The 57671-nt window shown below is 34.5% G+C and carries 57 protein-coding genes, 3 pseudogenes and 1 riboswitch (1 of these 61 running past the window's edge); of the genes and pseudogenes, 41 read left to right on the forward strand and 19 right to left on the reverse strand.

Annotation, left to right across the window (positions count from 1 at the left end):
* Positions 1–62: 62 nt before the first annotated feature.
* Complete coding sequence (locus tag KTQ83_RS12445) at positions 63–1748, forward strand: ammonium transporter (RefSeq protein WP_217255849.1); 1686 nt, start codon at positions 63–65, stop codon at positions 1746–1748.
* Between the two features lie 77 nt (positions 1749–1825).
* Here the strand turns inward: KTQ83_RS12445 and KTQ83_RS01430 are convergent, their stop codons facing one another.
* The 5 genes from KTQ83_RS01430 to KTQ83_RS01450 form a co-directional block, all read right to left on the reverse strand.
* A complete protein-coding gene (locus KTQ83_RS01430) occupies positions 1826–2647 on the reverse strand; it encodes a hypothetical protein (RefSeq protein ID WP_217255850.1) in 822 nt (273 codons plus the stop codon).
* A gap of 4 nt (positions 2648–2651) precedes the next feature.
* The gene (locus tag KTQ83_RS01435) at positions 2652–3656 is read right to left on the reverse strand and encodes a DUF7309 domain-containing protein (protein WP_217255851.1); all 1005 of its coding nucleotides are present in this window, start codon (positions 3654–3656) and stop codon (positions 2652–2654) included.
* Between the two features lie 212 nt (positions 3657–3868).
* The gene (locus KTQ83_RS01440) at positions 3869–4060 is read right to left on the reverse strand and encodes a hypothetical protein (protein ID WP_217255852.1); all 192 of its coding nucleotides are present in this window, start codon (positions 4058–4060) and stop codon (positions 3869–3871) included.
* Between the two features lie 159 nt (positions 4061–4219).
* On the reverse strand, positions 4220–5143 hold the full coding sequence (locus tag KTQ83_RS01445) for an alpha/beta fold hydrolase (RefSeq protein ID WP_217255853.1): 924 nt from the start codon (positions 5141–5143) through the stop codon (positions 4220–4222).
* A 77-nt stretch (positions 5144–5220) separates the two neighbouring features.
* The gene (locus KTQ83_RS01450; RefSeq protein ID WP_158567592.1) at positions 5221–5727 is read right to left on the reverse strand and encodes a phosphatase PAP2 family protein; all 507 of its coding nucleotides are present in this window, start codon (positions 5725–5727) and stop codon (positions 5221–5223) included.
* 56 nt (positions 5728–5783) lie between these two features.
* Between KTQ83_RS01450 and KTQ83_RS01455 the strand changes: the two genes are divergently transcribed.
* The 5 genes from KTQ83_RS01455 to KTQ83_RS12450 all read left to right on the forward strand — a co-directional run bounded on the left by KTQ83_RS01455 (position 5784) and on the right by KTQ83_RS12450 (position 8739).
* Entirely contained in the window at positions 5784–6533 is a 750-nt protein-coding gene (locus KTQ83_RS01455) for a creatininase family protein (protein WP_117924576.1), read from the forward strand.
* An 84-nt stretch (positions 6534–6617) separates the two neighbouring features.
* The gene (rmuC, locus tag KTQ83_RS01460; RefSeq protein ID WP_199593130.1) at positions 6618–7499 is read left to right on the forward strand and encodes a DNA recombination protein RmuC; all 882 of its coding nucleotides are present in this window, start codon (positions 6618–6620) and stop codon (positions 7497–7499) included.
* Positions 7496–8023 (forward strand): macro domain-containing protein, encoded by a 528-nt coding sequence (locus KTQ83_RS01465; RefSeq protein ID WP_117924574.1) that lies wholly within the window; start codon positions 7496–7498, stop codon positions 8021–8023. The genes rmuC and KTQ83_RS01465 overlap by 4 nt, the downstream gene beginning before the upstream one ends.
* Positions 8020–8547: a tRNA 5-(aminomethyl)-2-thiouridylate-methyltransferase MnmM gene (gene mnmM, locus KTQ83_RS01470; protein ID WP_217255854.1), complete on the forward strand. Its 528-nt coding sequence runs from the start codon at positions 8020–8022 to the stop codon at positions 8545–8547. Before KTQ83_RS01465 ends, mnmM begins: the two co-directional genes overlap by 4 nt.
* Before the next feature lie 69 nt (positions 8548–8616).
* Positions 8617–8739, forward strand: a complete 123-nt coding sequence (locus KTQ83_RS12450) for a hypothetical protein (protein WP_255466296.1) — start codon at positions 8617–8619, stop codon at positions 8737–8739.
* Between the two features lie 21 nt (positions 8740–8760).
* On the opposite strand, the gene KTQ83_RS01475 is transcribed toward KTQ83_RS12450, so the two are convergent.
* From KTQ83_RS01475 to def, 3 genes are all read right to left on the reverse strand, one after another.
* Positions 8761–9600, reverse strand: a complete 840-nt coding sequence (locus KTQ83_RS01475) for a metallophosphoesterase (RefSeq protein WP_117924569.1) — start codon at positions 9598–9600, stop codon at positions 8761–8763.
* A gap of 34 nt (positions 9601–9634) precedes the next feature.
* A complete protein-coding gene (locus tag KTQ83_RS01480) occupies positions 9635–11446 on the reverse strand; it encodes a ribonuclease J (protein ID WP_117924568.1) in 1812 nt (603 codons plus the stop codon).
* 74 nt (positions 11447–11520) lie between these two features.
* The gene (gene def / locus KTQ83_RS01485; protein WP_217255855.1) at positions 11521–12072 is read right to left on the reverse strand and encodes a peptide deformylase; all 552 of its coding nucleotides are present in this window, start codon (positions 12070–12072) and stop codon (positions 11521–11523) included.
* 97 nt (positions 12073–12169) lie between these two features.
* Here def and KTQ83_RS01490 point away from each other — a divergent pair, with 97 nt between their 5' ends.
* The 7 genes and pseudogenes from KTQ83_RS01490 (at position 12170) to KTQ83_RS12455 (ending at position 20869) form a co-directional block, all read left to right on the forward strand.
* Positions 12170–13378, forward strand: a complete 1209-nt coding sequence (locus tag KTQ83_RS01490; protein ID WP_117924566.1) for an FtsW/RodA/SpoVE family cell cycle protein — start codon at positions 12170–12172, stop codon at positions 13376–13378.
* A complete protein-coding gene (gene rsmD, locus KTQ83_RS01495; protein WP_217255856.1) occupies positions 13375–13923 on the forward strand; it encodes a 16S rRNA (guanine(966)-N(2))-methyltransferase RsmD in 549 nt (182 codons plus the stop codon). Before KTQ83_RS01490 ends, rsmD begins: the two co-directional genes overlap by 4 nt.
* A 2-nt stretch (positions 13924–13925) precedes the next feature.
* A complete protein-coding gene (gene coaD / locus KTQ83_RS01500; protein ID WP_118114671.1) occupies positions 13926–14402 on the forward strand; it encodes a pantetheine-phosphate adenylyltransferase in 477 nt (158 codons plus the stop codon).
* 1 nt (position 14403) lies between these two features.
* Entirely contained in the window at positions 14404–15087 is a 684-nt protein-coding gene (gene rnc / locus KTQ83_RS01505; RefSeq protein WP_117924560.1) for a ribonuclease III, read from the forward strand.
* 1 nt (position 15088) lies between these two features.
* On the forward strand, positions 15089–19402 hold the full coding sequence (locus KTQ83_RS01510) for a PolC-type DNA polymerase III (protein ID WP_244975719.1): 4314 nt from the start codon (positions 15089–15091) through the stop codon (positions 19400–19402).
* A gap of 224 nt (positions 19403–19626) precedes the next feature.
* Positions 19627–20513: pseudogene (locus KTQ83_RS12175) on the forward strand (dicarboxylate/amino acid:cation symporter).
* Positions 20514–20734: 221 nt separating this feature from the next.
* On the forward strand, positions 20735–20869 hold the full coding sequence (locus KTQ83_RS12455) for a hypothetical protein (RefSeq protein ID WP_255466298.1): 135 nt from the start codon (positions 20735–20737) through the stop codon (positions 20867–20869).
* Here KTQ83_RS12455 and KTQ83_RS01530 read toward each other — a convergent pair.
* Positions 20850–21749 (reverse strand): calcium/sodium antiporter, encoded by a 900-nt coding sequence (locus KTQ83_RS01530; RefSeq protein ID WP_186998925.1) that lies wholly within the window; start codon positions 21747–21749, stop codon positions 20850–20852. The two genes, KTQ83_RS12455 and KTQ83_RS01530, sit on opposite strands and share 20 nt — an antisense overlap.
* Before the next feature lie 524 nt (positions 21750–22273).
* Here KTQ83_RS01530 and KTQ83_RS01535 point away from each other — a divergent pair.
* The gene (locus KTQ83_RS01535; RefSeq protein ID WP_217255861.1) at positions 22274–23191 is read left to right on the forward strand and encodes a calcium/sodium antiporter; all 918 of its coding nucleotides are present in this window, start codon (positions 22274–22276) and stop codon (positions 23189–23191) included.
* A 7-nt stretch (positions 23192–23198) separates the two neighbouring features.
* On the opposite strand, the gene KTQ83_RS01540 is transcribed toward KTQ83_RS01535, so the two are convergent.
* Entirely contained in the window at positions 23199–23807 is a 609-nt protein-coding gene (locus tag KTQ83_RS01540; protein WP_199593122.1) for a TetR/AcrR family transcriptional regulator, read from the reverse strand.
* Between the two features lie 186 nt (positions 23808–23993).
* Here KTQ83_RS01540 and KTQ83_RS01545 point away from each other — a divergent pair, with 186 nt between their 5' ends.
* The 7 genes from KTQ83_RS01545 to KTQ83_RS01575 all read left to right on the forward strand — a co-directional run bounded on the left by KTQ83_RS01545 (position 23994) and on the right by KTQ83_RS01575 (position 35400).
* Positions 23994–26075 (forward strand): efflux RND transporter permease subunit, encoded by a 2082-nt coding sequence (locus KTQ83_RS01545; protein ID WP_217255862.1) that lies wholly within the window; start codon positions 23994–23996, stop codon positions 26073–26075.
* A 2-nt stretch (positions 26076–26077) separates the two neighbouring features.
* Complete coding sequence (locus KTQ83_RS01550; protein ID WP_217255863.1) at positions 26078–28441, forward strand: hypothetical protein; 2364 nt, start codon at positions 26078–26080, stop codon at positions 28439–28441.
* A 93-nt stretch (positions 28442–28534) separates the two neighbouring features.
* Positions 28535–28687 carry a six-cysteine ranthipeptide SCIFF gene (gene scfA, locus KTQ83_RS01555; RefSeq protein WP_003865538.1) on the forward strand — a complete coding sequence of 51 codons (153 nt, stop codon included), beginning with the start codon at positions 28535–28537 and terminating at the stop codon, positions 28685–28687.
* A gap of 80 nt (positions 28688–28767) precedes the next feature.
* Positions 28768–30162 (forward strand): thioether cross-link-forming SCIFF peptide maturase, encoded by a 1395-nt coding sequence (scfB, locus tag KTQ83_RS01560; RefSeq protein ID WP_217255864.1) that lies wholly within the window; start codon positions 28768–28770, stop codon positions 30160–30162.
* Positions 30143–31471 carry an aminotransferase class V-fold PLP-dependent enzyme gene (locus KTQ83_RS01565; protein ID WP_217255865.1) on the forward strand — a complete coding sequence of 443 codons (1329 nt, stop codon included), beginning with the start codon at positions 30143–30145 and terminating at the stop codon, positions 31469–31471. The genes scfB and KTQ83_RS01565 overlap by 20 nt, the downstream gene beginning before the upstream one ends.
* An 87-nt stretch (positions 31472–31558) precedes the next feature.
* On the forward strand, positions 31559–33490 hold the full coding sequence (gene baiCD, locus KTQ83_RS01570) for a bile acid Fe-S flavoenzyme BaiCD (protein ID WP_217255866.1): 1932 nt from the start codon (positions 31559–31561) through the stop codon (positions 33488–33490).
* Positions 33491–33498: 8 nt separating this feature from the next.
* Entirely contained in the window at positions 33499–35400 is a 1902-nt protein-coding gene (locus KTQ83_RS01575; protein WP_117924539.1) for an NADH:flavin oxidoreductase, read from the forward strand.
* A 16-nt stretch (positions 35401–35416) separates the two neighbouring features.
* Here the strand turns inward: KTQ83_RS01575 and KTQ83_RS01580 are convergent, their stop codons facing one another.
* Entirely contained in the window at positions 35417–36154 is a 738-nt protein-coding gene (locus tag KTQ83_RS01580; protein ID WP_244975720.1) for a nitroreductase family protein, read from the reverse strand.
* A 56-nt stretch (positions 36155–36210) separates the two neighbouring features.
* Here KTQ83_RS01580 and KTQ83_RS01585 point away from each other — a divergent pair, with 56 nt between their 5' ends.
* From KTQ83_RS01585 to KTQ83_RS01620, 8 genes are all read left to right on the forward strand, one after another.
* Complete coding sequence (locus KTQ83_RS01585; protein WP_217255868.1) at positions 36211–37881, forward strand: DUF975 family protein; 1671 nt, start codon at positions 36211–36213, stop codon at positions 37879–37881.
* Between the two features lie 29 nt (positions 37882–37910).
* On the forward strand, positions 37911–38033 hold the full coding sequence (locus KTQ83_RS01590) for a hypothetical protein (RefSeq protein ID WP_217255869.1): 123 nt from the start codon (positions 37911–37913) through the stop codon (positions 38031–38033).
* A gap of 11 nt (positions 38034–38044) precedes the next feature.
* Positions 38045–38188, forward strand: a complete 144-nt coding sequence (locus KTQ83_RS01595; protein WP_217285011.1) for a hypothetical protein — start codon at positions 38045–38047, stop codon at positions 38186–38188.
* 8 nt (positions 38189–38196) lie between these two features.
* Positions 38197–38733 carry a shikimate kinase gene (locus tag KTQ83_RS01600; protein ID WP_217255871.1) on the forward strand — a complete coding sequence of 179 codons (537 nt, stop codon included), beginning with the start codon at positions 38197–38199 and terminating at the stop codon, positions 38731–38733.
* A 31-nt stretch (positions 38734–38764) separates the two neighbouring features.
* A riboswitch (TPP riboswitch) is annotated at positions 38765–38851 on the forward strand.
* A 43-nt stretch (positions 38852–38894) separates the two neighbouring features.
* Positions 38895–39656: an ABC transporter permease gene (locus KTQ83_RS01605; protein WP_117926792.1), complete on the forward strand. Its 762-nt coding sequence runs from the start codon at positions 38895–38897 to the stop codon at positions 39654–39656.
* Positions 39653–40651, forward strand: coding sequence for an ABC transporter substrate-binding protein (locus tag KTQ83_RS01610; protein WP_117926793.1), 999 nt, complete (start codon positions 39653–39655; stop codon positions 40649–40651). Before KTQ83_RS01605 ends, KTQ83_RS01610 begins: the two co-directional genes overlap by 4 nt.
* Positions 40651–41385, forward strand: coding sequence for an ABC transporter ATP-binding protein (locus KTQ83_RS01615; protein ID WP_117926794.1), 735 nt, complete (start codon positions 40651–40653; stop codon positions 41383–41385). The genes KTQ83_RS01610 and KTQ83_RS01615 overlap by 1 nt, the downstream gene beginning before the upstream one ends.
* Positions 41378–42094 (forward strand): TatD family hydrolase, encoded by a 717-nt coding sequence (locus KTQ83_RS01620; protein ID WP_217255872.1) that lies wholly within the window; start codon positions 41378–41380, stop codon positions 42092–42094. The genes KTQ83_RS01615 and KTQ83_RS01620 overlap by 8 nt, the downstream gene beginning before the upstream one ends.
* Here the strand turns inward: KTQ83_RS01620 and KTQ83_RS01625 are convergent.
* A complete protein-coding gene (locus KTQ83_RS01625; protein ID WP_217255873.1) occupies positions 42075–43202 on the reverse strand; it encodes a CobW family GTP-binding protein in 1128 nt (375 codons plus the stop codon). The genes KTQ83_RS01620 and KTQ83_RS01625 overlap by 20 nt on opposite strands.
* A gap of 59 nt (positions 43203–43261) precedes the next feature.
* On the opposite strand from KTQ83_RS01625, the gene KTQ83_RS01630 reads away from it, so the two are divergent.
* The 3 genes from KTQ83_RS01630 (at position 43262) to KTQ83_RS12685 (ending at position 44961) form a co-directional block, all read left to right on the forward strand.
* The gene (locus tag KTQ83_RS01630) at positions 43262–44278 is read left to right on the forward strand and encodes a nucleoid-associated protein (protein ID WP_117926667.1); all 1017 of its coding nucleotides are present in this window, start codon (positions 43262–43264) and stop codon (positions 44276–44278) included.
* A gap of 79 nt (positions 44279–44357) precedes the next feature.
* Complete coding sequence (locus tag KTQ83_RS01635) at positions 44358–44603, forward strand: hypothetical protein (RefSeq protein ID WP_117926668.1); 246 nt, start codon at positions 44358–44360, stop codon at positions 44601–44603.
* Between the two features lie 115 nt (positions 44604–44718).
* On the forward strand, positions 44719–44961 hold the full coding sequence (locus tag KTQ83_RS12685; RefSeq protein WP_217255874.1) for an AzlC family ABC transporter permease: 243 nt from the start codon (positions 44719–44721) through the stop codon (positions 44959–44961).
* 70 nt (positions 44962–45031) lie between these two features.
* Here the strand turns inward: KTQ83_RS12685 and KTQ83_RS01645 are convergent.
* Positions 45032–45301: pseudogene (locus tag KTQ83_RS01645) on the reverse strand (tyrosine-type recombinase/integrase); the annotation flags it as partial.
* Positions 45302–45906: 605 nt separating this feature from the next.
* On the opposite strand from KTQ83_RS01645, the pseudogene KTQ83_RS01650 reads away from it, so the two are divergent.
* Positions 45907–46543: pseudogene (locus KTQ83_RS01650) on the forward strand (helix-turn-helix domain-containing protein).
* Positions 46544–46682: 139 nt separating this feature from the next.
* On the opposite strand, the gene KTQ83_RS01655 reads toward KTQ83_RS01650, so the two are convergent.
* Positions 46683–47303: a GNAT family N-acetyltransferase gene (locus KTQ83_RS01655; RefSeq protein WP_217255875.1), complete on the reverse strand. Its 621-nt coding sequence runs from the start codon at positions 47301–47303 to the stop codon at positions 46683–46685.
* An 83-nt stretch (positions 47304–47386) separates the two neighbouring features.
* Between KTQ83_RS01655 and KTQ83_RS01660 the strand changes: the two genes are divergently transcribed.
* From KTQ83_RS01660 to KTQ83_RS01670, 3 genes are read left to right on the forward strand one after another with little or no spacing between them, the layout of a single operon-like run.
* A complete protein-coding gene (locus KTQ83_RS01660) occupies positions 47387–48199 on the forward strand; it encodes a MerR family transcriptional regulator (protein ID WP_217255876.1) in 813 nt (270 codons plus the stop codon).
* A gap of 60 nt (positions 48200–48259) precedes the next feature.
* Complete coding sequence (locus tag KTQ83_RS01665) at positions 48260–48706, forward strand: hypothetical protein (protein ID WP_217255877.1); 447 nt, start codon at positions 48260–48262, stop codon at positions 48704–48706.
* Positions 48706–48867: a hypothetical protein gene (locus tag KTQ83_RS01670; protein WP_217255878.1), complete on the forward strand. Its 162-nt coding sequence runs from the start codon at positions 48706–48708 to the stop codon at positions 48865–48867. The genes KTQ83_RS01665 and KTQ83_RS01670 overlap by 1 nt, the downstream gene beginning before the upstream one ends.
* A gap of 45 nt (positions 48868–48912) precedes the next feature.
* Here KTQ83_RS01670 and KTQ83_RS01675 read toward each other — a convergent pair whose 3' ends face one another.
* A complete protein-coding gene (locus tag KTQ83_RS01675) occupies positions 48913–49500 on the reverse strand; it encodes an IS1595 family transposase (RefSeq protein ID WP_217255879.1) in 588 nt (195 codons plus the stop codon).
* Positions 49481–49930, reverse strand: coding sequence for a hypothetical protein (locus KTQ83_RS01680; protein WP_217255880.1), 450 nt, complete (start codon positions 49928–49930; stop codon positions 49481–49483). The genes KTQ83_RS01675 and KTQ83_RS01680 overlap by 20 nt, the downstream gene beginning before the upstream one ends.
* A gap of 373 nt (positions 49931–50303) precedes the next feature.
* Between KTQ83_RS01680 and KTQ83_RS01685 the strand changes: the two genes are divergently transcribed.
* A complete protein-coding gene (locus tag KTQ83_RS01685) occupies positions 50304–50891 on the forward strand; it encodes an HD domain-containing protein (RefSeq protein ID WP_117926674.1) in 588 nt (195 codons plus the stop codon).
* 74 nt (positions 50892–50965) lie between these two features.
* Entirely contained in the window at positions 50966–51712 is a 747-nt protein-coding gene (locus KTQ83_RS01690) for a DUF4097 family beta strand repeat-containing protein (protein WP_217255881.1), read from the forward strand.
* A gap of 18 nt (positions 51713–51730) precedes the next feature.
* Here KTQ83_RS01690 and KTQ83_RS01695 read toward each other — a convergent pair whose 3' ends face one another.
* From KTQ83_RS01695 to KTQ83_RS01705, 3 genes are read right to left on the reverse strand one after another with little or no spacing between them, the layout of a single operon-like run.
* The gene (locus KTQ83_RS01695; RefSeq protein ID WP_217255882.1) at positions 51731–52714 is read right to left on the reverse strand and encodes an aspartate-semialdehyde dehydrogenase; all 984 of its coding nucleotides are present in this window, start codon (positions 52712–52714) and stop codon (positions 51731–51733) included.
* Positions 52711–54030: an aspartate kinase gene (locus tag KTQ83_RS01700; protein ID WP_117925949.1), complete on the reverse strand. Its 1320-nt coding sequence runs from the start codon at positions 54028–54030 to the stop codon at positions 52711–52713. The genes KTQ83_RS01695 and KTQ83_RS01700 overlap by 4 nt, the downstream gene beginning before the upstream one ends.
* A 4-nt stretch (positions 54031–54034) precedes the next feature.
* Positions 54035–55147 carry a homoserine dehydrogenase gene (locus KTQ83_RS01705; RefSeq protein ID WP_158567622.1) on the reverse strand — a complete coding sequence of 371 codons (1113 nt, stop codon included), beginning with the start codon at positions 55145–55147 and terminating at the stop codon, positions 54035–54037.
* A 90-nt stretch (positions 55148–55237) separates the two neighbouring features.
* Here KTQ83_RS01705 and thrC point away from each other — a divergent pair, with 90 nt between their 5' ends.
* The 3 genes in view from thrC to KTQ83_RS01720 are tightly spaced (each overlapping or abutting the next) and all read left to right on the forward strand, a layout consistent with a single transcriptional unit that may run on beyond the window.
* Entirely contained in the window at positions 55238–56710 is a 1473-nt protein-coding gene (gene thrC / locus KTQ83_RS01710) for a threonine synthase (protein WP_186998643.1), read from the forward strand.
* Positions 56703–57575 (forward strand): homoserine kinase, encoded by an 873-nt coding sequence (thrB, locus tag KTQ83_RS01715; RefSeq protein ID WP_186998642.1) that lies wholly within the window; start codon positions 56703–56705, stop codon positions 57573–57575. Before thrC ends, thrB begins: the two co-directional genes overlap by 8 nt.
* A protein-coding gene (locus KTQ83_RS01720; protein ID WP_117925958.1) for an ACT domain-containing protein crosses the window boundary here: on the forward strand, positions 57568–57671 show its start. The gene runs 331 nt beyond the window's last position; the window shows 104 of its 435 coding nt (coding positions 1–104); the start codon lies at positions 57568–57570; its stop codon lies off the right edge, out of view. The genes thrB and KTQ83_RS01720 overlap by 8 nt, the downstream gene beginning before the upstream one ends.

Genomic DNA, 57671 nt, shown 5'->3' on the forward strand with positions numbered 1-57671 from the left:
AAGGAGATGTATGTTGTAAATGACCAGCTAGATGGGTCAATTACAATATACCAGGGAATATTATGGAGAAGATTTTAACAGAGGTATTTGGAATATGGTACCTAATCGGAGCTGCATTTGTATTCTTTATGCAGGCCGGATTTGCGATGGTTGAAGCCGGATTTACAAGAGCCAAGAATGCTGGTAATTTCATTATGAAAAACTTAATGGATTTCTGTTTAGGAACTGTCGCATTCTTGATTATTGGTTATAGCCTATTGATGGGACAAGATTTTGCGGGACTTGTTGGATGGGGAGAAAGTCCATTGACAGATTTTGCCGGAACAAACTGGTCAAGTTTTACATTCAACTTAGTGTTCTGTGCTACAGCTGCAACCATTGTTTCTGGGGCCATGGCAGAAAGAACAAAATTTATCTCTTATTGTATCTATAGTTTTGTGATTAGTTTAATTGTATATCCAATTGAGGCACACTGGGTATGGGGTGGCGGTTGGCTAAGTAGCCTAGGCTTCCATGATTTTGCCGGAAGTGCTGCCATTCACTATGTTGGTGGTTTAACCGCTTTAATTGGTGCATGGATGTTAGGCCCAAGAATTGGTAAGTTTGATAAAGATGGAACTCCACGAGGAATTCCAGGTCACAGCTTAACAATTGGTGCACTTGGATGTTTCATCTTATGGTTTGGCTGGTATGGATTCAATGGTGCAGCTGCTACAAATGGTATTCAGTTAGCTACAATCTTTGCGACAACTACAGTAGCACCTGCCGTTGCGACGTGTACAGTTATGTTGATTACTTGGATTAAATATGGAAAACCAGATGTTGCGATGTGTTTAAATGGTTCGTTGGCAGGTTTAGTAGCGATTACTGCAGGATGTGATGCCGTAAACGTATTTGGATCATTTGTGATTGGTATCTTATCTGGATGTATGGTTTGTTTCATTGTATGGTTGTTGGATTATAAATTAAAAGTAGATGATCCAGTAGGAGCTGTTGCCGTACACTTTGGAAATGGTTTATTAGGAACAATCTGTGTTGGATTATTTGCGTGTGGTACAGATACAATGCCTGAAGCACAAGGATTATTCTATGGCGGTGGATTCCATTTATTAGGCGTTCAATTATTAGGTTTATTGGCAATTGGTGCATGGACTGTTGTAACTATGTTTATTACTTTCTACATTATTAAAAAGACTGTTGGATTACGTGTTAGTGCACATGAAGAAATTGTGGGTCTTGATAAAATGGAACATGGATTGGAAAGTGCATATGCAGGTTTTGCCTTAGAAGCCGATGTTCCTGGTGATTATTTAGAAACAATTCAAGATTCTAGCTACACTCCAAGTGTAGAATTGGATGATGCCGTACCTACAAAAGTTATTCATAGTGATGGTTCTATTTCAAAGGTTGTTATTATTACTAAGGTTGAGAAATTTGATAAGATTAAGACTGCATTGAATGAAATTGGTATTGGTGGTATGACGGTCACAAAAGTATCTGGTTGTGGTGTGCAAAAGGGCCAAACAAGCTACTATCGTGGTGCTAAAGTAAATATGGAATTGCTTCCTAAATTAAAGGTTGAAGTTGTTGTAAGTGAAGTTCCTGTAGCAGATGTTGTTAAGGCAGCTAAAAAGGCATTGTATACTGGAAATATTGGGGATGGAAAAATCTTTGTCTACGATGTTGCGGATGTTGTTCGTATCTCAACAGGAGCTCGTGGCAAAGATGCATTAAAATATGAAGAATAATATATCATGGCTTGTAAAATTGCTCTTTTCTCTTATTCGTTACAAGCCAAAGGAAAAGGATCGAAAATCGATCCTTTTTAGTTTAATAAGTCTGTATCAAATACATCATCATTTAATTCTTCATCAATCATTTGGAAAAGTAATTCCTCGATGTCTTTACCATTTTCTAATTCTTCAAATAGATCGGGTCTTTCATAGAACATCTTATTAAAGAAGAATCCAGAAACCAATTGATCATTTTGTTCTTCTAAAGTACGGCGTTCGTTTTCTTCTACCCAAGGTCCTTCATTTTGAGTTTCAATAACTTGAATGCGTTCCAATTCAATTTCTTTATTATTCAGCTCTTCATTGATGAGCTTTCCAGTTACAGGATAAAATTCGTCTGTTCCAGAATCGAAGAAGGATAGTAAGAACATATCACTCTTTTCTAAACATAAATCGGCAATGGAACAAATCTGCATTTCTTCAGTAGAATAATCAATGCCTTCACAATTGATCATGAAATCATAGCTGCATACTATGTCTAAACTAGACATCACAAAATATGTCATATCCGCTAATGGAAGTCTTTTAGGGAATGTGATGGTTCTTGTGATGTCGTCCAATTGAAACTGAATGGTACAAATTTGAAATCTTTCCTTTAAATAGTCCGTTTTTTCTTCTATACAAATCTTTATACCTTCTTCAAAAGAATAATCGTGGAATTCAGAATCAATATCTAATAATTCATGTAGATATTGATTGGCGATTTCATGAAGTAAGATGAATTGATATTTTTCATCTTGTGGTGCATATTTGAATAATTCATTTAATGCAGGTTCTAATTTCTTGTTGTTTGTGATGGCTTCCATTGTCATATTCATCATGGAATCCATTTGTTTTTGTAGTTCCTTTTTCATTTCATTACTCCATATCCATATGTTTTAACATATTAAAAATATCATCGATTTCTTCCAAATTATCTTTAACTAGAGGAATATCTAATTTCTCACAAATAAAATCAAGCCAATTTAGAATATATGGATTTCTGGCATATACATGTTTAGGCTTACCAAAATGTTCGATGGCACCCAAAAAATTATTCATAATGACTTCATAATCTTCTTGATCTGGGTGAATTAAATCAAAGTGTAAAATTTGGTTATTTCTTAAATCAAATACTATATAGGCTAATGGATTGATGGGCCTTTCAAAACCTTCATCATTTGTGGGAACCATCATATAATCCATATCAATCGCAAGTTCTAAATCTCCATCCTTTATATTTTTAAAATAATCAATTAGATTTGAATCATTGACAAGAATCGTATTATAACGTTCTGGTTCCATAGGCCTAGGTACAGTATAAGAGAACCAATTTCCATCTTTATATTTTTGTGTGTAAAGAATATCTCCTCCTTCAAAGATGGACTCTTGATAATCTTCATGTTTTAATGTTTCAATCAATCCTTTATAGGTTTCAATCAACATTTTGATTTCACCATAGTTTGGAAGGCTTGGAAAACTTTTCTTTTCAAAAGTTTTAAAATAAATCCAGTTCCCATTGCCACGAAAACGAAGACCTAATTGTTTGATAATTGAATACATTTCATCATCGATTTCATCACGATTTCCCCAATAACAAGTAATGCAGTTTTGATCGGACATCACAAACGTTGCAGGTACATTATAGTCGTCATTGCAGATTTGGCAAAAATCACTATAACCTTCCATGCCTCGATAAACACTGATACCTGTGCATGTTCCACTTTTACCCATAATGGATACGAAGTTTGGCTCTTCATTTTTCTTTGTTTCTACTGCAATTAAATCCATGTTCCAATATGAGTTCCAAGGCCTTAATTTTGTGATTTCAATAGCCAAATCATAGAGTTCTTTCCATTGTTCTAATGTTGCTGGTGTTGCCATAATACTTCCTCAACTTTATCGTATTAATAGTAACATTACTGCATGCTAAACTCAATTAAGATTCCTTAATGATTTTTCCAGATATATAATCAGGGATGAGTTCAAAACATTGTACACTAGGTCCGGAATATTTTAATTCATGATCAATATAATTTTGATCATCGGTAAATTTTAGGCAGAGTTGCGTGCATATTTCTTTGACTTTATCTGGATCATTTACCATCATTATTAATACCAGCTGGATCACTTACGATTTCACCATCTTTTTTAAAGCCTTTATCCATGACACAAAAACTAGCCTTATCACGTTGTTTTAAACAATCCATTTTATGTCCTTCTTTTGCTCCATGAAAATAGATATGTCCGTTTTTTTTCATCGTACCAATGTGTAATAGAAAAAACATAGGGGTATCCCGTATCACTGATTAAAGATAATACGCCATGAGGTTCATTGGTAAGTATCTCTATAAATTTTTTCTTCAGATAATTTTTGTTTGAATCTTCGCATTGTCTTAAACATAGTTAGCTCCTTTAATGAAAAAGGTGTAAATTGAATTACACCCTTATAAATTTGAATTCATAAATTCAATAATTCCGGCTTCAACTTCATTTTTGATTTCTGCATAATTATGAATTTCATGACGATAGCCAGAATATAATTTAGTTGTGACATGATGTCCAGTTTCTACAAGCCAGTTACTGACTTGACATACTCCTAGACCATATTCGCCAACTGGATCTTGATCACCAGCAATATTGTAAATAGGTAATTTTTTAGGTACTTTTTTGGCCCATTGAGTTCCTTCAATTGTAAGCATCATTTGGATAAAATCATAAATAGAACGATTGCTAGTAGGTCTTGTGAAGGCATCAAATGGATCTTGCGCATGGTCCTTTTGTACGTATGGATCATGGCAAATCCATTCATTTCCAATTTGAACTTCACCACAACGTTCGCACATCCAGTCCATAAGTGAGCCTACAACATTTGGATCAGACTCTTCACCGTGGCCTGCATCAATGATTTCTTTCAATTTTTCTTTAACTTCTTTAGCACCACGGAAAATGCCTGTTGTACCACAAATTGTTGCACCATTTAATTCATTTCCGTATTTTGCGATAAAATCTCTTGTGATAAATGAACCCATACTGTGACCAAATAAGAAGTAAGGTAAATTTGGATACTTCTCACATACAATTTTCTTTAATGTGTGTTCATCTTCCATCATGGTGTGACATCCTTTATCTCCCCAGTCACCCCAGACATTATTCACCATTGCGGTTTTTCCATGACCTACATGATCATCAGCGGCTACAATATAACCAGCATCTAGAAAAGCCGAAATCATATGGATATAGCGTCTTGAGTGTTCGCCAAATCCATGAATTAATTGAACGATTCCATTTGGCTTACATGCAGGAACATAAATCCAAGCTTGCACTTGATCGCGTTCATTATAAGATGTAAAAGATACTTCGTGTAACATACAATAATCCTCCTTTTTTTGTGTAATGTTAACTCGTTTTATATCTGTGTTTATTATACGCCCACAAAAAAACTATGTCATTTAGTTGACATAGTCTTTTTCATGAATTTATAAACAATGTACGCAAGCACAATGCCTGCAAGAATATCCGTTGGATAATGAACGCCCACATAGAGTCTAGAAAACGCAACAAGGATTGCGAGTATGAAAATTAGAATACTATACTTCTTAGGAAGACCATCATATACCATAAAGGCACAAATAAAGGCAGATGCGGTGTGTCCAGATGGAAATGAATAATCACTAGGTTTATCCACTAATGGAATAAGTTCATTAAACGCATCAAAGGGTCTAGGTCTTTGAAATATGAGTTTTAATACGACGAATAATACGGTACAAATCAAAAAGGCAATAATTGTTTCTTTTGCGAGTCTTCTAGTATCTTCATTTTTCTTGAACATATAAATCAATACGATTCCTAGAAGAATATATAAAAAGTATTCGTTTGTGATCAAGGTGAAGAAGGGTGTGAGTATGTAGTGACGAATGTTTTCTTGTATAAACAATAAAATTTTAATATCCATAGAAATTTTCCTTTCGATAGGAGTATTATACATATATAAAGATAGGAAGTGAAGTTATGCGACTTGAAAGAATGAGTTGGAAAGATTGCGAAGAATATTTTAAGGATCATGATATGGTGATACTTACAACGGGGAGTACTGAAAATCATGGAATCCACAATCCATTAGGAACAGATACTATGATTCCTAATAAGATTTTAGAACTAATTGAAAAACAAAGTGATGTATTGATTTGCCCAACCTTACCTTATGGGGATGCCGATTTTCATACAGAATACACGGGTACAATTTCAATTGGTAGTGATTTATTAGAAATGGTTATGAAAAGAATCAGTGATCGACTATATGATTGTGGTGCTCGACATTTTGTGTTCTTAAATGGACATGGAGGAAACACACATGCATTAAGTAAAGTATGTCGTCATTTATATAAGAAGGGAGCTGTGGGTACAATTTTTGACTGGTGGACTATTGCTGGAAAAATCAATCCAGAATGGGCCGGAGGCCATGGTGCAGGTCAGGAAACGGCAGCTATGTTGTATGTGGATGAAAGTTTAGTTCAAAAGGATAAGATTGAAGATTCAAATTTAAATCAGTTTACACCTCAATTAACAGCTTCCAATGCACAAACCGTAAACTTTAAAGGCGTGGATATTCCAGTTCCTAGAAGCAATCGTTTAAGTAGTGATAATGGCTGGTTTGGCAAGGATCATCCTAAATATGCAACGTATGAATGGGGTAAAGAAATGGTGGAAGCTACGGCTGATTTTCTTGTGGAATATATGAAAGAATTTCAAAAGATGTAGTAATTCATTTCGAGTTGAACTATAATAAACGTACAAATAGGGGACAAATATTTTTGTCTCTTTTCTTTTCGTATGGAGGTTTTAATGGAAATCATTATCTTAATATTATTATGCGTTGTGATTGTATGCTTGATTGTTTTGTTGATGCAAAATAAGTCGAAGGAAGTAGAAACTTCAAGTGCAGATTCTTTGATTCTACAAAAGAATTTTGAATATCTTTTAAAACAAGTACAGGATGTTCAAAAGAATCAGGCTACTTCAAAAGTGAGCTTGAATCAAATGGAAGAGTATTTATATCGTATGAATATGGTCATGACAAATACAAAACTTAGAGGAAACTGGGGAGAATATCAATTGGATATGCTTCTAAGTGTATATTGTGGTCAAAATCCATCTATCTATTCGATGCAGTATACTTTGCCAAATGGAAAGATTGCGGATTGTGCTTTTCATTTACCAGACACGAATAAAGTGTTGTGTATTGATTCAAAGTTTCCTATGGAAAATTATATGAATCTTCAGGAAGATATGGATACATATCTAAGACCTTTTAAGATGAATATGAAAAAACATATTGATGATGTAGCAAATAAATATATTAATATGGATACGATGCCTTATGCTTTATTGTTTGTGCCTAGTGAAGCGATTTATCAATTTGTATGTGCTAAATGTGATGATTTATTTACATATGCCCTTCAAAAACATGTTATGTTGGTATCTCCAACTACACTTGTAGCGGAAGTGATGACTTTACTATCAAGTACAAAGGATTTTTATCGCACAAGCCATATGGAAGAAATCGAACGAAATATTTTGTTGCTGCAGGAGGATGCGAATCGTCTTGTAGAAAGAAGTGTAAGGGCAGAAAAAACGTTGGAAACTTTGGCAACACAATTCCATGCGGTTTCTATTTCTGCACAAAAATTATCAAGTCGAATGACTAAGATGGGAGAAGACGAATGATTAGTACATTAAAAGGAAATATATCATTATTGGATTTTGATTTGATTGTGGATCCAACCAATCAACAAGTTTTACCAATGCAAGGAGTGAGCGCACAGATATTTCATCAGGCTGGAAATGAAATGATGAAGGCTTGTCAGGCTTTAAATGGTTTAGAAGTAGGAAAAGCTAAGATGACAGAATCTTTTAATTTGCCATGTAAAGCAGTTATTCATACGTGTGGACCTCGTTATATAGATGGCGCTCATAATGAAGATGAATACTTGGCTGCATGTTATTGGAATAGTATGGCATTGGCGTATGATTATATGCGAAAAAATGATATGGAATCGATCAATATTGCCTTTCCATGTATTTCTACAGGTATCAATGCATATCCAAATCATGAGGCTTGTGCAATTGCGATTCAAACCGTAAAACGATTAATGAATAAGTTTCCTGAGACAAGGGCTATTCATGTATGTTTTGTGTGTGATAAAACCGAAGATTATATGTTATATAAAGAGGCATTAAGACTACGATGAAATCCATGGTTGATTTATCCCATGAATTTTTAAAGCCAGTTCTTCATAAACAAGCAATATGTGTGGATGCGACATTAGGACAGGGAAAAGATACAGATTTCTTTTTGTCGCAGAATGTGCATAAAGTATATGGCTTTGAAATTCAAAGGGATGTTTTTGAAAGTACAAAAGAACGATTGGATGATCAAAGAACTTGTTTCTATAATGTTGGACATGAACATATGGAAGAATATATTTATGAAGAAGTGGATGCAATCATATTTAATTTTGGGTATTTTCCTCAAGGTGATCGTGACATCACAACCCAATCTTCTTCAAGTGTAAGTGCAGTTAGACAAGCTCTAAAACTTTTAAAAGTAAAAGGAAGAATGGCACTTGTGATGTATCCACATGAATCGGGACAGGAAGAAGCTAAATGTATGGAAGAGTTTTTAAAAACACAAACATCGATTCAGGTACAGAAAGTACAAAACTTGTTGTTGGATCATTGTCCATACTTATTATTAATAGAAAAAAGAAGATAAAAATCCGTAGTAGTATTATTATGATAAAATTTAAGTAGAGATATTCGAATAGAAAAGAGGGTGACATGCATGTTTCTAACTATCTTTATCATAATAATCTTAGTATTCATCTTGTTAGAACTAGCTTCTATTAAAGATGAAATCAAAAAGAACAATGAACTTCTAATTCAATGTCTAAAGAAAAAAGAATAAGAGGCTGATTTAAAAAGCCTCTTATTTACTTTGTAGCATGAAATAATAGATTTCTGGTTTTGCCATAAAACGAAGATTTACGTGTGTGCATCCTACACCGGATGAAATGATGTATGGAAAGGCAAGACGTTTTGCGTGGGAACGATTCAATGATTTTGCCCCATCTATCGATTTATATCCACCAAAAATAGGGAATGTGATTTGATTGCCATGAGAGTGTCCACATAATGCAAGGGATATTGATTTTGTGGATAATTCTTCATTAGTCAGTGTATCTGGCATGTGAGTAATGAGCAGATTGTATTGTTTGTCTGACGTTGAAATTTTACTTGGATCTGGAATATTTGATAATGCACTTAATGTAATGCCTTCCTCTTTTTTGTTTGTAAGAAGAATTGTTTCATTTTCTAATATTTCAAATTGTGCCTGATTTAAAATGGAACGAACTACGTCGTTGTTTGCATCATCCTTTTCGCCTAAGACACAAAACTTACCTAGTGGAGCATGCATCTTAGATAATTTATTGGTGATATAATCCATGTCTTCTTGATTCATTTGACAGGTTTCATCAAATAGATCGCCACCAAAAATCAGAATGTCTGGATCTAAATGTTCAATTTTATTAAAGAGTTTGTCGGCTCTTTTTTTATTTTCAAATTTACCATATTGCACATCCGTAAAATAAACAATGGATACATCATTCATTGAGGATGGAATCTTTTCATCTTTCAATGTTTTATATTGTACACTCAATTGTTCGGGCTCAACATTTTTTGCGATTTTCAAAGATCCTAGCATACTTAATACGATCGCAAATAATATGGCAATGATGATAAACATTTGTTTCTGTAACTTTGTCATGAAACTATTTTATCATAAAATAGAAAAGACATCACTAGGATGCCTTTGTTGCTCTTGGTTTTCTTGCATGGAAATTGTTCTTACGATTCTTTTGAAGTTCTTCCATTGTTTGTTTTGAATTCAAGATAACTGGAATTACAATTGGGTTCCGATGTGTCTTCTTGTATAAGAATGGTTCTAATGTAGAGCGTACACAGTTTTTGATTTCAGAGAAAGTGGTTTTCTCTTTCATCTTTTCTTGAAGAGAATTATTCACAATATATTCAGCTTCTTTGATCAATCCCTGTGAATCTTTTATGAAGACAAATCCACGTGATACGATGACTGGTCGCATTAAGATTTTGTTTTCTTTTGAATCGATAGCTAAGATAACAGCAACTAATCCATTATCGGCTAAGATTCGACGATCTTTTAAAACAGCAGTGGATAATCCGGAAATATCATTTCCATCGACATAAATATCGTCACCTTGGTATCGCCAGTCACTTTGTAGTACTTTGTGATCTCTTAAAATTAAAATATCTCCATTTGCGCATACAAAGATATTCTCTTTAGGAATACCTGTTTCCATTGCGGTTTGACGGTGTTGCATCAACATCTTATATTCACCATGAATTGGCATAAAATAGGTTGGACGAACTAACTGTAACATTAGTTTTTGTTCTTCTTTAGAAGCATGTCCCGTTGTATGCAAGTTATTTAAGATGGATTTTGTCAATACTGTAGCACCCGATCTAAATAAATTATCAATAACACGATTGACACTGGATTGGTTTCCTGGAATTGGATTACTTGAGAATACGATTGTATCTCCAGGTTTTAAGTGAATAAAGCGGTGTGTACCATTCGCAATCCTTGATAGGGCAGCCAAAGGTTCACCCTGACTTCCTGTACAAATAATACAAACTTTATCATCTGGTGTATAAGCTAATTCTTCAGGACTTAAGAAGTCTGAATTTTTAACTTTGATTGTTCCCATCTTTCGTCCAATATCGACAACATTTTCCATACTACGACCAAATACGATTACTTTTCTACCAAATTTAGTAGCAGCTTCAATGATTTGAGCAACACGATGTACGTTGGATGCGAATGTCGCAACAATTAAACGCTGTTTTGTCTTACGCATAATGTCCTGGATTTCATTGGCAACTTTTCTTTCTGAAATAGAGAAGTCTTCAACTCCAGAGTTTGTAGAATCTGACATCAATAAGTCTGGTTTTGTGACACCGATAAATGCCATTTTCTGATAGTCTGCATTTGTTCCAACAGGAGTTAAGTCAAATTTGAAGTCACCTGTGTGGACAATAGATCCATTAGGACATGTGATATGTACACCTAAAGAATCGGGGATAGAGTGGATGGTATTGAAGAAACCAACTTTAAAGTATTTTGTTGAGATACTTGAGTTTTCATCAATTTCTATAATTTTTGTTTTTTCTAGTCCTTTATGTTCACTTAACTTTTTAAGAATCAAAGCCTTCGCAAAACGAGGTGCATAGATAGCATCAATTTGGACTTGTTTTAGTAAGAATGGAATTCCTCCAATATGATCCTCGTGACCATGGGTAATTACTAAAAACTTTCTTTTTTTGTTCATGCGAATCAAATGATGATAATCAGGAATTACATAGTCAACTCCTAATAGTTCATCACCTGGAAACAAAACGCCACAATCTACGATACAGATTTCATTTTCGTGTTCGTAGCAATACATATTTTTACCGACTTCGCCTAATCCCCCTAAGGCGTAAATCAAAGTATCACCTTTTTCAACGTGATTTTTTGCATGATATGGTTTTTTGTTCGATGCATGCCCAAACGCTTGTTGTTGTGTTTTTGGCATATTCGACCTCTTTCTATAATTTAATGACTCTATTGTTATTATAGCAAAGCTACGCGATTTAAAAAAGCAGAAGCTTAAATGACTTCTGCCTCATCATCACTTTTCCATGGATTATTGGCATCAATATGATCGTAGAAAAGAGTACCTGATAAGTGATCGATTTCGTGTTGAAGGCAAATTGCGAAATATCCTTCCGCTGAAATTGTTACATCTTTATCTTGAATCAAATCATAACCACGAACTTTAATTCTTGCATGACGGAAAACATGTCCTGGATGTTCGCCTTTTACGGATAAACAACCTTCTCCATTATCTAAATATGCGTTTTGTACGGATTCGGAAATGATTTTAGGATTGACTAGTGCAACTTCATCTACACCATCTTCATAAGGAATCACAACAGCAATCATTTGTTTTAAAACACCAACTTGTACAGCTGCAATACCAACGGCCGGCTGTAAACCTTCGGCTTCGGCAATTTCATCATCTTGTGAATTACGCACATAATCTAACATGGCCTGTAAAAGTTCTCTGTCCTCATTTGATAAAGGCAATTGAACAGGTTCACTTTGCATACGAATTCTTTCGTCTGTATCCAATATAATATCTTTGCTTGTTATTTTCATAGTAATCATCCTCGCAAACATTCTATAGCATTTTCGAATTATTGACAAATGATTTTTGAAAATATGCTAAAATAGAATTTATGATGGGGGGATTTACATGTCCGAACAAAAAAAGAAGGGAAAATTATCATTTTTCGCATTGGATCCAAAGTGTGATAAGTATATTAATTGGGCGGTGTCGCTTCTTTTGTTGATTGGAACATTTACGATTGTATCAACCAATGTAGGAAAAACGACATATGCTCCTAACATTGTCCCAAAAGTAATTGTTAAACAAAGTGTATTTTGCGTATGTGGATATATTGCCATGTGGTTTATGAATCGTTTGTTTCGCTTTCGATGGTATTCAAAAGCAGAATGGTTTATTGTTCCACTTTGTTTGTTCATAATGGTACTTCCATTTGCGTTTCCAGAAATTGGAGGAAGCCATGCCTGGATTCAGGTTGCCGGTATATCTTTGCAGCCAAGTGAATTTGCAAAACCATTATTGCTGATTATTTGTGCGACATGCTTGTATCGCGCAAAAAAGAAATCAATTATGTTAAAGGAAAAGGGTAGACTCTTTAAAAGGGCGTGGGCCGCATTTATTTGTATATGTATCATTGTGCTTTTTCAAAAAGATACAGGAACCGCTGTTATCATTGGATTTATCTTTATATCTTGTATCATGATTCCAAAATATCCTGTTTTACAACATACACAACGCGTATTAAAAGTACTTATTTATGGAGGAATTATTTCTGGCGTTGTTTTGTTTGGATTTACAAATATAGGAAATGAAATCTTAAAACATACGCCCTTTGCACATATTGCGGTGCGTGTTGAAAACTTCAAAAATCCATATAACGATGTTTATGGGGATGGATATCAACCAGCCAATTCTTTGTATGGAATCGCAAGCTCGAATATTGTTGGAAAAGGCATTGGAAACTCGGCACGTAAATATGGTTATTTAACACAGGCTGACAATGACTATATTTTAGCTGTATTGATTGAAGAAACAGGTATCTTTGGTTTGTTTGGATTGGTTATTCTGTATGGAATTATTGAATTTCGCTTATTTTATTATGCCTTTAAAACAAGTGAGGATATGTACAAAATAATATTGGGTGGCGCAGGCGTTTATCTATTTATGCACTTCTTTTTGAATGCTGGTGGTGTGGCTAGCCTGATTCCTTTTACCGGAGTACCCCTACTATTTATAAGTAGTGGAGGTACAAGCTTGATTTCAATTATGTTGACAATGGGATTGGCACAAAACTGCATTTGTGCAATCCGAAGAAGGGAGATGGATCGATTATCATGAGAATTGTAGCGGGAAAATATGGGTCTAGATCATTAAAAAGTCCTAAAAATGATACGACTAGACCAACACAAGATAAAATTAAAGGGGCCATCTTCTCAAGTTTGGGGAACATGTTTGATGGTGGTAACTTTTTAGATTGTTACAGTGGAACTGGAAATATGGGCTTAGAAGCTGTGAGTCGCGGAATGGATCATGCGACTTTGGTGGACAATAATAAAGGGGCCATTTCTGTCATTAAGGAGAATGTAAAGAGTTTAAAGGCAGAAAAAGAGACCAAAATTATTTGTGGAAATATTTTTAGTGTATTGGAGCGTTTGACTTTAAAGTATGATGTAGTTTATATTGATCCTCCGTATGCGAAACAGGAAAATGAAAAGTTGATTCAAAAATTAGAGGATTTGGATATTGTAAAATCAGATGGAGTTATTGTAGTGGAAAGCCTGCAAGAAGAGGTGTGGCCAGAAAAAATAGCTTCATTCATAAAATATAAAGAGAAGACATATGGTATTACGCGTATTTCTTATTATCAAAAAGAGGAGAATTAAGAATGAAAATAGCAGCATTTTGCGGAACATTTGACCCAGTTACTTATGGTCATTTAGATATTATTGAAAGAGCTAGTAAGTTGTTTGATCAGTTAGTGGTCTTTATTTCGCCAAACTCAGATAAAAATAATGAGTTTACAGAGGAAAAAAGATTAAAATGGTTGAATGAATCAACGAAGCACTTGTCAAACGTAACATGCAAGATTCAGTCGGGATTAGTTGTCGAGGCATGCAAAAGTGTGAATGCGACTGTGCTGGTACGTGGAATTCGTAATGGTGTGGATTGTACATACGAGCAAAACATGGCGTTTATGAACGCAAGATTGAATGAGGACATTGAGACAGTATGTTTATTTACTCGTCCTGAATATAGTTTGTACTCAAGTTCAAACGTAAGAGAACTATTTAAATATGGTCAGGACATTTCGGGATTTGTTCCTGCTTGTGTATTAGAAGATCTTAAAAAAGGAGAAGAATAAAATGGAAAAGTTTATTGATTGGTTAAAGGCAAATGGATATCAATATAAAGATGAAGATATTTATCTAGAAGCTTGTACACACTCTTCGTATGCCAATGAACATCATCGTGAAATGGGAGACAATGAGCGCTTAGAATTTATGGGAGATTCTGTTTTACAAATTTGGAGTGCTACACAATTATTTTTGATGGAACCCAAAATGCGTGAAGGACAAATGACAACACTTCGTGCACAGACAGTGTGTGAATCTACATTAGCCGTATTGAATAGACAATTAGGATGGTATGAATTCTTGCGTCTAGGTGTTGGTGAAGAAAAAACGGGTGGACGCCATAGAGAAAGTATTTTGGCCGATCAATTTGAAGCTTGCATCGGAGCTATTTATATTGATCAGGGATATGCCGTTTGTGACGAGATTTTGACAAAATATATGAAGCCAGTATTTAAACAAGAAAAGAGTGAGGCTGTTACAGACTATAAAACACATTTACAAGAGGTGATTCAGGCAGATTCTAGAAAGACAATTCAATATAAATTGTTAGAAGAAAAAGGTCCAAGTAATGCACCAACCTTCACAATGGGTGTGTATTTAGATGATATTTTATTAGGTCAGGGAACGAGCAGCACAAAGAAAAAGGCGGAACAAAAAGCAGCTAAGGATGCTTTTGAAAAGATGGCAAAATAAAATGGAAGTATTTGAGAAATTACTAGATCCGGAATTATATGCGTATTTTAAAAATGCGACTTTTTATGAGAATCCTGTATTTCATACAGCGCATAAAATGGTTGATTTTTACATTGAATTTGAGAATGTAATTCCTTTGGAAATTTATGAACAGATCATTACTAAGCTTCAGCTTTCTTTGCATACTCATGTAAAGTTGCATATGCACACAAAGAATAGCGTTATTGAAATGGATGAACTGGATCGTTATGTAAATTATTTTGTGGAAAAATATAGTGATGTGAAGGATTTTCGCTTTCTACATCCTTATTTGGAAAATGATACAATCTGTTTTTCTACACGCGATGAGTCTCGTCTTGCTGCTTTAAATTTGGCTTTACCTTCATTAATGGAAAAGTTAGAGGATGTAGGGATTACGCAGGAAATTGTGTGTAAAAAAGTTGAAGATGATATAGAGATTGAAACGGCAAAGGTTCAAGTGAGTGCACCAGTTGTTAAACAAGAGCCAGTTAAGAAGCAGTATCCTTCTTCAAACAGCTATAAGAAGGAATCAGCTACAACATATAAGATTGCAGATTTACGAGTGGGCTATTCAAATGTTCAAATTGAAGGACATATTTTCGATATTGATAATCGTGTTATGAAGAGTGGTAAAACTTTGCAGATGTTGTATATCAGTGATTATGATGATGCGATTGTTGCCAAACGTTTTGAAGGGGCAAGATGTCCTATTGAAGAGATTCAAGCGGTAAAAAAAGGCATGCATGTTGTGTTAACGGGTGAAGTTGTTTATGATTCATTCTCAAAGTGCGACTCTTTTATGGTTCGTAAATTAGAAATCTCAAATGAAAAGAAAAGAGAAGATCATGCGAAAGTAAAAAGAACGGAATGGCATGTTCACTCTAATTTTTCAGAAATGGATGGTGTTTGTGCAATCGAAGAATTTATTCAGACTGCCTATGACTGGGGTATGGATTCTATCGGTGTGTGTGATCACCAGGTCGTACAGGCTTTTCCAATGGCACAACATAAGATTGAGGCTTTGGTCAAACAAGATCCGAATCGTGAATTTAAAATGTTGTATGGTTGTGAAATGCTTGTGGCAGATTCTAAATATCATATTGTATATAATAATGATCATCGCAAACTTGAAGATGCAACATTTGTCGTGTTTGACTTAGAAACAACGGGTCTTTCAAATACGCGTGATGAAATTATTGAATTTGGTGGGGTTAAAATCAAAAATCGTGAAGAGGTTGGACGTTTACAGAGGTTCATTAATCCAAAGCGTACAATTCCTGCCCACATTTCAAATTTAACGCATATTACACAAAATGATGTAGATCGTGCAAAACCTATTGAAGATGCTTTAGATGAGTTGTTAGAATTTATTGGAGATTCTATTTTAGTTGCACATAATGCGACATTTGACGTTGGCTTTATGAATGCAGCCTGCAGAAAAACAGGTCGTGATGAACTGACAAATCCTGTGATTGATACATTGCCACTATCGTATGCGATGCTTCCGGATGATCAAAAGCGATTTAATCTAGGAAGTGTATGTCGTCATTATCGTGTGAGTTATGATGGTGAAGGTGCGCACCGTGCCGACTATGATGCGGATGTACTTTCACAAGTCATGTATAATATGATGAATCAATTAGGACATGAAGCTACTTTAGATACATTAGTTGATATGGAAAGTGGATGTGAGAAATACGCTTCGAAAAAACCATATGAGAGAAATCGTCCATATCATATGACGGTATTTGCAAAGAATAAGGATGGTTTAAAAGAATTGTTTGAATTGATTACTTTATCACATACACAATATTTGGTGAGTATGGGTAAAGAAAATGGTCAGCCTCGTATTATTAAGGAGGAAATCTCAAAGAAGTGGGATAACGGCAACTTATTAATTGGTTCTTCTTGTCAGAATGGTGAAATTTTTGAATTGGCGCATACGCGAAGTAAAAAAGAATTATTGGAAGCTATGGGCTATTATGACTACATTGAGTTACAGCCATTAGAGTGTTATAAGAATTTATTGGATCGTGGAAGCATTACAGATGTGGATGATTTGAAGTGGTATTTGCAGTTTATCTATGATACCGCAAAAGAAGCGGGTAAGATGGTGATTGCTTCAAGTGATGCACACTATGTGAATCCTAATGAGAAACGTCTTCGTGATGTATATATTAATGCCAAGGCAATTGGTAATGCTAGACATCCTCTATATATTTATAATAAACAAGCGCGTAAAGCTACGAGCAATCCAAATCAGCATTTGTTGACGACGGATGAGATGTTGAAGGCATTTGAATGGATGGGTGAAGATGTAGCTTATGAGGTTGTTGTGGAAAACACAAATAAATTGAAGTTATTAACAGAGCCTATCTTTCCAATCAAAGATAAGTTGTATCCACCTGACATTGAGGGATCTGACCAAAAGTTGCGTGATATTTGTTTTGAAACAGCTCACCAATGGTATGGAAATGATTTGCCAGACATTGTAGAGAAACGTTTAACTCGTGAGTTAGATAGTATTATTGGTCATGGTTACTATGTAGTATATTATATTTCACACTTACTAGTTAAGAAGAGTAATGATGATGGATATCTTGTAGGTTCGCGTGGATCTGTAGGATCTAGTTTTGTTGCGACAATGTCCAATATTACTGAGGTAAACCCATTAACACCTCACTATGTATGTAAAAATTGTCAGCACTATGAGTTTTTAGATGGGGATGAAGCTAAGTCTGGTTTTGATTTGCCGGATAAGCTGTGTCCGGTTTGTGGTGAAATCATGCGTGGAGATGGTCAGGATATTCCGTTTGAAACATTCTTAGGTTTTGAGGGGGATAAAGTTCCCGATATCGATTTGAACTTTTCCGGTGAATATCAACCGAATGCCCATGCCTATACAAAAGAAGTATTTGGAGATGATCACGTCTTTAGAGCAGGTACTGTAGGTACGGTTCAGGAGAAGACGGCGTATGGTTATGTTAAAGGATATGAAGAAGAGATGGAGTGTGAGCCTTTTAATGAGGCAAAGCGTGTAGATTTGGCTAAGGGTTGTGAAGGTGTAAAAAGAACAACGGGTCAGCATCCGGGTGGTATTGTCGTTGTGCCATTGGATATGGATGTGCATGATTTTACGCCTGTTCAATATCCTGCAAACAATCCAAATGCGACTTGGAAAACAACGCACTTCGATTTCCATCAGATTCATGATAATATCTTAAAATTTGATATTTTAGGTCATGTCGATCCTACAGCTATGAAAATGTTGGAGAGAATAACAGGGGTGAATGTTCGTCAGATTCCTATGAATGATCAGGAAACTATGGCTATATTCTCGACAACTGAATCACTAAAAATCGATACGACAAAATATAATGAAGTTACAGGAGCCGCGGGTATTCCTGAGTTTGGTACACCATTTGTTCGTGGTATTCTTGAACTTACAAAGCCGACAACGTTTGCGGAATTAGTCACAATTTCTGGTTTGTCTCATGGTACCGATGTTTGGTTGGGAAACGCCAAAGATCTAATTGATAATGGTACTTGTAAGTTGAATGAAGTTATTGGTTGTCGTGACGATATCATGGTTGATTTGATGGGGTATGGTGTTAAACCAAAATTATCATTTACGATCATGGAAAGTGTTCGTAAGGGTAAAGGTTTAAAAGATGAGTGGGTTACCGAAATGAAGGCGAACAATGTACCAGAATGGTTTATTGATTCTTGTACAAAAATTAAGTACATGTTCCCTAAAGCCCATGCGGTTGCCTATGTTATGATGGCTGTGCGTATTGCGTGGTTTAAGGTACATATGCCAGTACATTATTATTGTATGTATTTTAGTATACGTTGTGATGCTTATGATGTGCAGACCATGATTCAGGGTGAGGCTGCAATTCGCCAAAGAATGGCGGATATCAAACATATGAAAGAGGATAAAACACAAAAGCCAAGTGATAAAGAGTTAGCTATTTATGATACGTTAGAACTTGCTTTAGAGATGGTTTTGCGTGGATTTAGATTCTCAAACATTAGCATTAATCGTAGTGCGGCTACTGAATTTATTGTGGATCCAGACGATCCAAAAGCGATTATTCCGCCTTTCACAAGTATTGATGGTTTGGGTTCAAACGTAGGTTTGTCTGTTGTAAAGGCAAGAGAAGAAAAACCATTCCTATCTAAGGAAGATGTACTGAAGCGTACACAGCTTTCAAAAACATTAGTTGAAAAGTTAGCGGATATGAATGCTTTAGAGGGATTGGATGAAGAAAATCAAATGACACTGTTTTAGGCAGTGTCTTTTTTAGAGCGTATGTAAATTTTTATAATTATGTAATGATATGGTAAAATATTTACATTATTGTAGAATGAGTATAAAAAAGAAAGGATATAATATAACGCTTGGTATTTTTATTGGGTTGATTGCCGGTGTTATTATTGGAATTATTATGCCGGAATGGGCAAATATGGGCATTGAGTGTGGTTTCCACTATTTATATATCGGCATTAAAAATGATGATTTCCCCACTTGTATTCACAAGTTTAGTTATGGGGATCATTGGAATTGGGGATATTGCCAAAACAGGTAAGGTAGGTTTATATACCTTATTATGGTATACGGGTACAACGGCTTTAGTTTCAGGTTTAGGATTGGTTTTGCCTCGTATGTTGCATTTGGGTAAGAATGTGCATATTGTTACGACAAAAACACAAGTGGAGGCTGCGACATTTAATGGATTGTTGGATACTTTACAGAATATTATTCCGCCAAATCCAGTGGAAGCTTTCGAATCAGGAAATATACATTAAGTATTAGCTTTTGCGGTAATTATTGGACTTGCATGTTTGGCTGTTCAGGAAAAGGCGGATCCATTTATTAATTTGCGTGATTCCATTTATCAAATTTCTACTTTTATTATTAGTAAGATCATGTATGTGACTCCATTTGGAGTATTCGCATGTATCGCTACAGTTATGTATTCAAATGGTGTGGATACAATGCTTCAATTAGGACAAGTATTATTGGCATTGTATATTACGTTCTATTTATGTGCGTTTATTATTTATGGTGGTATGGTCAAATTTTTAAGGATATCGCACCTGCAGGATTGAATGCGTTTGGTACTTGTTCAAGTAGTGCTACGATTCCCATTTCATTAAAGTGTGCAACTGAAAAAATTGGCATTCCAGAAGAAATTACTTCGTTGACTCTTCCTTTAGGGATAACTATCGATATGGATGCAGTTTCGATTTTGATGTCATTGATGATCACATTCTTTGCGACTGCACTTGATTTTAAAGCCTGTCATCTTGATTTTTCACACTTTGTCGCAATGCAGGACACATTGATTCTAGATATGAAAAAATGTGGACACACAATGAAATCATGCTTTGGATTCTAGTATAAAGAATCTCTCATCCAGTTAGGTCTAAGGCGTAAGCCCTGCTGGATGCAGTATGAGTTTACAGAGTACGGTCCACATGGATTGGAAATGCTCAAAAAACAAGAGCTATGCAAAGACTATATGCAAGGCCTAGAACCATGCTGAAAGCTTTGCGATGCTCCATTTCTCGCAATGAGAGAAAGAGAATCTCGTCATTTTAATGATGAGAGTACGTCAAAATGTTGAAGTTTTTGGCTCATTTTAAAAAGACAACAAATGATCAACTTGATCAGGAAGAACCTAAAAAAGAAGATACTGTTGTCTTATTAGAAGAGATTTGTGATTTGTTGAAGACTAGTAAAGAAGATAAATAAAGTAAATCAAATATGTAACTAACAAGAGTATGCCGGCTTTTTTGTCGAGTACTCTTGTTTTTTTAGTGCAAATATAAAGGACAAGACCAATCAATATTGCGACAAAGGAATCGATGATAAAGTTAGGTTCAAAAGGTACGGGAGTAATAAGTGCACTAGCCCCTACGACAAATAGGATATTAAAGATATTAGATCCGATGATGTTTCCAATCGCGATGTCGGCATTGCCTTTTTTTGCAGCAGTTACAGAAGTGACAAGTTCTGGTAAGGATGTTCCTAAGGCAACAATGGTTAGTCCGATAAATCTTTGGCTGACACCTAATGAGATGGCAATGTTTGTGGCTGCATCTACCGCAAAGTTACTTCCAATCATTAAACATACAAGTCCGAGTGGAATAAATAATGGGTTTGTTTTTTTGATTTCAGTTTCTTCCATTTGATTCTTAGACATTCTAAAGATGTAGTATAAGTAACCAAGAAAGAATACCCACATAATAATTCCATCTAAACGAGAAATTGTTGTGTTGATGCCTAATAATATCAATACAAGTGTTACAAGCATCATAAATGGCATTTCATATTTGATTGTACTATTTTGAATATGTAATGGACGAATGAGTGCTGTAATGCCAAGAATGATTCCTACATTTAAAATATTACTTCCAACAACATTTCCAATTGTGATGGCTGCATTGGATTTTAATGCAGCTGTAATGGAAACAAAGGCTTCTGGAAGACTGGTTCCCATCGCAACGATAGTAAGTCCAATGACAAGTTGGGGTATGCCAAAGCGTGATGCGATACTGCTTGATCCATCAACGAACCAATCGGCTCCTTTTAGTAGTAGAATAAATCCTAATACTAATAAAATTATATTCATATGTTTTCCTCCTGGACCAGATAAAAATAAAAAGACTCTGGTCTTATATACCAAAGTCTTGCCATTTCATCACAGTCCGGATTTAACATCGTATTGACGAAGCTGTAAACACATATATGTGCAGGCTACTCCCTTTATGGGTTTATTATACATATTTTGGTCAATAAATTCTATATTTAATTGTAAAAATATCTTAACAAATGCCAGTTTTCTAGAAAAGCCACTATTGATTGCGTATTAGATGAATAAATCAAAAGATAAAACGATGCCTATTTTGTCGACTTCTTTATTGGGGAATGGAAAAAGGATTTAATGTTTCAAGTATCACATCGATCTTCTCAGTAAGTGAAGAGTCGATTAAAAAGCTATTGATGAAAGCTTAGGCCAAGCTGCAAAGAGATGGTCGCAAAGATGGATTAATTCTTTTGTTCAATGTTTGTGACGATTGATAGGACAAGATGAAAAATTTCTTCTTTTCTTTTCAGTCTGTGATATAATAAGGTGACTTTGAAAGGATTGAGAAAATGGTATTTCTTTTATTAGTTTTAGGTATGGTCCTTTTAATGAAGGGTGCAGACTTGTTTGTGGATGGCAGTGCAAGTGTGGCTCGTAAGTTAAAAGTACCTTCAGTTATTATTGGTTTGACAATTGTTGCGCTCGGAACAAGCTTACCAGAAGCGAGTGTGAGTATTACGGCTGGCTTAATGGGCAGTAATGAAATTGCGATTTCAAATATTGTGGGTTCTAATATTTTCAATACTTTGGTTGTGGTTGGAACAAGTGCAGTCATTGCTCCATTTTTAATGGACAGGGATATTTTGAATCGTGATTTAAAAATCAATATTTTAGTTAGTATTTTACTTTCGATTTTTGTGTTAAATGGAATGTTGAATCGCTTTGAAGGCATGATCTTCTTGGTTGGTTTGGTATTGTTTATTTTAAATTTGATTCGTAGTGCTAAAAAGAATCGCGTTGAGGATGAGGAAGTTGAAACTTTATCGGGAATCAAATGCTTGATTTATATCGTGATCGGTGTTGCGTGTATTATTTGGGGTGGAGACATCACTGTAGATAGTGCAAAACAGATTGCAGCTATGCTTGGTATGAGTGATACGTTGATTGGTTTAACTGTCGTATCTATTGGAACTTCATTGCCTGAGTTAGTAACAAGTGTTGTTGCGGCAAGAAAAGGTGAGAGTGGTTTATCTTTGGGAAATGCGATTGGAAGTAACATTATGAATATTTTGTTTATTTTGGGTACTTCAAGTACAATTCATCCAATTGCAGCTACTTCACAGAATATTATTGATACTTTTGTCTTGATTGGTGTATCTCTTTTGATTTATGGCATTGCCAAAAAAGGAGATACAATGACAAGAAAAAAGGGGATCTTTATGATCCTCGTATATGTCATTTATATGATTTATATTATTGTACGCTAGGCTTTTCCTAGCTTTTTTTCTTTCCTTGGGAAAGGATAGCACGAATGGAATCGAAAAGAATGGGTTTATATTCTTCGATAGGAAGTGGTTGACTATGAAGAATACTGTTGTAGCAAGTACTTCCTGTAAGTTCAACTATAAGATAGAGTATGACTTCTGAATTTTCGAATTCGTATCCATTTACGGTTGCGATTTCATTAAACTCTTTTATAAGGCTGAAACTATCATTATCGATAGCCGTATTTAATTGGGCATGGAACACGCCCCAAGATAGGTTTCTTTCAACAAATTTTAAAATCAATGGATTGTTTTCTAGTCGAATCAATACTTGATTAATCAAGAAGATAACAGAGTCTTCAAAATTACGAATATCATTTTTCTCTAATTGTTTGTGGGCCTCTTCAAATAGGCGATGTGCTTCTTTTTGAATTAGAATATCGCGTATTTGATATTTATCTTTGAAATAAAGATAGAAAGTCCCTTTTGCGACTCCCGCGTTTTTTACAATATCATTAACAGAGACATTTGTGATGTCTTCTTTTGTGAATAGATTAAAGGCAGCCTGTAAGAGGTTGTTTTCTTTTATTTTCTTGTTTTCGATTATCTTACTTTTCATGCGTATCACCATCCTTATTATAAACAATAATTTAGAAAACACAAATAAAAATGACCTATTGAACATATTAAAACAATTGTATATTTGGAATTTGAAAAAAATAAAATAAAAATATTGACTACCGGTCAGTTTGGTACTATACTCTTCACGTAGTACAGGAAAGGATAGAAAAAAAGGTGATTCGATATGGATAAGATGTCAAAATGGATAGTTAAATATCGTAATATGATTTTGGCTGTGGCCATTGTTCTTTTGATTCCAAGTGCAATTGGTTATTTCAATACAAATATTAATTACGATTTATTATCTTATTTACCTTCGACTTCAGAATCTATGAAAACACAAAAGATTCTTGGAGATGATTTTAACTTATCGAGTGTAGACTTCTTGGTTGTCAACAACAAGACGGATCAAGAGGCCGCAAAAATTAAGGAAGAGATCAATAAAATAGATGGAGTTGAAAAATGTATTTGGAGAGATGATGTATTGGATATCTCTGTTCCAAAACAGGCAATTCCAGAAAGCATTCAGAATATGTTATATTCTGGTGACAGCACAATGATGATTGTTACATTTAAAGAGCCAACATCGTCAATGCGTACAATGAATGCGATTAGTAAAATAAAAAAATATACAAAAGATGATTGTTATTTAGGTGGTATGTCAGCCATCAGTGAAGATACTAAAGATCAAACAGAACATGATACGCCAATCTATGCAGGTATTGCGGTTGTATTATGTATGATCGTATTGTTCTTAGGATTAGAGAGTACGATTGCTCCAGTTGTATTTATGCTAGGAATGATTTTCCCAATTGTTTATAACTTTGGTACAAACGTATTCTTAGGTGAAATTAGTTATATCACAAAGGCTTTGGCCGTTGTATTACAGTTAGCTGTAACATTGGATTATTCCATCTTCTTATTACATAGATATCAAGAAGAAAAACAAAAACTTCCAAATGAAGAGGCTATGGCTAAGGCCATCAAAGCTACGTTTACTTCAATTACTTCAAGTTCAATCACAACAATTGCTGGTTTCGTTGCCTTGTGTGTAATGCAGTTAACACTAGGTAGAGATATTGGTATCGTTATGGCCAAAGGTGTTGTTCTTGGTGTATTATCAACTATCTTCATTTTGCCAAGTTTGTTGATGTTCTTTGATAAGACGATTGAAAAGTACAAACATAAAACAATTTTGAATGAGTTACATAGAGTTCCTCGTTTTGTGATTCATCACTATAAAAAGATTCTTGTTGCCTTTGTGTTGATCTTCATTCCGTTTGGATATGGTCAGGCACATACAAATATCTATTATGATTTGATTTCTGGTATGCCAGGCGATTTTGCGAGTATCATTGGTACAAATCAGTTAAAAGATAAATTTGATATGACAACGACACATTTCGTTTTAGTGGATGATAAATTAACAACGAATGAAATTCAGAATATGTGTTCTGAAATCAAAGATTTAAAAGGAATTCATAATGTATTAGCGTATGAAGAATTTGTGGGTCCAGGACTTGCATCCAACTTTACTCCAAGTGTAGTAAAGGATATTTTCCAAAATGGCGGAAAGAAATTAATTGTTGTGAACAGTGATTATAAAGCTGCAACCGATAAATTAAATAAACAGTTAGATAAAATGGATACCATCATTCATAAATATGATAAGAAGGGTATGATTGGTGGAGAAGGAAGTATGACACGTGATTTGATCACAACAACAAATACAGACTTTGCGATGGTTAACGTATTATCTGTAATCATGATCTTTATCATTGTTGCCTTAACATTTAAATCATTTGCACTTCCAGTCATTTTAGTACTAACAATTGAATTTGCGATCACAATCAATATGGGTATTCCATTCTTTACAGGAACTACACTTCCATTTATCGCAAGTATGGTTATTGGAACTATTCAATTGGGTGCCACAGTAGACTATGCCATCTTAATGACAACGCGTTTTAAAGAAGAATTATCGCATGGTAAGAAGGTTAAGGAAGCGGCTTTGATTGCGATGGAAAAATCGAGTGTTTCCATTATGACAAGTGGATTCTCATTCTTTGCCGCATGTATCGGTGTAAGCTTTGTAGCTAAGATGGATTTAATTAAATCATTAGTCATTTTATTAGCACGTGGTGCATTAATTTCAGTCGTAAGTATTTTATTAGTATTACCTTCATTGTTGATTTTCTGCCACAAGTTCATTGAAAAGACGACAAAGAATTGGCTAGAATCAAACATGGAAGCGAAAGGAGAATAAATATGAATTTAAGTCATACAGTAAAAGTAGTTGGTAGTGTAGTGTTGAGTGCAGTTATGGCAGGAAGTATGATGCCTGTGACTGTATTTGCGCAAAGTAATGATGAAAATCCTACAGAAAAAACAGAAACTGTTTATTCTGTATTAAACTCTGATGGTTCCATCAGCGATACAATCGTATCTAGCTGGTTACATGATGAGGATGGAATTAATAATATTAAAGAAACTTTAAACTTAACAGATGTTAAGAACATTAAATCAAATGAAAAACCTTCAAAAGATGGAAATACATATACATGGAATGCGAAAGGAAATGATGTGTATTATGAAGGAACAGCCACAAAACAACTTCCAGTGTCTGTTAAGATTCGTTATGAATTAGATGGTCAAGAGATGTCTGCAAAAGATATGGAAGGTAAGTCTGGTCATTTGAAATTAACTATTTCTTTCACAAATAATTATTCAGAAGTTAAAAATATCAATGGCAAATCTATCGTAATTCACCCTAGTTATTTAGCTGGTGGTATGTTGAATATGAGTACTGGCAAGTTCTCAAATGTAAAATGTGAATCTGGTAAGATTGTTAATGATGGAACAAATGAAATGTTGGCATTTGCGAATATTCCAGGCTTGAATGAAACATTAAAATCTGCAGGTTTAGACAAAGTAAATAATCAATTAGGAATCAGTGATGATGTAACAGTAGAAGCGGATGTCAATGATTTTGATTTAGGATCTATAATGGTTGGCATGACAAATGAAATTGATTTGGCAAGTGAATTAGGTGAAATTGGTTCTGTATCTGAATTAACAGATGGCGTTAACCAATTAATTGAAGCCGACAATCAATTGATCGATGGATCAAAACAATTGTATGATGGAACAACTCAATTAAAAGAACAAGCCGCTCCGTTAACAGGTTCATCTGATCAGGTAAGACAATTATCTGCAGGTGCTATCCAATTAAATGATGGTGTTAAAGCCTTACAAACAGGTATTAGCCAATATACGGCTGGTGCTAGTGCAATCAATGAGGGTGTTGACCAGTTGTATGGTATTCCTCAAAATGTGGGTTTAATTCAATCTGCCGTTACAACTTCAACGGAGGAACAAGCAAGTTTAGTGGATGGTTCGCAAGCTGTTGCAGATGGGTTAGGACAATTATTAGATCAATTAAATGGATCTAATGTAACAGCATCAGTTAAAGAAATGAATACACTTTTAGATGGTTCTAAAACAAAACTACAAGGAATGGCTGATACTTTAGCTACAGATAAAAAAACTCTTGAAGATATGCAAACAGATTTAACCAATGCATCTACTAAATTATCTGGTTTGTCTAATTTAAAAAATGAATTGGATAATTTGGGTAATGAAATTGTAACTAAAGAAACACAGAATAATACTGCGATTGCAGACTATAATTCGAAGAAAAAAACAGTTAATGATGAAATCACTGCTATTAAAAATAGTATGAAGACTGAGATTGAAACATCTATTGGTACACTAAGTACAGCTAAAAAGGCATTAAATGATGCTGGCAAGACTGATGAAGCATATAGTATTCAAACTCAAATCGATGCATTGGAAGCAGAAAAAGCTAATGTAGATGCAATTAGTACAATTGAAGAATTATCTGAATTGCAGACTTTAACAGAGGAATTCAAAACATTAAATGATACTCTAGTAACTGTTCAATCTACTGTTTCAGAAATGAGTACATTAGTAAGTAAATCAATTAGCAATTTAGAAGGTTTAGCAACAGATGTTAATACAGCATTGACTACAATTGATACATTAAGTCAAACTTTATCTGGATCAACTAAAAAAGTTGAAGGTATGCAAACTATGCTTAACAGTTTAAAACCTGGAGTTACAGAACTATACAATGGAGCGTTAAAAATTAATGCTGGAGCAATTAACTTAGGAAATAAGTTGGGTGAACTACAAACTGCTTCAAAATCTGGTGTAGATAAAATCAAAGCTGGTACTACTCAATTAACATCAAACAATGCTACATTAAATGGTGGTGCTAGTGCATTATCACAGGCAACAGGAACACTTGCTGGACAGAGTGGAACATTCAATGAAATGGCTGATGGATTAGATACATTGGGTAAGGCATTTGAAACATTGAATGATGGTGCTAAACAATTGTATGAGGGTAACGAACAATTCAAATCTGAAGGATTGGATCAATTAAAAGAAAAGGTAGATTTAGGTGTTGGAGAACTTGAAACATTACAAAGTGTAATGGATGAAATCAAAGCTATGAACAAAGAATATGCTTCTTACTCTGGTGCTCCAGAAGGTGCTACAGTAACTAGTCGCTACGTATTCCGTACTAAGGAAGAAAGTTCTAAATAGTTTATAAAGGTATTCTTCGGAATGCCTTTTTAATTTGATATTCTTTTGTTGGCGTGTTAAAATAAAGAGGAATTTATATGGGGGTATATAATCATGAAACATATTAATACAGTAGATACTCGTAACTTGTGTGAAAGCGCAAAAAATGGTGGATGTGGAGAATGCCAAACTTCTTGCCAATCAGCTTGTAAAACCAGCTGCGGAATCGCTAACCAAGCTTGCGAAAATAATAAAGAAAGTAAGTAATTAAGAAATGCCGAAGTGATTCGGCATTTTTAATGCCGCCTTTAAGGCAGCATTTTTTAAATTTGAGGGAGGAAAAATACATGATTCATCAATATAAAATGTTTGATCAGAATATTGTATTGGATATTTGTTCAGGAAGCATTCATGTGGTAGATGAAATTGCTTATGATATGATTGCTGAATTTTTAGATAAAGATAAAAATACCTTGGTTTTAGAAATGAAGGAGAAATATCCTAGTGTTGAAACATCTGAATTAGAAGAATGTTACGACCAGATTTTAGAATTAAAAGAACAAGGTCGTTTATTTAGTGAAGATACATATGAACCTATGGCAGGACAGTTAAAGGCTAAGACAAGTGGTGTTATTAAAGCTTTATGTCTTCATATTGCCCATACTTGTAACTTGAATTGCTCGTATTGTTTTGCCAGCCAAGGAAAATACCATGGGGACCGTGCATTAATGAGTTTTGAAACGGGAAAACGAGCTCTTGATTTCTTGGTGGAAAATTCAGGAACACGCAGAAACTTAGAAGTGGATTTCTTTGGTGGAGAGCCACTAATGAACTTTGATGTGGTTAAACAATTAGTTGAGTATGCTCGTAGTATTGAAAAAGATGCTGGAAAGAATTTCCGTTTTACACTAACGACAAATGGTATGTTGATTGATGATGACGTAATTGAATTTGCGAACAAAGAAATGAGCAATGTTGTATTAAGCTTAGATGGACGTAAAGAAGTTCATGACCGTTATCGTGTGGATTATTCTGGTAAGGGAAGTTTTGATACAATCGTTCCTAAATTCCAAAAGTTAGTAAAGGCTCGTGAAGGTAAAAATTACTATATGCGTGGTACTTTTACTCATGCCAATCCAGACTTCTTAAAAGATGTGCAACAAATGTTAGACTTAGGTTTTAGAGAATTAAGTATGGAACCTGTTGTTGCCAAGTCAGATGATCCTTCTGCACTAACTGAAGCGGATCGTGAATTTGTTATGAAACAATATGAAGATTTAGCGAAGTTGATGTTGGAATATGATGAGAAGAAAGATCCATTTACTTTCTATCACTATATGATTGATTTAAAAGGTGGACCATGTATTTATAAACGTATTTCAGGATGTGGTTCAGGAACTGAATATATGGCCGTAACACCATGGGGAGATTTATATCCTTGTCACCAATTTGTAGGAGAAGAAGCCTTTAAATTAGGAGACATTTATACGGGTGTCACAAACAAAAAGATTCAGGATGAATTTGCATCATGTAACGTATATGCACGTAAAGAATGTGCAGATTGCTGGGCAAGACTTTATTGTTCTGGAGGATGTGCAGCCAATGCATACCATGCGACAGGATCTGTCAAAGGTGTATATAAAGAGGGTTGTGAACTATTCTGTAAACGACTAGAGTGTGCCCTTGCCGTAGCTATTATTCGTGATATGAAAGAAAATAATCATGAAGACGCCGATTGTTAGTTTTCTAAAATCATATCAAGAAAAATCACCTGTAAGAATGCATATGCCAGGCCATAAAGGCGCTGGCATTCTTGGTTTTGAAGGAATGGATCTTACAGAAATTTATGGAGCTGATGAATTGTTTGCAGCAGAGGGAATCATTAAGGAAAGTGAACAAAATGCTTCAAACTTATTTGGCTGTCCAACCTATTATTCAACGCAAGGCTCTACTTTATGCATTCAAACGATGTGCACGATATTATGCCAAGATGCCAAAAGTAAAGGCAAGAAGCCTAAAATTCTTGCAGGAAGAAATGCGCATCGAAGTTTTATTCATGCGGCTGCACTATTAGATTTTGAGATTGAATGGTTATATGGAAATAGTGATTATTTATCTTGTAAGATACATGCAGAGGATTTAGAAAAGGCGATTATTGAAAGTCTTCCAACGGCTGTATATCTGACCAATCCAGACTATTTAGGAAATCTTTTGGATATTAAGTCTTTAGCTAGTGTATGTAAAAAACATAATGTACTACTCGCCATCGATAATGCGCATGGTGCATATCTTCGTTTTCTAAAAGATTCTTTATACCCTATTGATTTGGGTGCTGATCTATGTTGTGATTCGGCCCATAAAACACTGCCTGTACTTACAGGGGGAGCTTATCTTCATTTAAGTGATTCTTTGAATCAAGTATGGAAAAATGACGTTAAACATTTTATGGAATACTTTTCTTCTACAAGTCCATCCTATTTGATTATGGCATCTTTAGATGCGGCAAATGAGGTGTTGGATACTACGTTTAAAAACTCTTTGTTTGAATGTATTCAAAGAGTTGATGGATTAAAGAATACGTTGGTTCAACATGGATACACGATTTTATCTGGTGAACCCATGAAGATTACGATTTCAACAAAAGAGTTTGGCTATACTGGAAATGAAATCGCAAATCTTTTAATGGAATGTGATATCTATCCTGAATTCTATGATTCAGACTATATTGTATTAATGCCATCTCCATATAATACGAAGGATGATTTAAAACGATTAGAGACATGTTTATGTGGAATTGAAGGAAAGCCCATTTTAGTAAATAAACTACCAAAATTAGAACAATCTAAAAAAGCCATGAATGTGCGTCAAGCTTTATTTTCGTCAAGCATAACATTGGATGTATCTAAATCATTAGGACAAGTATGCTCCAGTGTGACTGTATCTTGTCCTCCTGCGATTCTTCCAGTGATTCCAGGAGAAGTGATTAGTGAGTCTTCTATTGAAGTCATGAAATATTATGGTATTGAAACCGTACGAGTTGTCAAAGAATGACAACTCTTTTCTTTTGTGTATGTGAAACCGCTAACAATTGAAGTATAATAAAATAAGAAATAAACATACGAAAAGGAGGAGAATCATATGTTTGACAAATTGTTTGAACCCATACAGATTCGTGGTATGGAATTAAGAAATCGTGTTGTCATGTCTGCGATGGGAACACATGAAAGTGCGGAAAGTGAAGATGGAAAGAGTGTTACAGATAAGTTGATTGCGTATCATGTGGCTCGTGCAAAAGGTGGAAATGGATTAAATACAATTGAAGTTACAAGTGTTGATGCGGCCAGTGCACCTTTTGGATTCTTGTCGATTGCCGAAGACAAATACATTCCAGAATTTAAAAAATTAAATGATGCCGTGCATGAAGCTGGAGGAAAAACTTGCATTCAATTATGGCAAGGTGGATTAGCCGTAGCTTCAGATCAAACGGCTCAAATTTTAGTGCCCGATGACTTACCATTAAGTCCACAATATACAGTGCCAGCTATCACAAATGAAAGATTACTCGATATAATAGATAAGTTTGGCCAAGCTGCAAAACGTGCAGTAGAAGCTGGATTTGATTGTTTAGAATTCCATTGTGCACATAACTATTTACCACACTCTATGCTTTCAGGTGGAATTAACCATCGAAGTGATGAGTGGGGTGGCTCTTTTGAAAACCGTAAGAAATTCCCATTGGAATGTATTAAATCGATTCGTGCCAATATGCCAGAAGATATGCCACTATTCATGCGTGTAGATTGTCATGATGACATGTTAGATGGTGGATTAACGGTTGAAGAAGTGATTGAATTCTGTAAAGATGCTAAAGAATTAGGTGTTGATGTATTAAATATTAGTCGTGGAAATATATTAACGGCAGCTACATTATATGAAGTGGCACCAGTTGATATTGAAAATGGATTTAACGTAGAAGATGCTGCACGCATTCGAAAAGAAACGGGTATGTTGACAATGCCTTGTGGACGTATCAATACGCCTGAATTTGCCGAAAAAATCTTAGAAGATGACAAGGCCGATTTAGTTGTCATGGCACGTGCTCAACTTGCCGACGCTAATTTCTGTAACAAGGCTAGAGCTGGTAAAGTCAATCAAATTCGCTATTGTATTGGATGTAACCAAGGCTGCTATGACTCATTCTGTGCATCCTTATATAATCCAGCGATTAAACACATTACTTGTATGCGAAATCCTGGCTTATTAGAAGAGGAAACATTAGGCTTAAAACCAGGATCTGCTTCTAAAAAAGTTGTCATCTTAGGTGGTGGAATTGCAGGTATGGAAGCAGCTCTAGATTTAAAAGAAACAGGTAATACACCAATTTTATTTGAAAAGAGTGAAAGTCTTGGTGGACAATTCTTATTGGCCGGGGCTATTTCAGCTAAAAAAGACTTTAAGAATGCGGTAGATAAAATGATTTTGGATGTTCAAAAATCTGGAATTGAGGTGCACTTAAATACTGTTGTTACTAAGGAAATGCTAGAAGAAATTAAGCCGGATGCACTCATTGTTGCGATTGGGTCAAGTCCGTTTGTACTTTCAATTGAAGGTAGTGAAAGAGCTATTGTTGCACATGATGTATTGAGTGAAAAAGTAGAAGTGCCAGGTGAAAACGTCGTCATTATTGGTGGTGGTCTTGTTGGTTTTGAAACCGCTGAATTCTTGGCTGCCAGACAAAAGAAAGTTACTGTTTTAGAAATGAAAGAAAAAGCTTTACAGGATCTAGGTCCATTACGTCAAATTACAGCGCAGTTTGTGATGGCACAAATGCCAATCACAATTGAGACAAGTGCCACTGTAGAACGAATTGATGATCATGCAGTTGTTGCCAGTGGCAAAGAATATCCATATGATAGTGTCATTATGGCTGTTGGTTCAAAGGCAAATGATACAAGTATGTATGCCAATCTAGGTATTCCTACATACATCGTTGGTGACTGCAAGAAAGCAGGTGTTGCTTTAGATGCATTTAAAGATGCTTATCATGCAGTATTAGAAATTAATAAGTAGGTAGCGATATGACAACTTTATTTGATGAACTTAAAATTGGTTCAATGATATTGAAAAACCGTACCTTTATGGCTCCTATGTCTTTAGGGTATGGAGATCAAACGGGAATCCCAACACTACAAGAACAGGCATATTGGCTTGAAAGAGCTAAAGGAGAAGTAGGATGTATTATTACGGATGCGACTAGTGTTGACCCTAATACACCTTATTTAGGAAATACGCTATGTTTTAGAAGTGAAGAAAGCATTTTGGAATATAAGAAGTTTACGGATAAGATCCATGCATATGGAACAAAAATTATTCCTCAAATTACACATCCAGGGCCAGAAAGTATCTCTTCATTCTTTGGGGTTACACCAATTTCTAGTAGTGGCTATTTAAATTCGATGTACCAACAAACTCGTGAATTAAAAATAGAAGAAATTCCAAACATTATTTCCATGTATGCAAATACTTCTTATCAGGCAAAACAGGCTGGTTTTGATGGAATTGAACTGCATTGTGCTCACGGCTATATGCTTCTAGGCTCTTTCTTGAGTCCTTTAAAAAATAAGCGAACAGATGAATATGGTGGCAATCTAATGCATCGTGCACGCTTATTATTTGAAGTGGTAGAAGCGATTAAATCAAAATGTGGAGATGATTTTCCAATTATTTTAAGAATGTCTGGATCTGAGAAGATTCCAGGTGGAAATACAATTGAAGATACACTTCAATTGATACCTGAATTAGAAAAAAGAGGTGTTGATGCCTTTGAAATTTCGGGTGGATCTCAATATGAATTGCCAAACAAAATTATGCCAAGTCATGGAGAAGAGTGTGCAACCAATTTGAAAGAAGCTTTAAGAATCAAAGAAATCAGTCACGTACCCGTATTGTTGGTGGGAAAGATTAATGAAGCGAAATTGGCTCGTTCTTTAGTGGAGGAAGAGAAAGTCGATGGTATTGTACTAGGTCGTGCTTTACTTGCAGATCCAGATTTTGTCAAGAAGGCAAAAGAACATAAAGATGCACAAATTGCACCTTGTACAGGATGTCTTGCAGGATGTGTTGGACAACAAACAAAGCGGTTATATGGAACTTGCGTGATTAATCCATTCTGTGGTCATGAAATGGAAATAAAGATAGAACCAACTGTTTCGAATAAAAAAATTATGATTGTAGGTGGCGGAATCGGTGGATTAAGCACTGCAAGAATGTGTTCTTTAAGAGGACTTGATGTAGAAGTTTTTGAAAAAAGTGATGTGTTAGGTGGACAGATCAATCTTGCTAGCAAGATTACACCGAAAAAAGAAATGCATAAATGGATTGATTATTTAGAAAATGAATGTCAAAGATTGCATATTCCAGTTCATTTAAATCATGAAGTGAAAGTGAATGATGTACATAATTTTGATGTGATTCTAGTATGTAATGGTTCTATTCCAAATAAACCAAATGGAGATGCCTATACAGCACATGATATTTTAGGTGATAAAGTCGATGTGCATGGAAATATCCTTGTCGTAGGTGGAGGCATGGTTGGCGTTGAGGCAAGTGAATATATTTGTGAAAAGCACCCGGATGCACATGTTACAATTTTGGAAATGAAAAAGAATATAGGTGATGGAGAATCTCCGGCAAACTTAGTTTCTACAATGACTCGTATTCAAAGTCTACCAATCAAGGCACTAACAGAAACAAAACTTGTATCAGTAGAAGATGGTGTTAAGGTTGAAAAAGGTGGAGAAACACAAAATTTAGGAAAATTTGACTTTATCGTATATGCGACAGGCTCAAAACCAGACCCAAGTCTATATGAAGCTATTAGAGAAACGGGAAAAGAAACATACTTATTTGGTGATGCATCATGTGTAGCACAAGCTTTGGAAGCAGTTCGTGATGGCGTAAATATTGCATTAAAACTATAAGAAAAGAAGTGAAGTCTTAATCGGCTTCACTTTTAAATTGATCAATATATTTTTGTACAGAATTTGTCATTTCTTTTGAAAAATCCGAATTGTATTTTCGTTTACAGAAAGCTATTGCCCATTCGTTTAATGTTTTATTTCCAGCTTTATATTCATACATATTTTTTAATTCCTGTTGGTCTTTTCTATGATATTGATCAACACAAACAATATCTTCTAATTGACAACGTTTTGGTTTTTGTCTTTTAAAATGATCCTCTGCAGGATATCCAAGTACTAACATGCATACAGGGACTACATACTCACTTAGATTTAATGATTCTCTATGTAAATCATGCTGCTCTAAAATATCACCTATGTAACAAGATCCGATTCCTAAACTTTCGGCAGCTACAACCGCATTTTGTGCGGCAATGGTCGCATCTGTTGTGGCTAGTAATAAATCGCCTACGCCTGGTTTTCTAGGACTGCAATTTTCATAATTAAATAAATCATACCATTTCTGAAAATCAACACAGAAAATTAAAACCATTTTAGCCTGATTAATAAAAGATTGATTATCACACGTTTTAGATAGCGTTTCTTGTAGTTTCTTATCTTGTACATCAATGATTGTATACATTTGTTGGTTTCCTGCACTCGGTGCCTGCATGCAAGCTTCTAATATCAATTTTCTTTTTTCTTGGGATATTTCTTTATCTTTAAAAATGCGACAAGATTTGCGGTCAAATAAACTTTGAATAATTGGATTCATCATAAATCCCCTTTCTTTTTGAAAATATTTTACTACAGATATGCTATTATTTAAGTATGAAACTCAAAGAAATTAAGAAAAATGCACATAAAAATGTAAAAACTCACTATGCGACCTATTTAGTGTTATGTCTTGCAGCAGTACTTATGGGAAGTGAATTTAGTTCGACTTTATCCCTTTTAAAACAAGATAATGCCAAGAGAGTTTCAGGCCTATTAATGCACTCTTCTTTTGTGAAGTCGATGACATTTTTACTTCCTGAAGACGTCTTTGGTACGACCAACGGTGTATTTGCACATGTGGTAAATGGAATTACTTCAGGATCCTTTGTGAAGACACTATTTTTAGGTTTATCTACCATTGTTCATTCAAAAGATATTGCGGGTATTTGTTTTGTCGTGATGGGTTTATGCATATCTGTGTTTTATAGAGTGTATATTGTGAATGTATTGCCAGTCATCAATCGCAGACTATTTTTGGAAGGAAGAGTTTATGCAAAACTTCCACTTGATCGATTGGTTTATTTAATGCGAATTCGTAAACAGATGAATGTTGCGTTTGTGAGGTTAGTGAAATCTATGATTTTAATAATTATGAACTTTACTGCGATAGGAGGCGTCTACTTTTACTATGTGTATTTCTTAGTGGATTATATCTTAGCTGAAAATCCGACGATATCTTTAAAAGATGCACTTTCTTTATCTCGAAATATGATGAAGGGACATAAGTTGGAATGTTTTAAATGGCAATTTTCAATGGCTGGATGGTACATTCTGGATGTTTGTACATTTGGGATTAGTGCTATATTTTATTCGAATATGTATCGTATGGCTGTGATGAGTGAATTTTATACACTAAGAAGAAAAGAATTTCAAAGTGCTATCTTAAATGATACGTATTTATTTGAAAAACCAAGCAGTGCTTTGATGCGTAATACGTATTCGGATGTAATTGCGGCATTGAATGCGAAAAATCCAATAGAAAATGCGTATACGGGCGTAAAAAAATTCTTGTGTGATAATTTTGGGATCATCTTTCATTTGAGTTCAAAAGAAAAACAATATGAAAGATATACCTATAATAAAATGGAAGCTGAAACTATGATTACCGAAGTGTATTTATTATGTTATCCAGTAAGGCTATCTCCAATTGAAGAGGAGTATAAGAAGTCAAATCTTCGTGTTTTACATCCAAATCGAAATTATACAGTAACATCTATTTTAGTCTGTTTCTTCTTTATGTGTTTTGTCGGATGGATCTGGGAAGTGAGTCTATCTATGATTAGCTATGGATGTTTTGTGAATCGCGGAGTTTTACATGGTCCGTGGATTCCTATTTATGGTTTTGGCTGTGTTTTAATTTTACTTTTATTAAAACGATTTAGAATGCGCCCCAAAGTTGAATTTAGTATGGCCGTACTTCTTTGTGGATGTATTGAATACTTTACTGGTTTCTTTTTAGAGCTTACGCATAATGGTCAAAAATGGTGGGATTATACAGGCTACTTCTTAAATCTTCATGGAAGAATTTGTGCGGAAGGCTTATTGGTGTTTGGCATTGGTGGTATGGCTTTTGTCTATGTGATTGCGCCATTAATTGATAACTGGGTTAAAGAACACTTAAATAAAAAATTATCTGCGGCATGTTTGGTTTTACTTCTTTTATTTGGTGCAGATGTTGTTTATTCGCACTTTGAACCTAATGTAGGAGAAGGTGTGACTCAATGATAAAAAAGTAAAATGGAAATCAAATCAAGATGATTGCGATCATTGCGATGTTTATGGATCATTTCGCAACTACATTTTATCCGAATTATGAAAAGTATTGGTGGCTTTTATTGATTCATTTAATTGGACGAGTGGCAGCACCTATCATGTAGTTTATGGTTTGTTGCAGTTCGGAATTGTTTTAGTATATCCGATTATGTCTTTATATGATGGAACAAGAGGAAAGAGTACATTTATGAAATGGTTTTTTTATTGGTTCTATGTGGGACATTTAGTTTTATGTGGATTGATTCGTGTAATGATGTAGAGGGAAAAATGAAAATATTAATTTTTGGGATGTGTAACATTGGAAAGAGCACTGTTGGTGAGTTCTTGGCAAGGAAATTAGGTTACGACTTTATCGATATGGATGCGAAAATCAAAGAAAAGTATGGAACAATGCTTGGTTTTCAAGATGAATATAGTGATCAATATGAACGTGATGAATTGCGTGCAGAAATGATTTCATCTTGGATCAAAGAAAATGAAAATGTAGTCATTGCCCTAAGTCCTATTGCGTATTTAGATGCATATGAAGATTTCTTTGAAGATTCAGATATTATTTGTTTCGACTTAACAGATCGAACTGAAAATGTTTTTAAACGCTTGGAATTTACGGATGATAATGACAATCTTTTGCACATCCCTCAATCGTATCTAAATAAGCATAAGGCATATTATATGAGAGAAATACAGGCGGATTTTGATTATTTCCATACTTTATATGCATCCAAAATGGATTCGATTTCAATGGATGGTAAAAGCTTAGATGGAATTGTTGAGGATATATGCAAGAAATATAAATTAGTCTAAGATTGTGATATAATCAATGGGCAAGTAAAAACATACATGACAGGGGTGCAAATGCTGAGAAAAACCCTTATTACCTGATCTGGTTAATTCTAGCGTAGGGAGTCATATCGATTGATGGTGGCACTCTAGGGTGCCTTTTTTATTTGGAAAGGAGCTAGTGAATGAAGAAAAATCGTAGAATTGTCATGCCGTTGCTTGTGTTTATTCTAGTGATTGGTGGCTGGGAATTATATGTGCGTGTATTTGATATTTCACTTTATATTTTGCCAAGTCCATCAAAAATTATCAGTGCACTTATTGAGAATTTTGATATTCTAATGCAACATTCGCTTGTTACGTTGCAAGAATCAATCTTAGGATTGTTGATTAGTACTTTCTTTGCGATACTTATTTCAATTTGTATGGATCTATCCAAAACATTTAAGACAAGTGTTTATCCATATTTGATTGTGACACAAACCGTTCCTATTATGGTTTTAGGGCCTTTGTTTTCAATTTGGTTTGGATTTGATTTGTTGCCCAAAGTGTTAATTGTCATATTTATGTGTTTTTTTCCGATTGCGATATCCTTTACGGATGCCTTGTCACAAGTGAATGAAAAAGAAATCAATTTATTAAAAAGTTTTGGTGCCAATCTATTTCAAATCTATAAAATTGTTAAGATTCCATCGGGTGCCATTGGCTTATTTTCAGGATTAAAGGTAGCGGCTACCTATTGTGTGGGCGGAGCTATTGTAGGTGAATGGCTTTCAAGTAGAGCAGGACTTGGTTATTACATGCTTCGTGTAAAAAACGGATATATGTTAGATAAAGTCTTTGCGTGTGTATTGATGATTATATTTTGGAGCATTCTATTGAATTTAGGAGTGACTCTATTGGAAAAAATATTATTTCCACATTTACGAAAAGGAGAAAGAAAATGAAAATTTTAAAGGCAATGTGTGCAGCTGCTGTTGCGTTAAGTTTAGTTGGCTGTGCTCAAACATCGAATTCTGATAAAGAATTAACAAAGGTTACATTGATGTTGGATTATACGCCAAATACAAACCATACTGGTTTCTATGTAGCTAAAAACAAAGGATATTATAAAGAGGCTGGTTTAGATGTAGATATTATTGAGCCAGGTGATAATGCGACAACTTCAATGGTTGCGGCTGGAAAAGCTGATTTTGGAATCTCTTACCAAGAAGATGTTACGTATGCCCTAACAAGTGAAGATCCACTTCCAATTAAAACAATTGCGACAATTATCCAACACAACACTTCAGGATTTGTTTCTTTAAAGAGTGCAAACATCAATTCTGTAAAGGATTTTGAAGGAAAAACATATGCAGGATGGGGAGCACCAAGTGAAGAAGCTGTCATTAAAGCGGTTATGAATGAAGCGGGTGCTGATTTTAGTAAGTTAAACATCGTAGGATCTGATGGGTCTGGTATTGCAGGACTTAGTGATGAAGTTGGTAAAAATAAAGTGAACCTTGGATGGGAATTCTATGGTTGGGCTATTATTAAAGCACTACAAGATGGATATGATTTAAACTATATGCCATTAGCTGATTTAGATAATCGTTTGGATTACTATACTCCGGTTATTATCACCAACAAAAAGATGATTAAAAAGAATTCAGATACAGTTAAAAAATTTATGGAAGCTACTAAAAAAGGATATGAATATGCGATTGATCATCCAAGTAAAGCAGCTGAAATCTTACATGAGGATGCATTGTCAGATACAGATTTGAAATTCCTTAAAGAAAGTCAAAAATATTTAAGTAGTCAATATGCCAAAGATGCAGATTCATGGGGTGTTATGAAAGATTCTGTATGGGATAATTATACAGATTTTATGTATGAAACAGGATTGATCAGTCAAAAGATTGATGCGAAAGATCAATATACTAACGAGTTTGTAAAATAATGAAGCTATATGTTGAAAAGCTAAATCTTGAATTTTCAGGAAAAGAAATATTAAACGATATTTCTTTTTCTATTCAAGAAGGTGAATTTGTTTCCATTCTAGGGCCAAGTGGATGTGGAAAATCCACCATTCTAAATGTATTGGCAGGATTAATTGAAGATTATTCTGGCTCCGTATTTGTGGATGATGAACCAATTACAGGTATTAGTAGTCATTTTGCATATATGCCACAAAGTGACTTATTACTTGAATGGAGAACGATTTTAGATAATGTTTGTTTGTATGGCGAAATTAATCATGATAAATCAATAAGACAAAGAGCTTTAAAAGAATTTGAAACATTTGGTATTTCTGGTTATGAAAACGCATATCCATCGAGTCTTTCAGGAGGAATGCGCCAAAGAGCTGCCTTTTTGAGAACTTCTTTGTGTAAAGCGGATATTCTTTTATTAGATGAACCATTTGGAGCGTTGGACGTTATTACTCGAAATGATATGCAAGATTGGTTGTTACAATTAAGAAAGAATTATAATCGTACTACTTTATTAGTTACACATGATATTGATGAAGCTTTATATTTATCGGATCGTATTTTGATTTTATCGAATAAGCCAAGTCATATCTTGCAGGAAATAGACTTATCTAAAGAAAAGAAATCGAGGGATTGGTTATTTTCACAAAGTGATTTGAAGAAACAAGTTTATGAATTGTTGAAGGGTGAAAATCATGCATGATGCACATTATCATTATTCAAAAGAAATAAATGCGCTACAGAATGAATATGGAATTTCTGGTATTTGTAACGTCGCAAATGAAAAAGAATTTGAACTTGTCCATCAAAAGCAGTTGTTCTATTCTTGTGGAATACATCCTTGGAATGCAAGTTTAGATACATTTGAATCCATGCTTCCTTTGTTAAAAAAGGCACCTATCATTGGCGAAATCGGCATGGATAGTGTATGGTGTGATTTGGATTTAAATATTCAAAAAGAAGTGTTTGAAAAACAGCTTCAGCTTGCACATGCTTTAAATAAACCGGTTATTCTTCATACGAAGGGTCAGGAAAAAACAATACTTGAATTGATTCGTAAATATCCAAATACATATGTTGTACATTGGTATGGATGTATGGATTATGTCAAAGAATATGATGAAGTGGTATCTTATTTCACGATTGGTCCTTCAATTGGAAAAGAAGAGGAAGTAACGCATTTAGTAGAACAAGTATCTATGGATAAATTACTTATGGAATCCGATGGTATTGAAGCTGTGAAATGGGCTATTGATAGTGACGATTATATTGCTGCTTTAAAAAATGAAATTACTATGGTGGCTTCGTTAAAGAATCAATCGTATTCTGAAGTTGAAAGAATTTTGGATCAAAACTTTTCAAAGTTAAAAAAAAATAGGAGAATTTCTTCTCCTATGCAAGACAGTCATTGAACTGTCTTTTTATTTGTTCTTCATTCATATTCTTTCCAATAAAGACTAATTGATTGATTCGATCTCCATACTCTTCATCCCAGTTTTGAGCTAGTTGAGGATTGGCTTTTAATAAATCCATTTGATCTTGTTTTGGAGCTGACGCAATCCATAATGAGTCTTCTGTAAGTGAATTTAATTTACCAGCTTGTTCAAATAAGTAGGCAGAATCAGGTTGGTTATCAAACCATACGTAGCCTTTGGTGCGAATCACATTCGGATAGTTATTTAATAGATTTGTGAATTTCTTTAAATCCAATGGTTTTCTTGTTTGCCACACAAAAGTAGAAATTCCATATTCTAAAGCTTCACCTTCGTGATTGTGATGATGGTGTTCGTGTTCTTCGATTTCGTGAATCCAACCAATGTTGTTTTGTGCTTTTTCATAATCAAAGTTATGTGTGTTTAAAAGCTCTTCTAAATTAACTTGGCCAAAGCTAGCCTCAATGATTCCGGCATCTTTACATAGTTTATGAATGACTGCCTTGATTTCATTTTTCTCATTTTCGTTGACGGTTTCTGCTTTGTTTAAGATAACGGTATTACAGAATTCGAGTTGCTGCATCAATAAAGAGTCTAAAGAATCTTCATCTTCACAAGGTTCTAATAAGTGTTTACCACAAGTGAATTCATTTGACAATCTTGCAGCATCGGCAACGCAGATGATGTTGTCTAAGTGGAATAGTTCTGGTAATCCTCTAGAATATAGTGTTTCATTGGCGTAAGTAATGGTTTGCGCAATGGGGATTGGCTCGCAAATACCACTCGCTTCAATGATGATGTAATCAAATTTATTGGATGAGGCTAAGGCTGAGAGTTGTTGTAAAAGATCTAGTTTTAGTGTGCAACAAATACATCCATTGGTAAGACCTACAACGTCTGTGTCTTCTTTTTGAATTTGTGCATTTTTATCAATTAGTTTTTGATCGACATTGATTTCACCAATATCATTGACAATAATCGCAACTTTATATCCTTCTTGATTTTTTAGAATGTGATTTAATAAAGTGGTTTTGCCAGCTCCTAAATAGCCAGTTAATAATAAAATAGGTATCGATTTTCTTTTCATTTTTAAAACCTCCTTTACTTATTGTATAATATTTGCGATAAAAAGGAGTAAATTTTTTTATGACAATTTTATATACATCTTTCCATATATTGGATTTAGACAATGATACACTACAAAGAAAAGAGATGCCTGAAGAATTCCAAGGTTTTGTGAAGGAATATATTGAGTATGCGAACTCAAATGAGAAAAATAAAATGTATACCATTCATGATGAACAAACACAAGTTGTTTCGTGTATTCGTCAAATGGCATTGAATCAAGAAAAATGTGAAGTTCTTACAGATAGTATTGCAGATAAGCTTTTGATGAGTGAAAAACTTGCACAAGCAAAAATCTATCGCATGGGTTCTAATGTGAAAAAGGGAAGTTTAATTCAGGCTTTGGTACAAAATAGTAGTGATGAACTTTTATTTGTGGTTGCTAAAGTGGAACATTCAAAATGGTATGATGGAAGTGATTTATCAAAGAAGTATGGATTTTCAGGAGATAAGAAATCATTGTGGAAATCAGCTGTATTTTCAATGTATGAAATTAATTCGCATATAGTATTTAAAGATGTTAAGGCATATTCAGATACTATGGCAAAATATTGGACGGTTTCATTCTTGGAGTTAGATGAAGCTAGGGATGATGCCAAAAATACATATTCCGCATTTAAGGCCGTGGATAATGAATTGAAGAGCGCTGTAGAACCTGTTTCTAAAAAGGATTATGTAAAGTTATCTAGTGAATTGCAGAATGTGATGAATACACCACAGCAGTTAAACTACAATCAATGTATTGATAATTTAATTGATTCGTATTCTTTTAGTGAAGAAGAAATTGAGAAAGATGTTATTAAAGATTGTTTACTAGCGCTTCCTGAACGTAAAAATTTTGATACAGAATTTAAAGTTGTTCCCGAAAGCTTGAATAATAAACGTACAAAAAAATTCCAGATATCTCAAGGTATTGAATTAACGATTCGTTCGGATGCCATGGAATATCCAGATAAGATTGTATCGACTGTAGTGGATGGAAAGCGTGTCATTCAAATTGTTTGTGAGGATGATGATACGTATGATGCGTTTGCTTAAAATAAACTGAAAAATTTTTGTTTGTATAAATACGAAAATAGTGGTTTAATTAGTACATTATTTAAAGGGGGTATTTCAAATGAAAAATAAGAATACATTAACAATTCTATTATACGTTTTTGCCGTTTTATCGTTAGCTTATACGTGTTATGCGGCAATCCAAGCATATAATACGTTTACTTCATATTACAGTACAAACTTAAGTGTAGTGAATTTGGTTTTGTACATGATTACGACGTGTTATGAAAGCATCTGCTTTAGTGTGCTTTTCTATGCGTTAGGCGTATTTAGTGAAATGTTTCATAAGAAGGAAGAAGAGAAATAGTTTTACACTGTTTCTTTTTTCTTTAGCAAATGATTATGAAGAAAGATTTTAAAGTAGGGGCCAAGGCAGCAATCCAATTATTTTAGGATATATTCCTGTTGGAATAGCGTAGGGTATGTTGGCTAAAGCAACAGGATTAACATTTTTTAGAGCATTGAGCTTTTCCTTGTTTGTGTATACAGGAGCTGGACAAATGGCTGCTGTCACAATGTTAGCTCAGAATGTTGCTTATGTAATAATTATATTTACAGTCTTTATTAATAAATTATATATGTCTTTGACTATCTTTTTATACCTTCTTAAATGTCTGCAAAGCCTTATTTTATCGGCTGTACGGGCATTTTTTCTTTTGTGGTAAACCTCACATATCTAGGTCTATCTTCTTATATTTTCGCTATCAAGCGTGGTTAAAATCGTGGTAAATACTTCTATGCGATTAGACGCTGAACCTCTGATTTTACAGTATCTATGGACGCATGAGCATACCAGTTCATTGTGATACTGATATTTGAATGCCCCATGATATACTGTAAATCTTATGGATTCATGTTCTTGCTTGCCAGTCTTGTGCAGAATGTATGGTGTAGTGTATGTGGTGTGATATGTGGCAAAGGGTTTTCCTTATGGTGCTTGTTGTATTTCTTTACCATACGGACAAAAGGCATATTGTAATCAATCGCAACCTTGGGTTTTCCTTTTATACTATATCTTGATACATGGGTAAGACGTGCAAGTTCTCCTTGTGAAAGAGCGCTTGCAAGATGTTTGTTCTTCATTTCAAGTGCAAATTCTAAATTGTTCATTGTATTCCTCCAATCCTATAATAGCCTTGAAATACCTGTAAACCACTATTCAAAAGAATGTGAAGTTACTATCTTCTTAAAACTTCATATTACTCCTTGCAGCTTTGGGGTTGTATGATTTTTTACTTGTCTTTTGTGAAATAGTGCCCCCTGTTAGATAACGGAGGCACAGACAAGGCTCGCCAGCCGACAAAGCATTTCCGTCCTTTGACGGCAATCCGTCATGTCGTTTTTGCTCATGTACGCCAACAGTCCTGCAATGCTCTGTCGACAAGTCCTGTTTTACCCTTTTTAAACAAATTCCATTTCAACCGATATTCATATCTATGGGTTTAATCAGATAGGTATTTCTTTTTGAATGTTTTTGTATTTCATTCTATTGTGCCTATTCAATTACAAGAACATAGTGATTCCTATATGCTTAATGATCAATATCTATTTTTGTCTATATAAATCATATTAAGCATGATAGATTTATAATAGCAAAGGTATAACGAGATATGGAGGGGTATGCAATGAAAATAAGCCATTTAGGAAATAATATACAGACCATAAGAAAATTTAGAGGAATGAAACAACAGGAGCTTGCGGATAAAACCGGTATCAATATGCAGAGCCTTTCCAAGATTGAAAGAGGGTTGAACTATCCTGCTTATGAAACGTTGGAAAAGATAATGGAAGTGCTGGACGTAACACCCAATGAATTGTTATCGGGGAATGGAAATATGTTAATCAGTCTGAAAAAGAAGTCCGTCAGTTTTTGAGAGCAGAGGAACGATTAAATGCAGAATTGAAGCATGGACATTATGATAACTTCTTTGACAGCGAGGAAGAATGGCTGGAATACGAGTTAGAAAAGTTACGGGAATACATTACCGACTACATCAATGGAACAAGCATTGAAGCGTCCGACCTTTACCCAATCAAAGACTTTATCCAACATTTGAAATTCCAAAAACTGTTAAACCGCCATGATGATTTATACAGCATGGATATGTTTGGGAAAGCATTGAGGAACACAAGTATAGGACACCTTATCAAGTCGTGAAAATGATAAACCCGAATTCAAAAGAGGATATGGAACTGTTATCGAAATTACCGTGGATAACGGATAATTTTGATGATGAGGACGAATAATCTTTTTCCTCTTACGAAAAGATACAGTAAACAAAAAGCCTGATCAAGAGTGCATAACACCACCAATGGCGGCAAGCTCTTGACAGGGCTTTTTTTTGCTATGGCAGGTAATCATGGGAAGAAAGAATAACTGTTATCATTAACATTGATAGTCATAAATAAAGAATTTCATTACCGCTTGCTGTCCTTTGATGTTAAATATGTGTTCCTTTTCTAATCGTCTTTTCATTCCTTGATGTTCATAAAAACCATAATTACAGCTTGTATCTGTAAACAAATAAAATTCTTTCAGTTTTTCCTGCTTCATGTAATCGAGAGTTGACTGAAAGAGTATTTTACCAATTCCTTTTCCTCTACATGAAGAACTTACAGCAAATAAGGCAAGCTCTGCCGGATAAATTTTGTTGTTTTCATTCAATAATTGTTTATCTATTCCATTGACGTTACCAAAAATTTTTGAAACATTCCGACCCTCTTTTGAACTATATAAGGATAGTATTGATTTTATTTGTAACAGTCGATTTGAAAGAGGACATTTATGTTTAGAAATATTGTTAGCTAATATAATACCAACCACATTTCCATCAACTACCGCTACTCTTGAAAATGTATAGTTGGTTAAACAACTGCTTAAAAATACTCTTGCTAGTTTAACCGCTATTTTGGGACTGCTAAAATCATCATAATGCCATGTTTCCCTAATGATAGTTTCTAAAGCTTTAAAATCTTGTTTTTGATATTCACGTAATTTTATTTTCATTGTTCTTCTCCTTGTTTACATCATTCATATCATATATGATAAAGTATACAGTAACTGTAATGTAAATAAGGAGTTTTAAGAAAATGAGAAAAGAGATTAAAAAGCTGACAACTGCACAATTTGCAAAATTACACGAAGTAAACAAACGCACATTACATTATTATGATGAAATCGGGCTTTTCCGTCCACTTACAAAATCTGATAATGGCTATCGCTATTATGATATTTCACAAAGTATAGATTTTGAATATATCCGTATGTTGAAAGAATTAAATATGAGTATTGAGGAAATCGAAACATATCGAAAAAATCCTACACCTGCTGATTTCTTAAAAATTGTGAACGAAAAAGAACAAGAAGTTGATAAGCAAATTCAAAAGCTGAAAGATATTAAAACTGTAATGCAGAGCAAGAAAGAACAAATATTTTTTTGTGAAACTTTACAGGAACGGGAAATCAGAATTGAAGAATGTAAATCAGAAAGGCTTTTAGTCTATCCTTATGATTTCTCAGAAGATGATATAACACAAATTTTCTCTCGTTTGAAAGATATATGGGGAATAGAACAAATACGAATGGGAATGGGAAGCTTTATTTCGCTTGACAATGTATATAAGATGAACTTCGATAAATACGAGGGAGTATACACGATTGCCTTAAACAAAAAATCTGTTCCGAATAGTTTTATAAAACCACAAGGAAAATATCTCTGTGGTTATCAAAAGGGTAAATGGGATAAATTACCAGCCTTATATCAACAGATGCTTGATTATGCTCATGGAAATAATCTACAACTTACTGACTATGCTTATGAAGTTGGCTTGAATGATTTTGTTATTTCTGATGAAGCTGATTATATTACAAAAATTATGATTAAGATTAATGAAAACTCTTGACTTTACAGTTCGTGTATAGTTTATACTCTTTTGTACCAAGATACAGGGGAGTGTAGGATAATGAAAGCTTACAATAAAAAAGGCTTAATTACAGGTACTATATTTTGTGTAATAGGTGCATTTTCTTTGATAAAAAATTTGACGGTGCCCTCTGATTTAATGATTTTGCAAATCAGAAATATCGTTATTTCATTTCTTGCATTGTCAATTGGGTTAAATTCTTTAATCAGAGCGTTGTCTAAAAAATGCACAGAAGAAGATATATCCTCAAAAATAAATGTAAGAAACAGTATTGTCAAATTGAAAAGTCTATGTTCAGCGTTTGTCATTCTTCAAGCACTTATCTTCATCTGCGTAATATTGTCTATGATTGCATTCTATTTTACTGAAAATATTTTAACAGTAGCAATTCTGATTGTTTTAGGACTTTTATTATCTATTAGTTGGATAATCGAACTAATAACAACCATATATTATGAAAAGAAACAGCAAGGAGAGGAATTTTAATGATGATGAAATTATTACTACTGGCAGCAATTATTCTTGTAAAAATTTTATTATCAAAAGGTTTAGCATTAGTGCTTATTATATTGTCATTTATGTTCAAAGGTAAGCAATTATATAAATCAACACTTGAATGGAATGAATATTTTTTTATCGCTGAATGATAATTTGGTATGGCTTAACCTTCAATTTGTTGATATAGGTACTTTCTAAACGATAGCGAACGGAAATAAACATTCTTTACGAATTTGGCGTATATAAAAATATACATGGATCTTTCTCAAACGTTTCATGATCAAACGTAACATTTCTTGTGAATCCATTCCAAGATATTCGCGTTGCAGGGTGAACAAGGCGTTATATCGATTGATGTATTTACTAGATATACCTTTATAACACGTATATTGTGCCTGAATTTGTGAAAGAAAAGAATTAACATTGTTTAGATGATTTACAGAGTCATAACTTTTATAGCTGACTAGAATTTTATTCTCGCATCTCTTTTCTTCGAGCACCTTCTGGTAACTAGCTAATCCATCTGTCCATACATAGCTTTTATCTTCAATACAGCGACTAAACTGTAACACATCGTCAATTCTTGGTTTAGCCACATTAAAAGAACGAGCAATGCAGTTTCCCGATCGCTGCACCTCTGTTAGGATACATATCTTTTCTTTTGACAAGCCTCTTTTTCTAGCGGGTGTTCCTCGTTTCTTCCCTGGATGACCCTCTATTTTTCGTCCTTTTCTGCAATGTGTTACATACGTTTCATCAACTTCAATCTCTTTCGTAAGCATGTATGGGATACTCCATAACTTCAATAAAATGAAGATATTTATGACGCATGCGAAAAGCAGTGGATTCATTTACATTTATTTTTGCGGCTGTTTTAAGAATAGAATTTCCGTTCTGTGTTTGAATGATTAGATCGTTCCATTTTGCTTGGCTCTGGTGTGAATAAAATGTCAACTGACCATGATCACAGACAAATCTTTTATTGCATGCATTGCACTTAAGCATCTGTTTCCCTGCTTTTGTCTTACCTGCCTTTACAAGAACTGGATGATAAGCACCACATTTAGGACAGTATTCAAAATGATAACTATCCATCTGCTTGTTTATTTCAATAAAATCATTGATCATCAAAGATACACGTTCTTTTTGATAAGAGCATAGTTTGTCCGCAACATTAGGAAGTAAGAAATTAGAGGAATTGATTGTGTTCATATAAGTGCCTACCTTTTAGATACTTAAAGTATACAAGCAATTTTGACATTATTTATGTCATAACAACAAATTGAAGGTTAAGCCAAAAAGTTATCTGTAATCGGAGTTGTTTTGGTAAGTGTGATATCTTGTGTAATATTATATATGTTTATACTTTCACGAAAATGTAAAATATTTACAACTATATTGTAAACAGTTGCAAATGATGATATAATTTCATTGGCTTCGAAAGGAAGTTTTAAGAAGGTTTGCGTCAATAGAAATCGTATTTTGCTCCTTCCTCAAGTTCACTAATGATTTCGAAGTTGACGTAATAGATTAGGCCTGAGTGAATCCGGACCTTTTTGTGTGTTAAAATGGTGTTGGTGATGGTATGGAACGAATTGAAAAACAGATGCAATTTATTTTGGAAATTGATAAAGAAAAACAAATCAAAAGAAAGACACTTCAAAGCAATGGGAAAGACTTTGAGGATGATGCTCAACATGCTTGGCATATGGCTATTATGACACTATTATTAAGTGAATATGCCAATGAAAAAATTGATGTATTAAAAACAATTTCTATGTTGTTGATTCATGATCTTGTGGAAATTGATGCAGGGGATACCTATGCATATGATGATCAAGGCTTGAAAACACAAAATGAAAGAGAGAATTTAGCAGCTAATCGCATTTTTAATTTATTGCCAGAAGATCAGGCAAAGAAAGTATTACATTTGTGGAATGAATTTGAAGAAAGAAGAACACCGGAAGCTAAGTTTGCCAGAGTGATGGATAATTTTCAGCCTGTTATGTTGAATGCTGCGACGGATGGAAGAATGTGGGTTGAAAATGGTGTGCATCTTGAAAAGATATTAAAGCGAAACGAAAAAACACATGAGGGTAGTGAAGTGTTGTGGAAGTATATGTATGAGCATTTCATTATTCCTAATGTTGAGAAGGGAAGAATTAAAGAGTAATTCTTCTTTTTTTGAGCATACTACTGTACAAAACAAAGTAGTGGTGATAAACTAGTAGTGAAAGAGGTGGTTTGATGAAAAAAGGATTCATTATAGTATTTATTCTTATTCTTGTTTGTATTGCAGGAGGTAGCTTTCTTGCGATTCATTTAATTACGAATACGAATGTGGACATTGGCGAAGTATCTGAAGAAATATCTATTGCGAAAGAACCTTTGAACCATGAACGAATCGAAGATTTTACTTCTGTCAATTTAGATTTGACAAGTATGGATGTTAAAATTGAGAAATCAAGTGAGAACGCGATTTCTTATCGTTTGCAGGATGCGAAGAAACAAAAACTGGATTATTCTGTTGATGATGGTGTTTTAACTGTAAAAGAAACAATTTCAGATAAACATTTTGTCGGTCACGATGATAATGAAGTGATTATTTATACGATAAATGATTCTTTAATTGTGAATGGCAATATTGTTGCAGGGGATGTTGAAACTCAAAACGTGGCATTAAAGGATTCTAGAGTGACAAGTGTGTCTGGTGATATTTCTATTGAGAATGGAAATTTAAATAATTGTACTTTTGTAACTACAAGTGGAGATATAGAATTTGATGGCCAATTAACTGGAGATAATACATTAAATACCACATCAGGAGATGTAAGTGTAGAAAATATCAATAATGTTTCAGTCACAGCTTCTACAACGAGTGGAGATATTGAAATTGGGGAAGAAGAATTAACGGGTTCTGTAACTCGTGTGCTAGGAACAAATAATGCGACCTTAACTTTAAATACAACAAGTGGAGATATTGAAATTAACTAAAAAAATAGGCAAGCGAAATTAATCGTTTGCCTTTAATAATTCTTCTAGAATTTGGACTGCATTTGTAGCAGCACCTTTACGAATCTGGTCTCCGCAGCAGAATAGAGATAATGTATGATTTGTTTCATCCGTGATGTCTTTACGAATTCTTCCAACATGAACTAAGTCTTGATTTGTCGTATCCTTTGGCATTGGATAGATTTGATTTTTTGGATCATCTTTTAATAGTACGCCTTCAGCTTTGGATACTAATTCTCTCGCCTCATTGACATCCACTTCATTTTCACATTCGATGGTGATACTTTCAGAATGAGAACGCCAAATAGGGACACGTACACAAGTACAGTTAACTTTTAAAGCATCATCGTGCCACATTTTTCTTGCCTCATTTTGCATCTTCCATTCTTCCTTTGAGATGCCTAAATCATCAAAATCTCCAATTTGAGGAATCAAGTTAAATGCGATTTGGTAAGGGAAAGCTTTTGATGGAACATTTTCATCTTCAATTTGATTCTTTAAATCTTCAATTCCTTGAACACCAGCACCTGATACAGCTTGAAATGTTGTCACAATCATTCGTTTGATGCGGTATTTTTTATGTAAAGCTTGTAAAGCTACAAGGGCAATAATCGTTGCACAGTTTGGATTGGCAATCAAGCCATGGTGGCCTTTAATATCTTCTTTGTTCACTTCAGGAATTACCAAAGGAACATCTTTGTCTAAACGGAATGCACTTGAATTATCAACAACGATACATCCTGCTTCTTTGGCCCATGGCATCCACATTTTTGTGATGTCATTTCCAGTTGCTCCTAAAACATAGTCAACACCTTGAAAACTTTCTTTTGTGAGTTCTTCAACAATGTGTCCATCGATTTCTTTGCCTTTTGATCTGGCACTAGCCAATAATTTAAGGTCAGCCTGAATGTTTCTTTCTTTTAAGCATTCTAACATTTGTTGTCCTACAGCACCTGTAGCACCGGCAATTGCGATTGTTGTCATTCTTCATTTCCTCCTACGAAAGTATCATATATAACTTGGACTGTTTTTGTGAAGTCTTTTTTCTTGACTCCCACTGTGATATTGATTTCATCACTACCTTGGGCAATCATGACAATGTTGATGTTATTTTTACCTAAGGCACCAAATAACTTGCCACTTGTACCTGGCTTATCGGACATGTTTTTACCTACAGTAGAAATTAAAGCTAAATCCTCTTGGACAGTTAATTTATCTGGTTTTAGTTCATCTTTGAAGTGTGCCAAGATTTCATAAAGACTCTCTTCAATTTCTTTTTTTTCTACAACAATATTGAATGAGTCAATTCCACTAGGAATGTGTTCAATACTGATGTGGTATTTTTCTAGGATGGATAGAGCTTTACGAATGAAACCGACTTCATTTGACATATGCTTTTTATAAACATAGATAGACATAAAATCCTTTTTACCTGCAATACCTGTAATTGGATATCCACTTTTTACTTTTGAATGTTCTTGGATGATTGTACCTGCGTCTTGAGGGCGATTGGTATTTAAAATGTGGATTGGAATGTTAGCTTCTTTAACCGGGAAAATAGCTTCTTCATGTAAAACGCTAGCTCCCATATAGGAAAGTTCTCTTAGTTCTGAATATGTGATATGAGTAATTCCTTTTGGGTTTTTAACAATTGTAGGATCGGCCATTAAAAATCCAGACACATCGGTCCAGTTTTCATATACGTCGGCATGAAGACATTTTGCTAAAATAGCCCCTGTAATATCGCCTCCGCCACGTGGGAAGACTTGAATGTGTCCATTTGCACTTGTGCCATAGAAGCCTGGGAAAACAAAGTGGTCGTATTGAGCATATTTAGCTTGAAGTTTTGCGCTGGTCGCATCCCAGTCAATAGATTTATCTAGTTTAAAACGAATAATATCTTTGGCATCCACAAAGGCATAACCTAGATATTCAGCCATTAATTTAGCACAGAAGTATTCACCGCGACTGACGATAACAGCTTGGGACATTTGGTTAAGATTGGTGTAAAAGGCATCCAACTCTTTTTCGATGGGTTGTTTAAGGTCTAATTCATTTTTTATTTCGATGAAACGGTTTTTGATGAGTTTAAAGACGCTCGATGCATCAACATGGTATTTTCTGTGGGCATCTAACAAGTAAAGCAGATCTGTGATTTTATTGTCGGCCGCAAAACGTTTTCCAGGAGCCGATACAACAATGTATCGGCGTGTTGGATCTTGTTGGATGATGGCTTTGATTTTTTTGAACTGTTCAGCATTTGCGACACTAGAACCACCAAATTTAGTGATTTTTAACATATGACTACCTCCATAATGCGATAAAACTATTTTTATCTAATTCTTTAACTTTCTTAATGATTGACATATCCTGGTTTTCAATCCAGTAATAGTTTGCTTCTTTCTTTTGAATAGGATAGTAATTCTCTAGGGAAACATCACTGCGAATTAGCCACGTTTCTTTTAATAGAGACGTATCAAATTCTTTTGGTGTTGAATAAACAATTTTTCTTTCTTTATTTTCAAGTGTATCTAAAGCATTCTGTACCATGGCTTGCGCTGTAGGTAATTGGCCGGCGCCCTGACCATAATAGCCTAGTGTATCAAAGCTATGAGATAGGATTTTTTGTGCGTTGTAGTTGCTAGGAACATTGGCTAAAAAATCATTTTCATCCATGCAACATGGAGCGATAATGGAAATAATTTTATCGTCAATTTGTCTTGATATGGATAAATGACGTATGACTTTATTGTTCATTTTGATGAATTTAATGTCCAACATTTTGATTGTACGAATTCCTGCATAATATGGAATGTCAACGATGGGTGTGTTGAAAGCTAAGCTGTTAGAAATCTTTGTTTTATAATATACGTCAACACCATCAATATCGTTAGATGGATCTTTTTCAGCATATCCTTTATCTTGAGCTTCTTTTAAAACGTCTTCAAAATCCAAGTTGTTTTTTTGCATAGAATCTAAAATGTAGTTGCTTGTGCCATTAAAGATACCTTCATAGCCTTGTAGTGGTTCAAGTCTTTTTAGTTTTAATAAGGCATCGATAAATGGAATACCACCTGCAACACAAGCTTCTACCTGAATGCTTCCTCCATATTCTTTTTCAAGCTCTAAATAGGTATCGAGATAGGTTGCGACAACAGCTTTATTTGAGCTGATGACATGTTTTCCTTTTTTCAAAGCTTTTTGAATCAATGTGTTGGCAGGTTCTAATCCGTTTAAACATTCAAAAACGATATCAATATCATCTTGAACTACCATATCTTCATTGTTAGAAAAATAAGGTAGGTTTTCTTTTTCTTTACGTACATAAACGTATTTTATATTGATATCATCCAATGTTTTTGCCAGGATTTCAATTCCTTTTCCGACAACTCCATAACCTAAGATAACTGCGTTCATATAGTTCCTCCTGTATCTTTTTAGAAAACACTTGTTTTTAAAGTGTGAACATTGTATCATATGGAATATAGATTTTCAAGGAGGATTCACATGAACGATTATATTTCTACAAGAGACGCACACCAAAGCGTTTCCAGCAAGCAAGCCATACTAAATGGAATGAGTCCAGATGGAGGTTTATACGTACTTCCAACTTTAGATCAAATTCATTTAGATTTATCCTTAACATGTTCAAAGTCTTATAAAGAAAATGCCGTTTATATACTTTCACATCTTCTTACAGATTATACGAAGGAAGAATTGGTGACATGTGTTGAAAATGCATATGCGAATGCTTTCTCTAAAAAAGAGATTACACCTGTAAAAAAAGTAGATGATGTTTATGTGTTAGAACTTTTCCACGGTCCTACATGTGCCTTTAAAGATGTTGCGTTAACTCTTTTACCACAATTAATGTCCTGTGCCTTAAAAACTACGAACCAAAAAGCATTGATTTTAACTGCCACAAGTGGAGATACAGGTAAAGCGGCTTTATCTGGGTTTTGTGATGTAGAAAATATTGGTATTAATGTTTTCTATCCATATAAAAAGGTTAGTGCCATTCAATATCGTCAGATGGTTACGCAAAAAGGAAAGAATGTGAATGTATTTGGAATTCAAGGCAATTTTGATGATGCGCAAAGCCAAGTAAAACGTCTATTCTTAGATGAAGAATTGAATGCGTATTGTGCGAAACAAAATATTCTTTTGACAAGTGCTAATTCCATTAATGTGGGTCGTCTGGTTCCTCAAATCGTTTACTATTTTGATAGCTACAAACAATTAGTGCATCAAGGTGCTATCAAATTAGGGGATAAAGTTTCATTTAGTGTTCCAACTGGAAATTTTGGAGATGTTTTAGCTGGATATTATGCATATTTGATGGGGTTGCCAGTAGAAAAGTTCTATGTTGCCAGCAATGCGAATCGTGTATTAACAGATTTTTTAACGACAGGTATCTATGATCGAAATCGAGATTTTATCCAGACTATTTCACCAAGTATGGATATTTTGATTAGTTCAAACTTAGAACGACTATTATATTATGCATCTAATAAGGATACACAAAAAGTATCGAAATGGATGCAGGAATTAAATGAAAAGGGTCGTTATCAGATTGATGATGAAACTTTTAAAACCATTCAAAACTTATTTACGTGTGGCAGTGTAGATGACAAAGAAACGAGTGAAGAAATCAAATTGGTTTATGATAAGACAAACTATGTTTTAGATCCGCATTCGGCCATTGCGTACAAAGTCGCAAAAGAATGTAAAGATCGTCCTATTGTTTCTTTGGCTACAGCTTCACCTTATAAATTCAGTCAAGATGTTTTGAAAGCATTAGGATATACGGAAGATAATGAATGGATGGCTATGCAAGATTTATCAAAATATTGTCAAGATGCAATTCCTACTCAATTAAAGGAACTTCAAGACTTAGATGTTTTACATGATCGTGTTATCGATGTAGCATCTATGAAAGACGTGGTATGTGAAAGTACAAAAGAGGTATTCCATGATTAGTGTGTGTGTCCCAGCAACAAGCGCAAATTGTTGCGTGGGATTTGATTGTCTTGGTATGGCTGTAGACTGGTGGGCTCACTTTACTTTTGAAGAAAGTGATACGTTGATTGTAGAAGGTTGTCCGGGTGAATTTAAAGGACAAAACAATTTAGTCGTGCAAGCCTTTTATACAACTTGTGACTATTTACATTTGGGATATCCGACTTTTAAACTAACGATAGATACAGATGTGCCTTTTGCCCGTGGCTTGGGTTCAAGTTCAACGTGTGTTGTTGCGGGAATCTTAGCTTGTGATGCATGGTTTAAAAAGGGTATGGACAAGATGGAAATCTTAAAGATTGCCACAAGTATAGAGGGACATCCTGATAATGTAGCACCAGCTATTTTTGGTCAGGCTACAGCTTGTTTTATGGAAAGAGAAGATGTGAAAATGAGTCTTGTTCCATGTGCAAACTATCACTGTTTGGCCATTGTACCTCGTTATGAAGTAAAAACTTCTCAGTCAAGAAAGGTTTTGCCGACTGGTATGGCATTTAAAGATTGTGTTTCACAAGTATCGCATGCACTCGTCTTTATTCAGGCTTTGCAACAGGGGGATGAGTCTTTACTTGCAAGTTCTTGTAGGGATTTGTTGCATGAACCATATCGTAGGCAATTTATTAAGGAATATGATAGGATAAAGAAGTATTGTGATTCAAAACAACTTCCAATGTGGATTTCAGGAAGTGGTTCAACTATTATGGTTGTTTCGTTAGAAGAATCTCATTTGGTTGAATTATCCAAGATTTTAGAATCTTGTTTTAGTGAATTGGATTATAGATTTTTAACTATAGCCAAAGAGGGGGCGTTTATAAAATATGAGTAAATATTATGTTGTGAGCGGCGATATTTTACCGGATGTTTTAGAACAAGTTATGCAGGCACGTATTTTATTACAGTCGGGCAAGGCAAAAAGAATTAG

It is taken from the genome of Holdemanella porci (assembly GCF_019052655.1).
GTDB lineage: Bacteria > Bacillota_I > Bacilli_A > Erysipelotrichales > Erysipelotrichaceae > Holdemanella > Holdemanella hominis.

Coding starts and splice junctions, on each gene's coding strand:
- KTQ83_RS01680 (WP_217255880.1), bottom strand. CDS start 49,930: ATGAACACAATCAATTCCTCTAATTTCTTACTTCCTAATGTTGCGGAC.
- KTQ83_RS01620 (WP_217255872.1), top strand. CDS start 41,378: ATGCATGATGCACATTATCATTATTCAAAAGAAATAAATGCGCTACAG.
- KTQ83_RS01580 (WP_244975720.1), bottom strand. CDS start 36,154: ATGAATCCAATTATTCAAAGTTTATTTGACCGCAAATCTTGTCGCATT.
- KTQ83_RS01465 (WP_117924574.1), top strand. CDS start 7,496: ATGATTAGTACATTAAAAGGAAATATATCATTATTGGATTTTGATTTG.
- def (WP_217255855.1), bottom strand. CDS start 12,072: ATGAAAATAACAAGCAAAGATATTATATTGGATACAGACGAAAGAATT.
- baiCD (WP_217255866.1), top strand. CDS start 31,559: ATGTTTGACAAATTGTTTGAACCCATACAGATTCGTGGTATGGAATTA.
- KTQ83_RS01655 (WP_217255875.1), bottom strand. CDS start 47,303: ATGAAAATAAAATTACGTGAATATCAAAAACAAGATTTTAAAGCTTTA.
- KTQ83_RS01630 (WP_117926667.1), top strand. CDS start 43,262: ATGACAATTTTATATACATCTTTCCATATATTGGATTTAGACAATGAT.
- rmuC (WP_199593130.1), top strand. CDS start 6,618: ATGGAAATCATTATCTTAATATTATTATGCGTTGTGATTGTATGCTTG.
- KTQ83_RS12445 (WP_217255849.1), top strand. CDS start 63: ATGGAGAAGATTTTAACAGAGGTATTTGGAATATGGTACCTAATCGGA.
- KTQ83_RS01435 (WP_217255851.1), bottom strand. CDS start 3,656: ATGGCAACACCAGCAACATTAGAACAATGGAAAGAACTCTATGATTTG.
- KTQ83_RS01705 (WP_158567622.1), bottom strand. CDS start 55,147: ATGAACGCAGTTATCTTAGGTTATGGAGTTGTCGGAAAAGGAATTGAA.
- KTQ83_RS01430 (WP_217255850.1), bottom strand. CDS start 2,647: ATGAAAAAGGAACTACAAAAACAAATGGATTCCATGATGAATATGACA.
- KTQ83_RS01660 (WP_217255876.1), top strand. CDS start 47,387: ATGAGAAAAGAGATTAAAAAGCTGACAACTGCACAATTTGCAAAATTA.
- KTQ83_RS01700 (WP_117925949.1), bottom strand. CDS start 54,030: ATGTTAAAAATCACTAAATTTGGTGGTTCTAGTGTCGCAAATGCTGAA.
- KTQ83_RS01530 (WP_186998925.1), bottom strand. CDS start 21,749: ATGAATATAATTTTATTAGTATTAGGATTTATTCTACTACTAAAAGGA.
- KTQ83_RS01625 (WP_217255873.1), bottom strand. CDS start 43,202: ATGAAAAGAAAATCGATACCTATTTTATTATTAACTGGCTATTTAGGA.
- KTQ83_RS12455 (WP_255466298.1), top strand. CDS start 20,735: ATGTTGAAGTTTTTGGCTCATTTTAAAAAGACAACAAATGATCAACTT.
- KTQ83_RS01585 (WP_217255868.1), top strand. CDS start 36,211: ATGAAACTCAAAGAAATTAAGAAAAATGCACATAAAAATGTAAAAACT.
- KTQ83_RS01540 (WP_199593122.1), bottom strand. CDS start 23,807: ATGAAAAGTAAGATAATCGAAAACAAGAAAATAAAAGAAAACAACCTC.
- KTQ83_RS01575 (WP_117924539.1), top strand. CDS start 33,499: ATGACAACTTTATTTGATGAACTTAAAATTGGTTCAATGATATTGAAA.
- mnmM (WP_217255854.1), top strand. CDS start 8,020: ATGAAATCCATGGTTGATTTATCCCATGAATTTTTAAAGCCAGTTCTT.
- KTQ83_RS01690 (WP_217255881.1), top strand. CDS start 50,966: ATGAAAAAAGGATTCATTATAGTATTTATTCTTATTCTTGTTTGTATT.
- KTQ83_RS01605 (WP_117926792.1), top strand. CDS start 38,895: ATGAAGAAAAATCGTAGAATTGTCATGCCGTTGCTTGTGTTTATTCTA.
- KTQ83_RS01665 (WP_217255877.1), top strand. CDS start 48,260: ATGAAAGCTTACAATAAAAAAGGCTTAATTACAGGTACTATATTTTGT.
- KTQ83_RS12450 (WP_255466296.1), top strand. CDS start 8,617: ATGTTTCTAACTATCTTTATCATAATAATCTTAGTATTCATCTTGTTA.
- KTQ83_RS01610 (WP_117926793.1), top strand. CDS start 39,653: ATGAAAATTTTAAAGGCAATGTGTGCAGCTGCTGTTGCGTTAAGTTTA.
- KTQ83_RS01675 (WP_217255879.1), bottom strand. CDS start 49,500: ATGCTTACGAAAGAGATTGAAGTTGATGAAACGTATGTAACACATTGC.
- KTQ83_RS01600 (WP_217255871.1), top strand. CDS start 38,197: ATGAAAATATTAATTTTTGGGATGTGTAACATTGGAAAGAGCACTGTT.
- KTQ83_RS01590 (WP_217255869.1), top strand. CDS start 37,911: ATGATTGCGATCATTGCGATGTTTATGGATCATTTCGCAACTACATTT.
- KTQ83_RS01545 (WP_217255862.1), top strand. CDS start 23,994: ATGGATAAGATGTCAAAATGGATAGTTAAATATCGTAATATGATTTTG.
- scfA (WP_003865538.1), top strand. CDS start 28,535: ATGAAACATATTAATACAGTAGATACTCGTAACTTGTGTGAAAGCGCA.
- KTQ83_RS01615 (WP_117926794.1), top strand. CDS start 40,651: ATGAAGCTATATGTTGAAAAGCTAAATCTTGAATTTTCAGGAAAAGAA.
- coaD (WP_118114671.1), top strand. CDS start 13,926: ATGAAAATAGCAGCATTTTGCGGAACATTTGACCCAGTTACTTATGGT.
- KTQ83_RS01455 (WP_117924576.1), top strand. CDS start 5,784: ATGCGACTTGAAAGAATGAGTTGGAAAGATTGCGAAGAATATTTTAAG.
- KTQ83_RS01475 (WP_117924569.1), bottom strand. CDS start 9,600: ATGACAAAGTTACAGAAACAAATGTTTATCATCATTGCCATATTATTT.
- KTQ83_RS01450 (WP_158567592.1), bottom strand. CDS start 5,727: ATGGATATTAAAATTTTATTGTTTATACAAGAAAACATTCGTCACTAC.
- scfB (WP_217255864.1), top strand. CDS start 28,768: ATGATTCATCAATATAAAATGTTTGATCAGAATATTGTATTGGATATT.
- KTQ83_RS01685 (WP_117926674.1), top strand. CDS start 50,304: ATGGAACGAATTGAAAAACAGATGCAATTTATTTTGGAAATTGATAAA.
- rnc (WP_117924560.1), top strand. CDS start 14,404: ATGGAAAAGTTTATTGATTGGTTAAAGGCAAATGGATATCAATATAAA.
- rsmD (WP_217255856.1), top strand. CDS start 13,375: ATGAGAATTGTAGCGGGAAAATATGGGTCTAGATCATTAAAAAGTCCT.
- KTQ83_RS01445 (WP_217255853.1), bottom strand. CDS start 5,143: ATGTTACACGAAGTATCTTTTACATCTTATAATGAACGCGATCAAGTG.
- KTQ83_RS01490 (WP_117924566.1), top strand. CDS start 12,170: ATGTCCGAACAAAAAAAGAAGGGAAAATTATCATTTTTCGCATTGGAT.
- KTQ83_RS01480 (WP_117924568.1), bottom strand. CDS start 11,446: ATGCCAAAAACACAACAACAAGCGTTTGGGCATGCATCGAACAAAAAA.
- KTQ83_RS01550 (WP_217255863.1), top strand. CDS start 26,078: ATGAATTTAAGTCATACAGTAAAAGTAGTTGGTAGTGTAGTGTTGAGT.
- KTQ83_RS01535 (WP_217255861.1), top strand. CDS start 22,274: ATGGTATTTCTTTTATTAGTTTTAGGTATGGTCCTTTTAATGAAGGGT.
- KTQ83_RS01565 (WP_217255865.1), top strand. CDS start 30,143: ATGAAGACGCCGATTGTTAGTTTTCTAAAATCATATCAAGAAAAATCA.
- KTQ83_RS01510 (WP_244975719.1), top strand. CDS start 15,089: ATGGAAGTATTTGAGAAATTACTAGATCCGGAATTATATGCGTATTTT.
- KTQ83_RS01670 (WP_217255878.1), top strand. CDS start 48,706: ATGATGATGAAATTATTACTACTGGCAGCAATTATTCTTGTAAAAATT.
- KTQ83_RS01635 (WP_117926668.1), top strand. CDS start 44,358: ATGAAAAATAAGAATACATTAACAATTCTATTATACGTTTTTGCCGTT.
- thrB (WP_186998642.1), top strand. CDS start 56,703: ATGATTAGTGTGTGTGTCCCAGCAACAAGCGCAAATTGTTGCGTGGGA.
- thrC (WP_186998643.1), top strand. CDS start 55,238: ATGAACGATTATATTTCTACAAGAGACGCACACCAAAGCGTTTCCAGC.
- KTQ83_RS12685 (WP_217255874.1), top strand. CDS start 44,719: ATGTTGGCTAAAGCAACAGGATTAACATTTTTTAGAGCATTGAGCTTT.
- KTQ83_RS01695 (WP_217255882.1), bottom strand. CDS start 52,714: ATGACAACAATCGCAATTGCCGGTGCTACAGGTGCTGTAGGACAACAA.
- KTQ83_RS01440 (WP_217255852.1), bottom strand. CDS start 4,060: ATGTTTTTTCTATTACACATTGGTACGATGAAAAAAAACGGACATATC.